Genomic DNA, 57671 nt, shown 5'->3' with positions numbered 1-57671 from the left:
CCTCAGTGGCGTGCGCCGCCCGCGCGGGCGACCACGGGCCCGTCGTCCTCGTCTTGAGCGGCGAGCGTGTCCAGCGCCGCATCCACCGAGGCCATCAGCACCTCCGGCCGCACGGGCTTCTCCAGCACGAGGTTCGGCACCGTCTCGATGAAGTCTCGCGTCTCCGCCGTGTACGCCCCGCCGGAGATGAACACCATCCGCCGAGTCAGCTCCGGCGCCACCACGCCCAGCCGTCGGTAGAGCGTGGCGCCATCGACCTCCGGCATCTGCAAGTCACACAGGATGACGTCGTAGCGATGCCCCGCCGACACCAGCGCCAGGGCCTCGCTGCCTCGCGTCGTCATCACGACGTCGTGGTACGGCTCGAGCAACAGCCGCATCGACTGCGCCAGCCGGGGCTCGTCATCCACCACCAGCACGCGCCCACGTCGACCCGTGGAGGGCACCGCGGGCTTTCCACGCGCCACCGGCCGGGGTGGCACCTCCATCTGCACCGGCGCCGCGGGCAGCAGCACGGTGAAGACGGAGCCCTTGCCCTCCTCGCTGCGCACCTCCAGCTCGCCGCCGTGCGTGCGGACAATCTGCTGACAGATGGCCAGGCCCAACCCGGTGCCTTCCCCGGTGGGCTTGGTGGTGAAGAAGGGCTCGAAGATGCGCGCCATCACCTGCGCGGAGATGCCCATGCCCGTGTCCACCACGTCCACGCGGGCCCGGCCCGATGCGTCCGTGCTGGTGCGCACGCGCACCTCGTGCAGCGTCGGATTGCCCTCGGGCACCGCCTGCATCGCGTTGACGAGCAGGTTGAGCAGCACCTGCCCCAGCCGCGCCTCGCTGCCCAGCACCTTCGGCACCGGGCCGAACTCCTCCACCAGCCGCGCGCGGTGGCGCAGCGCATGGCTGATGATGCGCACCGCCGGGGGCACCAGCGCGTTGAGGTCCACCAGCGTCCGGTCCTGGTCTCCCTGACGGCTGAACACCTGCAGGTCGCGGACGATGAGGCGGATGCGCTCGGCGCCCTCCAGCGCGCCGCGCACGCTCGACTGCGCGTCCCGCTGCCCCAGCATCCCGCCTTCCGACAGTGCGCGCGTGGCGGCTTCCAGGTTCAACACCAGGTAGGCCAGCGGGTTGTTGATTTCGTGCCCCACTCCGGCCGCCAGCGTCCCCACCGCGGCGACACGCTCGGCCGCCACCAGTCGCGCCTGGAGTTCCTTGGTGGCGGTGATGTCCCGGTGGGTCGCCACGAAGTGCGACACGTCTCCGCCCGTGGCGCGCACCGGCGACAGCAGCACCTCCGTCGAGACGAGGCGGCCATCCTTGCGCGGCACCGTCACCTCCACGCAGAGCGACTCGCCCGCCAGCAACGCCGCGTTCAGGCGCTGGCACAGCCGGGGGTCCTGCTCCCCATACATCTTGCACGGGTCCTGCTCCACCAGCTCTTCCGGAGGCCGGCCCAGCAGCAGGCTCAGCGCCTCGTTGGCGAACACGGTCCGCAGCCTGCCGGGGCCCTCCACCTCCGCGATGAAGACGCCCTCGTGCACACCCCTCACGGTGGTGGCGAGCAGTTGGAGCTTCTCCACCGCGCGCCGTCGCTCCTCGCTCGCCGCCGCCAGCAACTGCCCCGTCACCGCGTTGACGACGACGAAGAGCTGGAGCACGAGCAGGTCCTGCGCCACGTTGCCCGAGGAGAATGGCCCCTGCCCTCGCACCGTGCCGAAGATGGCGACCGTGGAGATGGCCAGCGTCGCCGCCGCCGCGCCCCGAGGCCCGAAGCGCAGCGCCGCCATCGCCGACATCGGGAAGAGCAGGAAGCTGGCCGCGTGCGCGAAGCCGGGCTGCGCGTTCCGGAAGAGGAAGACGCTCGCGCCCAGCACGGTGGTCAGCCCCGCCAGCGCCACCGCCTCGCCCAGCCGGTGCGGCCAGGTGGGGCGGCTCAGCAGCAAGAGCGGCGGCGCCACGACGAGCACGCCCATCAAGTCCCCCACCCACCACACCCAGACCGCGCGGCCCAACAGCTCCCACGGCAGCGCGCCGCCCAACAGCAGGCACAGCGGCCCCACCAGCGAGCTCACACCAGTACAGACCGCACCCGCGCCCACGCAGAGCACGACGACGTCACGGATGCGTGACAGGTCCGAGCCCATGCGCAGCCGCCGCGTCAGCGCCGCCCCCAGCACGGTGGCCAGCGTGTTCCCCGCCGCCACCCCCAGGGCCACCGACAGCGGCACCCCCGTGGACGCGGTCGCCAGGAACGCGCCGATGACGATGCCGGGCCACAGCAGGGGACCGCGCAGAATCAGCGCCGCCAGCGCCACCCCCGTGGGCGGCCAGACAGGGCTGACATTTCCTCCCACGGTGGACAGGGACAGGCCGAGCCGGGCGACGGCGAGATAAACGCCCGCCAGGACAAGCATCTCCAAGAGATGCCGTCCGCGAAGCGCGCGTGCGCTGGCTCGAATCAGCCCGATGATGATGACCGTCCCCCCGGTAGACCCGTCCGCCGACCCGACGGGTTCACAAAGTGGAGTGCATGGTAGCGGGCCAGGCCCGGTATTGCACCTTCCCCCCGTCGCGCAGGGCAGGCAAGCGTCCAGGAGCCGATAGGTCGGAAGCTCCGGCGGATGCAATCGCTTCGGCGGGGGTGCGTAGGGAAGAACAAGGAGGAGGTACCTAGACGATGTCGCGACCCGGAATCGCAGCCCTGCTGTCCTTTCTGATCCCCGGTGTGGGGCAGATCTACAACGGCGACATTCTGCGCGGTGTCTTCTGGCTCATCGTCACCCCGGGCTTCTGGATTGGCACCGGAGGGTGCCTGGGCTGGGTGTGCCACATCATTTCCGCCGCCACCGCGCACAACCGGGCGGAGGACAAAGAGAAATACCGCGTGACCATCGTCTAGCGACGAGGCTCGCGGGGCGCGGGGCGGCTCACAGGGGTGGTCGGCCCGCGCTTTTTTCTTCCGCTCAGCGAGAGAACAGCAGGATGAAAGTCGGTATCGCGGCGACCAGCACCCCCGCGATGAGCGCGAGCACCTGCTGCACGAAGAACACGTCCTCCAGCGTCTCCACCAGCGCGCCCTCCAGCCGGTCCACGGCGAGCGTCTCCAGCCCTCGCACCGCCGTCGCGGTGTCGGGTGCGGTGAGCACCGTGCGCAGGGCGACGGCGCCCAGGACACGGTAGGACTGCTCCATGAGGAAGCGCTCCAGGCGCTCCGTGCGGGAGGGCGGCCCGGTGCGCTCCTCGGGAAGCTCGCGCAGTTGCTCGGCCACGGAGTGCTCGATGGCTTGGATCAGCTCCTTGCGACCGAGCGGCCCCGTGCTTCGCAAACGCCGGGCGACATGGAGCGCCGCGGGCTTGAGCACCGCGTAGGCGTACCCCATCCAGCCGCGCTCCTGTGCCTCCTGGGCGAGCCGCGAGCCGACCCCGTTGAGCATCAGGGCGTACCCGCCCGCCAGGGCCAGCGCGAATGGCGTGAGCCCCAGGCTGAGGGCTTCCAGCCAGCCAGGTGTCGGCGGCATGCCGAGCCAGCGCGGCGCCAGGACGAAGGTCCCCGCCAGGGCGAGCCCGAAGGCGCCGAAGAGGAAGAAGCCCTTCACCGCGCCCCACAGGCCCGAGCCCAGCAACGCGGGCACCACGCCCACGAGCATCCGCAATCCCGCGCGCGCCACGTCCTTCATGACGCGGCGCTGGTTCGTGGGAGGGGCCTCGGTCATTGGGTCCGGCTCGGACGACGTCGACACCGCCATGACGCGGCGCTGGTTCGTGAGAGGGGCCTCGGTCATTGGGTCCGGCTCGGACGACGTCGACACCGCGTCCAGCGGCTCGGCCGTGGTGCTCACCGCCAGCATCGAATCACTGGACGGAAGCGCCGTGTCGAGCTGTCCGAAGGGACTCCGCTCCATCGACACCGCATTCACGGCGGCCTCTTCCGCGCCTGGCACTCCCGACGGTGCGGACTGCATCGTCGGAGCCTGAGAGCCCGTGTTCGTTTTCGCGGACACGCTCACGCCACACGCTCCCGTGGCGACGTGTCCGCGTTCAGCTCCGCCAGGGCCCACCGGTCCACGTCCTCCGGCGACGGAGCCCGTGGCAGTGGCACCTTCACGTCCCGCCGCCTGCGCCACCACAGCAGGAGCGCCGCGCCGCCCAGGAGAACCGCGCCCAGCATGAGCCGGGGCAACAGCCACGCCATCGTCCCGGGCCGTGGGGACTCACGCTCCGCCCACCAGGCATTCCAGCTCCCCGAGGCCGCGAGCACGGCGGGAAACAGGGCTGCTGTCACCAGCTCCTTCTGCCCGGGGCCCGGAACGAGCGCCATCAGCCCGAGCCACACCGCGGCGATCCACAGCAACATCCGGCCGAGGCGGAACTTCGACAAACTCAGCAGGACATTCGCACCGGGCGGAGGGCCCTGGGTGTTCAAGTGATGCACCTCACGGCCCCATCGTAAGGGCCGGGGGCGAGAGGTGAAAGCCACGGCCCGTGCACACGGCTCCGGGCTCGGGACGCACAGATTCCCCGCGAAGGACCCCAAGGCCACCGCTCCGACGCACTCTTCCGTCCAGCCGTCGACGCAGGGCTAGAACCCAGGCGCCTCAGCACGACGTGACGGCGACGCGCTCCCATGCGGGCGGATAGCGCGTCACCAGGCCCAGCTCATCTGTCTCCAGTTCGGCGACGAAGCTGCCGCCCCGGCTCTCGTACCGGAAGCGCGAGGGCGACAGCCGCGTGTAGCGCTGCGGCAGCGGCAACAGCGCCAGGTCCGGCATGCGCACCCACGCGGCCGTCACGTCGCTCGACTGCCCCACTTCCAGCGACAGCCGACGGATGGGCAACGTGTTCGTCGAGGGCGTGAAACCCAGGTCCACGTCCGTGCAGCCCCTGTACTGGGGGACCTCCTCGTCGCCGCACCACCAGCGTCGCTGCTCGTCCGCACGGAGGACGAGCGACTGTGACGTGCCGCCCCGGCGCAGCAGGATGCGCGCCTCCCGGGTCAGCCATCGTGAGTCGCACGCGACGGAGTACTCCGCGAGGAACGGCGCCCCCTCCTCCGCGACCACCACGGAGCCCACCAGCTCCCAGCCACCGTCGAGCTCACGCAGCTCGCAGTACTCGCTCCCGGGCTGGTCCTGGCGCGTCCATTGCCACGCGCGGAGACACCGCCGCTTCGAGTCCGGGTTCGCATCGCCCAGGGGAAAGGTCATGAGGAGTGCTCGCGGAAGAAGAGCGTCGGCGCCTCGCCGAAGTCGAGTGGACCCTAGGCATCGACGGCCGGGTCGTCTTGCTCATTCTTGCGCTCATTGTTCGCGAGCACACCCCGCCCATGCTGGCCGTGTCCCCGCTGCCCGAGACACGCGGGCCCGCTCAGACGCTCGCCGAGCGAAGCGCCGTGAGCAGCTCCTGGGCCGTCGTGGCCACCGCGCGCGCACCGTGCGCATGCAGCTCCTCCGCGTCCCGGAAGCCCCACGTCACGCCCACGCCGTACATGCCCGCCGCGCGCGCCGTGTCCATGTCCACGGCCGTGTCGCCCACGAAGCCGCACACGCCAGGGGCCAGCTCCAGCTCCGCCGCCATCCCCAGCACCGCCGTCGGGTCCGGCTTGCGAGGCACGCCCGGCCGCTCGCCGTACACCCGCGCGAAGGCCACACCCGGCAACAGCCGCTCCACCAGCCGCTTCACGAAGCTGTCCGACTTGTTGCTCAGCACGCCCATCACCACGCCCTCTTCCGCGAGCGTCGCCAGCAGCGCGGGGATGCCGGGGTAGGACGCCGTCCTATCGAAGAGGTGCTCGTCGTAGTACGCGCGATACGTCTCCAGCACCGGCGCGGCCAGGTCCTCGCGGCCCGCGGGCACCGCCCTGCGCGCCAGCTCCCTGACTCCCTCACCGACGAAGCGGCGATAGGCGGGCTCTGGATGCGTGGGCAGGCCGTGGTGCGCCAGCGCGTGGTTCATCGCGTCGGCGATGTCCCCCAGCGAATCCACCAAGGTCCCATCGAGGTCGAAGAAGACGGCACGAAGCTGCATGAGATGAGGTCTCCGGAAAAAACAAAAACGCCCCGGCCGAATGGGCCAGGGCGTTCAGGGCTTCGAGGCCCATTCAGCAATCGCTCAGGGCGTGACGGCCGCGGTGGTGGCGTCGTCCGGTCCGGCGACGGTCATCACCGCGAAGTTGATGTTGTTGTAGCCGGCCGTGGCGCAGCTGAACATCACCCGCTTGATGATGGCGTACTCCACATCCTTGTGCGCCTGGATGTTGATGTCGCCCTTGAACGTGTTGGCGTCGTCGTTCGCCATCGCGTGCAGGTCCTCGAACTGCTTCTTCATGTCCCGCAGCTTCTCTTCCAGCGCGGGGATGTTGAGGTACTCGTCCTTGGAGAAGTCCTCCACGCGGCCGACGATGGTGCCGGACACGCTCACCTGCTCGCCGGACACCATGACGACCGGGTGCATCTCCACTTCCTGGACGTGGACCGCCTCTGGAAGCTGGATGTCCTTGGTCATCATCAGCACCTCACCCGTCGCGGAGAAGTTCGCGATGAGGAAGAGCACGATGATGACGAACATGTCGACCAACGGGGTGATGAGCAGGTCGGCGTAGCCGTTGCGCTTCCCGTGGACGCCGTGCCCGAACACCTTGGAGTGCTGGAGGCGCTTGCCAAACCGCTTGCCTGGAACCTTGATGGCCATGACTGAGAGTGGCTCCGTGCTCGGCTAGCCCATCGCCGCGGACACCGACACCTGGGGCAACCCAGAGCCGATGCACTCGTCGATGATGCGGACCAGGTCCTCGTAGCGGACCTTGTCTTCGGGCTGAAGGGTGATGGCTGTCTGGTCCGGAAGCTGCGCCTTCAACTCCTTGAAGCGCGCCACCAGCTTGGACAGGTCCGTCTTGCCCTTGCCGTCCTTGGTGAGGGGGATGGGGTCGAACGTGCTCTGGTCCGCCGACAGCCGAAGCTCCGACGGGGTGATGAGCAGCGTCAGTTGAACCGTCTTGGTCTCCGTCGGCGGCTGCTCCTCCTCCGTGGAGGGACCTCCCGCCTGGGAAACTTGAAGTCGGCCAATCTGAGTCCAGACCGCCGTCATGATGAGGAAGCTGATGGTCACTGCCATCAGGTCGATGAATGCGGTCAGGTTGATGGCGGTATCGAGCGGCTTCTTGCCACCCTTACCACCTTGCCCTGTGTCCATTCCGCCGGCCATGGCGTTCTCCTCCTACGGCCCCGCGCGGTGAAGCGCGGCAAGAGACTGAAAGGGGCGCGCCGTTGTCCCCACGCTATGTGGGGGACAGGACAGCGCGCCCGGGTTCCGGGTTCCCTCCAGGGAGCCCGACTCAGTCGTCGTGGTGGTCCCGAGCGGCGGGGACGTTCAGGTTCTTGAACTTGTCCTTGTTCGCCACGATGAGGTTCAGCACGGAGACGCTGGTCTCGTTGATGTCGTTCACCAGCGACTGGGTGCGGCCCATCAGCACGGAGAAGGCGATGAGGCACGGAATGGCCGTCACCAGCCCGAAGCCCGTGCAGTTCATGGCTTCGGAAATACCGTTGGCGAGAATGGTCGCCTTGTCGGCCGGGTTCACGTTCGCCACGGCCTCGAAGCAGGAGATGAGACCCGACACGGTGCCGAGCAGACCGGCGAGCATGGCCGCGTTGCCGAGCATCGCCAGGTAGCCGCTGCGGGCCTCCAGGCGGGGCGTCTCGCGCAGGGTGGCCTCGTCCAGCGCCGCCTGCACTTCGTCCTGGCCCTTGGGGACGTTCATCAGGCCGGCCTTGATGACGCTCGTCAGCGGCGTCGACTTCTGGCCCGCCACGTAGTTGATGGCCTTGTCCAGGTCACCCGCGTAGATGTGCTTCTTGAGTCCACGGAGGAAGGCTTCCTTGTTGATGGACGCCTTGCCGAAGAGAATGATCGTGCGCTCGACCATGATGGACAGGGCCACCACGAGACAAGCGGCGATGGGATACATACCCCACTGACCGGCCTCCCAGCGCCTGGCGACCTCTTCGAAGAAGCCCCGCTCGGGACCACCAGCGTTCGCGAGCACGGCCAGATTCGTCAAAAACCCCAGGTTCATCGCGTCTTGCCTCCACGGCGGCTTGGCCCGGCGCTCCGGACCTTCCAGAACCTGTCGCCCCCCCGGGCGTGCGCCCCAGAGATATGGGCGGCAGGAATGGATGTTGAAAACGGTGGTGCCGACTTTAGGAATGGCTGTCTGGGGTGTCAAGGCAGGGGCCCTGGCGTTAAGTGCTGAAATCTCACAGGAATTTTGCGCTGGAGTACCCCTTGCCAGCATGGACTCCAGGCAGCAGTACGGGCCTTTTGGGGGGCTTCCCAAGAAGGGGGCGTTGTGTCAGCGCGCGCTTCCGAGCCCAGGGAACGCATGCTAATGCCGGCGCATGGCGAGGAAGCGCATTGGCGAGCTGCTGCTGGAGCAGCGGGCGATCAGCGTCGCCCAGCTCGAGGCGGGGCTCGCGGCCCACCGGAAGTCAGGGCAGCGGTTGGGGGCGACACTCATCGCCCAGGGAGCGATCACCGAGGCGACGCTTTCGAGCGCGCTGAGTCAGGCGCTCGGGATGCCGCAGGTGGACCTGGCGGCGGTGACTCCGGAGTGGGCGGCGGTGCACATGCTGCGCCCCCGCTTCTGCGAGCAGCACGACCTGTTCCCCATCGCACTGGAGAGCGTGGGCGGGCGGCGGCAGCTCGTCGTCGCGATGAGTGATCCACTCAACGTACCGGCGGTGGAGGAGATCGAGTTCACCACCGGACTCAAGGTGAGCGTGCGCGTGGCGGCGCTGTCCGCCGTGCGGGGCGCCATCCTGCGCTACTACCACAAGGTCCCCGTGGCTCCGGCGAGTGGCACGGCCGCGAAGCCCGCGCCGTCCGCACGCGCGCGCCCCATCGCCGCGCCCGCGACGAAGCCCGCTGCGTCGGCCCCGCCGCCTGGCGAGCCTGACGAGGACGAGGATGAGGTCATCGTCGGCGAGGAGCTGCCGCCCGGTGAGACGACCCAGCGCACCTCGCTCGCGGAGTTGATCCGCACGCGGGAGGAGCAGCGCAAGCAGAAGCGCGAGCAGGCCGCGGCGAAGCCCAAGCCCGCGTCGGGTGGCGGGGTGCTCGACGACCTGGACTACCTCTTCGGGCAGGCCCGCGAGGACCCGGACCGCGTGGAGGAGCTGGAGCGCAAGTTCTGGGCGCTGATGCGCATCATGGCGCGCAAGGGGCTGCTGTCGAACGAGGAGTTCAGCCGCGAGCTGGACGACGAGGGCGAGGACAAGGGCGGCTGAACCGCGCTGCTCGTGCCCTGGGTGCTGGCGTGACACGGCGGGCTCGGTCGTCCGCCGGCTCGCCTGGGGTATTCGGGGGCGTGGGTGTCGGAGGCTGAAACCGACTTCGGGGCTGGCGCGTAAGGGAGGGAGAACCCCCGCGCGGCGGGCGTGTCCGGAGAGGCTCCAGCCCATGTCGTCCGTCATCGTCACCTCACGCTCATCCCGTTCCCCTTCCTGGGGCGCGCCAGGGCGCCTGCTGTTATCCATGGCCTTCGCGGTGCTCGCGGCATGCACCCAGGCGAGCGGCGCGGCCACTGGCGGCGCGGGCACGCTCGAAGCAGGGACGCGCTCCACGGCGGGGGATTCCCGCCGCTACGAGAAGCCCGCCGACGCGGAGCTGCGCCGCACCCTCTCCCCGACTGCGTACGAAGTGACGCAGAAGGAGGCGACCGAGCCGCCGTTCCGCAACGCGTACTGGAACCACCACGAGGAGGGGCTCTACGTCGACGTCGTCACCGGCGAGCCGCTGTTCTCCTCCAAGGACAAGTTCGACTCCGGCACGGGCTGGCCCAGCTTCACGCGTCCGATTGACGCGGCCCACGTGGTGGAGAAGCGGGACTCGAGCCTGGGCATGGCGCGCGTCGAGGTCCGCTCGAAGGCGGGAGATTCCCACCTGGGCCACCTGTTCGACGACGGTCCCCAGCCCACGGGGCAGCGCTACTGCATCAACTCCGCGTCCCTGCGCTTCGTGCCGGTGAACGACCTGGAGAAACAAGGGTACGGCGAGTGGTTGACGCTGTTCGGCCGCAAGCCGGTGAGCGCGACGCCCGCGAAGGTCGACCTGAACAAGGCGCTCGCCGCGTCGGGGGTGACGGAGACGGCGCTGCTGGCGGGAGGTTGTTTCTGGGGGATGGAGGACCTGCTCCGCAAGATTCCGGGCGTGCTCCAGACAGACGTCGGCTACACGGGCGGCGGCTTGGAGAAGCCGACGTATCAAGACGTGAGCTCGGGACGGACGGGACACGCGGAGTCGGTGCGCGTCGTGTTCGACCCGAAGGTGTTGAGCTTCGCCACGCTGCTGGAGGACTGGTTCTTCCGCATGCACGACCCGACGACGCTCAACCGCCAGGGCAACGACGTGGGCACGCAGTATCGCTCGGCCATCTTCGTGCTGTCCGACGAGCAGCGCCGCGTCGCCGAGGAAGTGAAGACCCGCGTCAACGCCTCCGGGAAATGGAAGCGCCCTGTCGTCACCCAGGTGGTTCAAGCAGGCGAGTTCACGCCCGCCGAGAGCTACCACCAGGACTACCTCGTGAAGAATCCAGGCGGATACACCTGCCATTACATGAGGGACTGAGAAACAGGGGCACCGGCCGAGTGATACAAGTCTCGTATCCCGGGGAAAGCGCGGGGAGGGACCCGGCTCGCGACACCGAGTCGGGGCGACAGGCGTGTCTCCGAGGCACTCCGCGCACGGGGTGATGCTGACTCAAGGCAGGTGATGTGGGAGTGCGGCTATGCTGCGCGGATGATCTGCCCAGTCTGCGCGCGGTTCCGCGACAAGGCATCGGGGGGCGAGTGTCCGGAGTGTGGAGCCACCCTCCAGCCCGTCACCGAGCCGCACTTCGATGCACTCGTCAAGAAGGCCCTCTGGCGACGCATCCAGGACTGGCGAAGCGACGCACTCCTCGATGAGTCGACGGCGCTCCGACTGGAGCAGTCGCTCGACGCGATGGCGACGCCCTTCGATGCACCCTCTTCCGCGGCCGTTGTCGCCGTGGGCGTGCAGGCCGTCGGACACGACACCGTCGTGGCGGAGGCGCAACCACTGGACTCCGCCGCGCGCGTGGAGGCCTGGGCGGATGGCGTCGCCGCATCGGCGCAACGCGCGGGAGGCTGGAGCTTCTTCGGTTGGGGCACGGCGCTCGCGCGCTCGTTGGATGAGGCCGCGAAGGAGGAGCGAGCGCAGGCCGCGAGGGGGCCGCGAGGAGACAGGGACGCGAGCGAGGACGACCTCGGCTCGGCGCTGGGCTCCGGACAGTCCCTCTTCGCCCGGGACGCCTCGGGTGCGCTCGGGGGCGGGCTGGAAGCCGTCGTCGCGCTCGACGCGCAATCGGAGAACACGCCCCGGCTGAACGATTTCATCTGGTGGTTCCTCGGCGCGGTGCTGGTGCTCGGCGGCTCGCTCATGGGCGTCCGCGAGGCGTGGCGGGCGCTGGGTGGCGTGCCCCGACAGCTCCTGGTGACGGGTGCGCTGTGGGGTTACCACGCGGGCTTCATCGGGCTCGGCGTGTTCCTGTCGCGGCGCTCGATGCCCGTGGGCCGCGTCCTGTCGGGCATCGGCCTGGCACTGCTCCCCGTGGCGTTCATCGCGCTGTCCTCGCTGGTGGCGCTGTCACCCCTTCTGGGCATCCCCGTCGCGCTCGGAATCGCCGCGCTGGGGATGGTGCCGTTGAGGTCCGCGGGGAGGCTGTTGCATGGGACATCCGCGACGTCGCTCGCGGTGGCCCTGTTCCCCTCGCTGCTCGCGGGCCTGCCGCTGATGGGGCTCGACGAGGCACCGTGGCTGCGTGTGCTCTGCGCCTCCGCGGGCGTGGTGGCGCTCGGGGCCACGCTGTGGCGTTCGCGAAAGGAGACGTCCGCGAACACGCTGCTCGTCAGCGCGAGCGCGGCGCTCTATGGCGCGCTCTGGCTCGCGGTCTTCGCCGTGTCGAGCGGCCCCTCGGGGTTCGATGACCTGCAACCGGGCGGCGCGTTGTTCGCGGGGATGACGCTCTGGGCGCAGGCCATCGCCACGGTCATCGCGGTGGCGGCGACCACGCACTTCGCGCGCGAGGCCCTTCCCCGTGCGAGCGCGGTGCTGGAGACCGTGGCGCACGCGGTGCTGGCCGCGGGCGCGCTCGCGGGAGCCATCACCGCGTTCTCCGTGGGGACCGGTGAAGACCTCCAGGTCGATGGCGCGTCGGCGCTCGCGCCGGTGCTCGCCGCAGGGGTCTTCTTCCTGCTGGAGTCGCGGCGTCGAGCCCTGGTGCATCCTGGAGTCATGGCCACGCTCCTCGCGGGAGCGCTGCTCGCGCGGACCCTGGCTCCGGGAGAGCCGGGCTGGTGGGTGTTCGGAGGCGCCGCGGCGGCTTCGGCGCTGATGCTCTCGGCGCGACGAAGCCAGTCCTCGATGCTGAGCATCCGGCTGCTGACATGGAGCATCGTCAGCACGCTGGTGTCGCTGCCGCTCGTGTCCTGGATGGAGGGCGAGGGCGAAAGCTCACCGTGGCCCCGAGTCTTCACGGGCCTGGTCATCGCAGTGGCCGCGCACCTGGCGGGAGGCTGGCGCTGGCGGGGGCTTCACTACCTGGGCGGAGCCGCCGCGCTGTTCGGCGCACTGGCCTTCGTTGATGGAACCTCGTGGCTCTCGGGTGACTGGAGTCGCCTCGCGGTCTTCGCGCTCGTGAGCGCTCTGTACGGTGTCGCGGGGCTCGTGCAGTACGCGTGGGCCCAGCCGTCGGCACCCCAGGATGCGCTGTTGCCACTGGACGACGTGTCGCTGGTGATGGCCTCGGCGGGAGTGTTCCTCGCCATCGGCGTCGCGCCCGTGCCGCCGGACCTGCTGACGTCCGTCGCCGCGTTGCCGGGCGGGGTGCTCATCGCGCTTCCCACGGCGCTGGTCTCGCTGGAGTTGTTGCTGAGAGCGCGCCGTGACGGCACCCGCATCGTGAGCATCATCGCGGCCACGGGCGTGGCGCTCGTCGTGTCCCAGGTGCTGGGCACCGTCTTCGACTTCGCGTCGGCGCGTTCCGCGCTGGGCTCGGCGGCCGTGGCGTTCGGCTTCGCGCTCTTCGCGACGCTGCGCCCGCGTCCTCCCGTCGTCGACCCGGCGGCGGCTCCTGGCGCGCTTCGCGACTTCTGGGGTCGGGGGGTGTTCGCCCTCGTCCGGTTGCCGCTCGGTGCTCGCGGGCTTTCGCTCTACACGGATGGCTTCGCCACGGCCGCGCTGGTGCAGGCCATCATCGCGACCGTCACCCTGGTTCAGTGGCTCCCCTTCCCCGCCGATGACGAGCGCGGCATGTGCCTGCTCGCGGGCGGACTGCTCATCCTGACCGCGCTCCTGGCGTTCGTGTCGCGCGGCTTCAAGGACTGGGAGTTGCGAGGCTCGGTGGTGACACTCGCGGCGATGGGCGGGTTCATCGCGCTGACGGCCATCATCAATCGCGCGGGCCATCCCTTGCCACCGGATGTCGTGGCGCGGCGGCTTCCGCTCATCGGCATCGCGGTCTGGGGCATCGCACTGGCGACGAGGCGCTTCGGCCCGTGGCTGGCGAAGCATCTGGAGCGACCCTCGCACGGCCCGCTGTACCACGCGGTGCCCCACGTGGGCGTGGCGGCGCTGGCGCTCGTGCTCTTGAAGGGCGCTGTCCTGGTCGGCCTGCCGTCCGCGTCACACGCGCTGGGAATCACGCCTCCGCTGCTGGTGCTCGGTGCGACGGTGCTGGTGCTGCTGCTCGCGACCTCGTTCCGCGCGGTGTTGCTCGCGAACCTGGGGTTGTATCTGGGGCTGGCTGGTGCCGCGCTCTGGGCCGCGAGGCAGTCGCTGCTCGGGCCTTCGCTCGTCTCGCTGGCGCCGCCCGATGGCGAGTGGGTGCGCGTGGGCGCCGAGGGCTACCACTGGCTCACGGAAGCGGCGTGGCTCGCGCCCGGCGACAGCGTGTTCCTCCTGTGGCAGCGAGCCTTCGCGGGCATCGCCGCCGCGGGGCTCGTCTATGCCCTGGCGTCGCTCAGGGGTCTGCCCGAGCAGTTCCGACACCTGCTGCACCGTCGCTCCGTCACGGCGGTGTGGCTGGTGGGGCTCGCGGCGCTCTTCCAGCCCGGGCTCACCGCGGCGGGCCTCGTCTGCGCGACGGGGGTGGTGTTGTTCGTCGGTGGAGCCCGAGCGCAGGGGCGCGGCGTGCTGGGCGCGAGCATCCTTCTGCTGGTGCATGCGTTGGCGCACCGGGTGGACATCTTCGAGGTCTGGCCGGGTCCCGTGCTCGCGCTGGTGGGGCTCGCGGTGGTGACGGTGGGCCCGTGGATTGCGCACAAGCGCGGCATGTCCGAGGGCGCGACGCGCGTCCGCATCCAGCAGGCGATGGCCGTCTATCTCATCGCCGCGACGGTGTACGCGCTGGCGGTGAACGGCACCACGTCGTCGACGCTCGCGGCGCTCAACCTGCTCGGGGAGATGTTCATCGGACTGGGTGGCAACTGGATGGTGTCGCCGGCCTTCCCGGTGACGCTGTGGCTCATCGCGGCCTCCCTGCTGGTGGCGGCGTTCCGGTGGAAGGGAGCGTTCGCATCGCTCGTGGCATCAGCCGGCACCTGGGTGGCGGGCAGCGCGGTGCTGGCTTCGTTCATGGCCGGGTTCACGATTCGCGCGAGCCTCAACGGCCCCTGGCTGCGCTATGGGGACCTCTTCATCGTCCACGGCGCGGTGCTGGCCCTGGCGTCCGCGGGGGCCGTGGTGGCCCTGCAGACCGCGCAGCGGTGGACGCGAGCGCGCCGGGCGGACGTCGCGGTGGGGATGACGTGGGGGCGGGACGCGTGGCTCGTGGCGACGGGGGTGATGCTCGCCGCGCTGGCGGTGAGCGGCAATGCGCCGCAGGAGTCGCTGACGACGGCCATCGCGGCCATCGGGCTGGCGGTGCTGGTGGCCCTGCACTGCGCCTGGGTGGAGCACACCGGGCGGCACGTGTACTTCGTGCAGCTCGCGGTGGTGGGCGTCTACGCGCTGGTGCGCAGCCTGTATGCACCGGGCCTGCGGGCCGAGCATGACGCCCTCTTCGCGCTGGCGCTGGGCTTCACGCTCGTCGGAGTGACGGTGATGGCGCGACGGGCGGGGGTGCGCCCGGTGGAGGCGGCGACCCGTCGCTTCGCGGCGCTGTTGCCCATTGGAATGGCGTTCGTGCTGCCGGGCGAGGCGACGCAGGAGGCGGCGTTGCTCGCGGGTGGCTCGGGGCTCCTGTACGCGGCGCTGGGGGCGGTGGAGCGCAGCCGGATGTTCGGCGCCTTCGCGGCGGCGGCGTGCAACCTGGCGCTGCTCATCGCCGCGCTGGCCTTCGGGCTGGAGGGGCTGGAAATCTATCTGGCGCCGCTGGGCTTGTTGCTGCTGATGCTGGGACAGCTCTTCACGGGGAGCCTGCCGCACGCGGCGCGCAACACGGTGCGGATTCTGGGGGGCCTGCTGCTGTACGTGCCCGCAGCGGCGAAGCTGGCGATGCGGGTGGGCGAGTCACCGGACGGCACGTATGCGCTCATCTTCGGCGGCGTCTGCCTGCTGGGCGTCGCGGTGGGGATGGCGTTGCAGATTCGCGCGTACCTCGCACTGGGCACGCTGTTCCTCACGCTGGACGTGGTGGCCAACCTGCTCGACGCGGGCCTGAGGGACCACCGCATCGGCTTCCTGGTGATGACGCTCACCGGCCTCACCGTCATCGGCGGGCGCGTCCTGACGACCCTGAAGCGCCAGGAATGGGACCTGCTCATGCGAAGGGTGCGCGTGCAGCTCCGGGGATGGGACTGACCGGACGCCTCGCCGCTGTCAGTCCACCGACAGCGGCAGTCGCACGGAGAAGGTGGTGCCCGCGCCCACGGCGCTCGTCACCGTGAGTCGGCCGCCGTGGTTCTCCACGATGCCCTGGCAGATGGAGAGCCCCAGGCCCGTGCCCTTGCCCTCCGGCTTCGTGGTGAAGAAAGGCTCGAAGATGCGCTGGAGGTGCTTGGGGTCGATTCCCGTCCCCGAGTCCCTCACCGACACCACCGCCTCCTGACCCTCGCGCCGCGTCGTCAGGAACACCGCGCCACCCGGCTGCATCGCATGGCACGCGTTGGTGATGAGGTTGACGAACACCTGCACCAGGTTGGCGCGCACGGCCGACAGCGGCGGCAGCTCCGTGTACTCCCGGTGCACGCTGACGCGCGCCTGCGCCACCACGTGCTCACAGAAGCCCACCGCCATGTCCACCACGGCGTTGAGCTGTACCCGCTCCGGCCTGTCCTGCGCCGGCCGCGCGTAGCTGACCAAATCCCTGGTGAAGCGAAGGATGCGGTGGCTGCTCTCCAGAATCTTCCGCAGCTTCTCCTGGTCCGCGGGATTCGCCCCCGGCGTCGTCCGCGAGCGCTGGAGCAGCGCGTCCGCGTACGTGGCCACCGCCGTCATCGGGTTGTTGATTTCATGCACCACGCTGGCCGCGAGCTGTCCGATGGACGCGAGCTTCTCCGCGTGGATGATGCGCTTCTCCAGCTCCTTCACCACCGTGATGTCCTGGCCGATGGCGATGACGCCGTCCACCTCGCCATGGTGCGCAAGCCTCGAGGACGTGGCGAACGACACCCGCACCTCGTTGCCGTCGCGCGACAACAGCCGCGTCTCGAAGCTGTTCACCGACTCACCGCGAAGCGCGGCGGCGATGACCTGGGACAGCCGCAGGTGCTCGTTCTCCGGCACCAGCCAGAAGAGGTCCTTGCCCAGCACGTCTTCCTTCCGGAAGCCCGTCAGCGCGCTGAGCGCCTGGTTGAACACCACCACTTCCTGCTGCCGATTGGCGACGAGGATGAGCGCGTTCGCCTTCTCCAGCAGGTCCTCCAGGTACTTGCGCACGAACGTCAGCTCGTCGATGAGCTTCGCGTTCTTCACCGCCACCGCCACCTGGCTGGCGAGCTGGAGCAACACGCGCTCGTCGTGCTGGATGTCCGCGTCCAGCCCCTCCGGATACTCCATGTTGATGGCGCCGAAGAGCTGCCCGCTCGCCACCAGCGGCGCGCTCACGCCGTGCGTGCTGCCCAGGAACAGGAGCGGCACCTCGCTCAGCACCGTCACCCGGCCCGTCGTCGGCAGCGTCGAGCGTCCCAGGTTCAGCTTCTCCACCGCGCGCTGCAACAGCACCAGCGGCTCGTGCGCGCCTTCCTTCATCCGGCCTTCCGCGTAGAGCGACGTCAGCCCGCCGGTGCGCGAGTCGGTGATGCGGATGCAGAACGAGCGCCCGGGGAACAGCTCCTTCACCCCGCGCGCCACCGCCGCCACCAGCTCCTCCTCGCCGCCGACCTCCGCCACGCTGCGGCCCAAATCCAGCAGCACGCCTTCGGTGCGCGCCTGCTCCAGCAGCGCCCGCTCCGCCATCACCAGCCGGCTGCGCGCCAGCTCCGGGTCGTTCCGGGCCCGCACGGCCACCACGTCACCCCGGCGCGACATCGTCAGCACGGCGCCCGGCTTGCCCGCGAGCGGCAGCTCCATGTCGCAGCTGGAGCCATCCACGGGCACGGCCGCCACCGCCAACGCGCGCGCGACATCCTCCACCGTCGCCTGGTGGTCCGCGCAGAAGCGATGGAAGGCCTCGTTGACCGCCACCAGCCGCAGCATCGGGTCACACAGGGCCGCGGGGGCGTCGAGCGCCTCGAAGAAGGCCTGGAACGACTCGGGGCCCGGGCCGCCGGGGATTCGCACGGCGCGGGTGTCAGTCTTCATGGGAGGTCGCCTTGTCCAGGTCGAGAATCTGCTGCTCCCCCATGTACGCCTTCGTCTCGTAGCGGGTGATCTTCCCAATCTTCCGGACGATCTCCGCCATGCGCTCCGCCTCGCGGTAGATGATGTCCACCGGCTTCCAGGCGAAGTCCTCTTCCTTCAGCTTGCGCTTGAGCAGCTCCGCGTAGCCCATCACCGACGTGAGGGGCTGGTTGAGTTCATGCGCCGCGGTGCCGGCGAGCGCGACGATGACGGCGCTCTTCTCGCTCTCCTCCAGCCGGGTCTCCGCGTCCGACAGCTTGCGCTCCAGCTTCATCCGGTCGCGCATGTCCGTGAAGATGCCGACGCTGAAGACCTCGCGCCCGCCCTCGTACACGAGCGACGCCGTCATGTTGACCGGCACCCGCTCTCCGGCGCGGTTCACCAGCTCCTCGCGCGTGAGCGACATGCGACCCTTGCCACCGTGCTCCGGCCCTCGGAGCGTGGACATGATTCGCCGCGCGACGCCCTGGGGATAGAGCTGCTCCACGGTGACGCCCGCCATCGCCTCCTGCGCGGTGTAGCCCACCAGTGCCTCCGCGCCCTTGTTGAAGAGGATGATGCGCCCCTTCAGGTCGGCGGCGATGATGGCGTCCACCGACGAGTCGATGAGCCGCTCCAGGAAGTCCTTCGTCTGGCGCAGCTCGTCCTCCAGCCGCCGCGCGTCGGTGACGTCGCGGAACGACAGGATGGTGGCCGCGTCCTCGTCACGCAGCGGCGCGGCGGACATGGACAGCGTCAGCCGCCGCCCCGTCGCCGTGCGCACCTCCACGTCCACGCCCGAGCGCGCCTCGCCTCGCGACGCCGCCGTCACCAGCTCCATCAGCACGCCGTCATCCACCGGCTGCGTCACCTGATGCAGATGCCGCCCCCGAGCCTCGGGCGCCGGCAGGTCCAGCATCGCCGCGCCGGAAGGATTCAGGGACAGCACGCTCGCCTTGTCGTCGAGGATGGCCACGCCCTCGCTGACGTGCGCGAAGAAGAGCTGGTAGGGCTTGAAGGAGGCCGCCTGCTCCTCGGCGGCCAGGCGCGCCGTCTTCTCCGCCTCCGTCTGCCCCCTCACCGACTGGAGCACCGAGGCGTTGCGCAGCGCCACCGCCGTGGCATGCGCCACCGTGGTGAGGAAGTCGATTTCCCGCGAGGTGAACGTGCGCCGACGCCCCGCCGCGCGAAGCAGCAGCACGCCTCGCACCTGCCCCCGGATGGGCAGGGGCAGCGCGGCGATGGCGTGGATGCCGCGCGCCGCCACGGCCCTGCGCTCCACGTCGCCCAGCAGCGGATGCGTGGGCGCCTCCTCCATCACCACCGGACGACCCGTGCGCATGACTTCGCGGATCTCCGGGTAGCGCGACAGCTCGATGCGCAGGTCCTTGAGCGTCGGGTCATCGCTGGCCGCGACGATGACGCCCTCATCCGCGTTGCGACCGAGCATCACCAGCGTGGCGCGCGCGATGTCCAGCTTCTCCGCCAGCCGGCGGGTGACACCGTGCAGCAGCGCCTCCACGTCGGACGTCTCCGCGTAGTCCGCCGTCAGCTCCAGGAGGAGCGCCAGGTCTTCCTGACCGCGCTCCTGTCCCTCGCGCTCCAGGTGACGCCCGGCGGCGCGGTGGAGCCGGAAGACCAGCTCGTGCGGCGACACCGGGATGGTGAGCACGTCCGCGGGCCTCAGGGGCTCCGCGGCGGAGAAGCCCTGCTCGGTCGGTTCCACCAGCGCCACCAGCGTGATGTGCGAGGCGCGAGGTGAGTCGAGCAGGGTGCGAAGCGCGGGGCCACTGTCTGGCGAGGTGAGGTCCACCAGCGCCAGCGCGGCCCCCTCCACGCCATCCACCACGCGGAGACCCGCACGCGCGGCAGCGGCCGCGAGCAGCTCACGTGCGGGTGAGGCCGGAGGCACCAGGGTGATGCCGAGAGCGAATTCCAGCGAAGACGGCACGTGGAGGGTCGGGGCGGAAGGGGGGAGCGGAGCCCACTCTACACGCCCCGCCGCCTCAGGGGCAGTCCGACTCGAATGCCCCCAGGTCCGGGGCCGCGCCGCAGAAGGTCAGTCCCAACCCCAGGCCCGCGTTGCGACCCGCGGAGCCCGACCCCAGCCGGAAGTCCCCGGTGTCGATGTTGACGAACCCCGGCGACTTCTCCAACGAGCGTTTGTCCAGCCCGCTGCGAGAGCGCCACTCCGTCAGGTTCACGCTCTCCCCATTCAGCAAGAAGGAGATGGAACCGGAGGAGCGGAAGAAGAGGTTGCCATCCATCACCGTGCCGGAGCGCGCAGCCCCCGCGCGCGCGGAGACACCACAGCCGGCGAAGACGTTGTTGCGCACGTCCAGGCCGGCGCTCGGCCCGGTGTCGCCGTGGCCGAAGGTGAGACAGGGCCCGGGCATGTTCCACACCGTATTGTGCTGCACCTTCACGTCGGTGGACGTGTCCACGCGGATGCCACCGCCGTCCTCGCTCCCACCCAGGCCATCCCGGATGAGGTTGCGACGGATGATGATGCGGGTGGGCGGCCCGTTCACCCGGTTGCCACCGATGTTGATGGCCCGGCCGTTTCCATAGAAGACGTTGTCCTCCAGGGTGACGTCCGACGCGGACAGGTGGACGACGACCCCCTCGCCGCGCGACGTGGACGTGGCCTTGTGGCCCCAGATGATGTTGCCGCGCAGGGTGACGTGCGTGCAGGTCTTCACGTCCACGCCGTTCTCCCGGTTCTCGTGCAGCTCGTTGTCCTCCACGAGCAGGTTGTCGAAGGGCGTGCCGGACACGGTGGCTCCGGCCTCCGGGCCGATGCACTGCACCGCGTCGCCGGAGTTGTGATGGATGTCATTGCCGCGCACCACCACGTTCTTCGATGTGGTCTGCACGATGATGCCGTGGCTGTCGCTGCCACCCCGGCTGAAGTTCGAAATCGTGTTGCCCTCGATGAGGATGTCGTGGGCCTTCTCCGACACGTTGAGCCCCGCGCCCGCCGTGCCGTTCTTCGCCACGCAGTCACGCAGCAAACCGTGATGCGCGGCGGTGCCTCGCCACAGCACCGCGAAGGCAGCGGAGCCCGCGGCATCCAGCGTGAGCCCCTCGACGCGCCAGTACGCGCCGCGCACGTCCACCAGCGCGGACTCGCCGCCAGGCTTCACCACGGGCGCGCTGCCCGGCGCGGCCTTCACCGTGAGCGGCTTCGCCTCCGTGCCACCGCGCTCCTCCAGCTTGAGGCGCTCCGCGTAGGTGCCCGTCTTCAGATAGATGGCCTCGCCCGGCGCGATGAGCGTCAGCGCCCGCGTCACCGTGCGCAGCGGCGCGCTCTCCGTGCCGGAGGCGCTGTCACTGCCCGACGGCGCCACCCAGAGGATGCGCGTGTAGGTCGGCTTCGGCGGCTCCGGAACAGGCTCGGGCTCGGGCTCCGGCTCGGGTTCCGGAGTGGGGGTGGGCTCCGGGTCGGGCGTCGGCGTGGGCTCCGAGGGCTGCTCGGATTCATCCGGCTCCGTCGGTGTCGGCGCGGGAGTCGTGGGTGTCGTGGGGGATGGCGCGGGCGGGTTGCCCGTCGAGGGCGCCTCATCGGTGGACGGACGTGAGCCCGTGGTCTGGGTCAGCTCGCTCGTGCCATTGCAGGCAAGCAGGGCAAGCAGGGCAGCGGAGCAGTAGGCCGTCAGCAGCGGTGAGCGTTGGCGCATCCTGTCAGACTCCATGTGTGGGTCGCGGCGTATGGGGCGCTCGCGAGGACGGCCGCCAATCGGGGCGCGCGTCCTGTTCATTCCCCGACCCGATGGCAACCCAGACTCGCCAGGCCGCAGGGCAAGAAGGCAGGAAATGGGATTTCGGGCGGTTACGTTGAGCGCGAAGAAGTCAGGCTGATGCGCGCGGGCCCGAACATTCGTGCTGCTTCCTGTACAGGTGTGCGGATGAAGGCGGTTTCATTCCCGACGCGGGTGGGCGGGACTTCACTCGGAGAGAAGGTCGCTCCGAGCGGGAGCATGCGGACGGGGGCGCGCCGAGAAGGCGTCTCCGACGAGCTGTGGACTGTCGGGTCGGCTCTGGGGGCACCGCGCGGCGAGGGCCTTTCCCCGTGCGCGGGCCGGGGCCTCGTGCCATTTAGCGCGCGAGGCATCGCATCCAAAGGGAACGCCATGAACGTGCTGGTTACGGGAGCCACTGCCGGGTTCGGCCTGGCCATCGCGCGCCGCTTCATCCAGGAGGGTGCGCGGGTCATCGCCACCGGGCGGAGGACGGAGCTGCTGGAGAAGCTGCGCGCGGAGTTGGGTGAGCGGCTGCTGCCGGTGACGCTCGACGTGACGGAGCGCGAGGCGATGGCGCGGGTGCTCGGAGCGCTGCCGGCGGACTTCGCCGAGGTGGACGTGCTGGTCAACAACGCGGGGCTGGCGCTGGGGTTGGAAGCGGCGCAGTCGGCGCACCTCGACGACTGGGAGGTGATGGTCGACACGAACGTGAAGGGGCTCATGTACTGCACGCACGCGGTGCTGCCCGGCATGGTGGCGCGCAACCGGGGCCACATCATCAACATGGGCTCGGTGGCGGCGGACTATCCGTACCCGGGTGGCAACGTGTACGGCGCGACGAAGGCCTTCGTGCAGCAGTTCAGCCTCAACCTGCGCGCGGACCTGCTGGGCACGGCCGTGCGCGTGACGGACATCGAGCCAGGGCTCGTGGGCGGCACGGAGTTCTCCAACATCCGGTTCAAGGGCGACGCCGCTCGGGCCGCGGCCCCCTACGCCAACACGCAGCCGCTGACGCCCGAGGACATCGCGGACGCGGTGCACTGGGTGGTGTCGCGACCGGCGCACGTGAACATCAACGTCATGTCACTGATGCCGGTGACCCAGGCCTTCGGGCCGCTCGCGGTGAAGCGACAGGGCTGAGCGAGCCACACGGTGGGCACCCGACGGGGTGCCCGCCCGCTCCACTGCCTGGTGGCGTCACACCCCGACCCACCGCAACTCCAAGGAGGGAGAAGCCTCGCGCTCCCCGCCGGAGTCCCGGTGGGCCGATGTTCGCGAGGCAGGGGGAAGCGCGATGAAGCGCTACGGCACGACCTGGTCCATCATCCTCGCGGTCTTCGGCGTGTATGGGCTGGTGATGTTCGGGGTGTCCTTCGCGGGCCTGACGGGAGAGACGCCCATGGTGCTCTCCTCGGTGCTGGGCCTGCTCGTCTGGGCCGCCTTCGTCGCCCTGGTCATCCACGCGCTGCGCTTCACGCTGCCGGTGGCCAAGGGGAGCGACGACAAGGTCGACGAGAGCCTGCGCTGGACGTCCCGGACCTTGCTGGCGGCGGCCATCGCGTCGCTCTTCACCGCCGTCGTGCTCGCGCCGGGAGCGTTCGCCGCATGCGGCCCCACGTTCCTGGCGAACCTCTACCACTGGGGCGGGATTGTCGGCAGCATCGCCGCCTTCGCCTTCTGGTTCGCCTTCCCGCACATCGCGCGCGGCATGCTCGAGGGGCGCGCGGCGAAGGTGGAGCTGCACCGGGTGCGCAACATCGTGCTCACGGGCGCCGTCGTCTACGGCCTCATCGGAGTGTTCTGGCTCGGCGCGTGGCTGGTGCTGCGCGGCTCCATCGACTCCGGCGAGTACCCCAGCGCGGCGAGCTCGCCCTACCGGCTGCCCTACCCCGAGGGAGACCGCTCCTGGGTCATCCAGGGCAACAACTCCCACCTGAACCACAACGACGACGAGGAATACGCCTGGGACTTCCGTCGACAGTGCGGCACCCCGGTGCTGGCGGCGCGCGCGGGCACGGTGTCGCGCGTGGTGGACACGAACAGCGGCAACGGCGGCGACAAGCCCAACAACCGCATCGAAGTCGAACACGGCGACGGCACGGTGGGCCGCTACTTCCACATCTCGAAGGGCACCGCGAAGGTGGGCGTGGGCGACACGGTGAGCCAGGGACAGCAGCTCGCGGAGGTGGGCAACGTGGGCAACAGCCTCACCGGCCACATCCACTTCGATGTGGAGAAGGGCGGCGACAGCATCCCCGTCACCTTCAACAACGTGGACGAGGACAAGGGCATCCCCCGGACCTTCGAGGGCTACGCCTCCACGAAGTAGCGGGCACCGCGTGACGCGGTGCTTCCCCGCCTGCCTCAAACATGAACCACCATTCACTTTTTGGGCAGGGTCCCCTGCGTCCCCGGCACGGCTTGGGTTAACGTCGCGGGCATGAGCGACTCGGACCGCCCGCCTCCACCCAGGGGACTCCTCGCCCGGGGATTGAAGCTCCTGGGCCACCTCACCCATCCGGAGACTCGAACGGGCCAGGTGTTCACCCGCGCCGAGCAGCGCCTCACCCGTGTCCTCACCCGCGTCTCCGAGAGCCCCACCTACCTGCGCGCCAGCGGCACCGTGCTGCGCCAGGGCCTCAACGCCCGCATCCGCCGCAACAGCTTCGTGGAGAGCGCGCTGCACACGCTGCGCCTGCCCACGACGTCCGAGGTGGAGAGCCTCCGCGACCAGCTGCGCCGCGTGAATGACCAGGTCGAGGCGCTCGGCTCCCAGCTCGAGGTGGTGGTGGACCTGCTCCATCGCCAGGAGTCCGACAGCCCTCCCACCAAGCCCGGCGCCTGAACATGACCGCGTCCACCCAGCGGCTGCGCTCCTTCGTCACCGGCCAGTTCGAGCTCACGCGCGCTGTCGCTCACGCGCTCAAGGCCCGTCCCTTCAATCCCTACCCGTACCTCAAGCCCTTCATCGAGCGGGCCTCCGGTGTGCGCGAGCCGCCCATCAGCGCCACGCCCCACACCGTCGTGTACACGCGGGGCAGCATGCGGCTGTTGCGCTACGCGGCGCCCCGTCGGCGCCACCGCACGCCCATCCTGTTCGTCTACTCGCTCATCAATCGCTGGTACATCCTCGACTTCCTGCCGGGCCGCAGCCTCATCGAGCACCTCACGCAGGAGGGCTTCGACGTGTACGCCATCGACTGGGGCGTGCCGGGACAGGACGAGGAGCGCCTCACCTGGTCGGACCTGCTCGGAGGGCTCATCCAGGCGGCGGTGCGCTGGACGCTGCGGGTCAGCAAGAGCCGGGACCTCACGCTCTACGGCTACTGCATGGGCGGCACGCTCGCGCTGGCCTACACGTCGCTGCATCCCGAGGGCGTGCGCAACCTCGTCGCGCAGGCCACGCCCGTGGACTTCAGCAAGGGCGGTGTCTACACGCTGTGGACCGCCGCCAATCACTTCGACGTGGACTCGCTCGTGGATGCCTACGGCAACGTGCCCACGCCCGTGCTGGAGAGCGGCTTCCTCATGGTGGCGCCCGTGCAGCGCCTCACGCGCTGGCTGGAGGTGTGCCGCCGCATCGACGACCCGGACTTCGTCAGCACGTTCCTCGCCATGGAGCGCTGGGGCTCGGACCCCGTGCCCTTCCCCGGTGAGGTGTATCGCCAGTACATCAAGGACTGCTACCAGCAGAACCTCTTCCACCAGGGACGCATGAAGGTCGGCGGAGAGGCCGTGGACCTGGGACGCATCCAGGCCTCCGTGCTCAACGTCATCGCCGAGCACGACACCATCGCCTTTCCCGCCATGAGCGAGCCGCTCGTCGACCTGGTGGGCACGAAGGACGCCCAGACGCGGCGCTATCCGGTGGGCCACATCGGGCTGTCCGCCTCCAGCAAGGGCCCCACCCATGTCTGGCCCTCCATCTCCGAGTGGATTGCCACGCGCTCACAAGCAATGGAGCCCTGATGCACTCCGTCTCGGAAACCACCTCGGGCTCGGGCGTGCAGGTCCGTGAGGGCGTGCTTCGGCTGAAGGATGGACGGCGGCTCGCGTACGTGGAGTCGGGAGACCTGGACGGAGTCCCGGTGTTCTTCGTCCACGGCAACCCGGGCTCGCGCTACATGCGGCATCCGGATGACCGGCTCACCCATGGCCTCGGCGTGCGCCTCATCACCCCGGACCGGCCCGGCTATGGGCTGTCCGACTACCAGTCCGACCGCACGCTGCTGGACTTCCCGGACGACCTCGAGCAGCTCGCCAACGCCCTCAAGATAGGCCGCTTCTCCCTCTTCGGTGTATCCGCGGGCGGCCCCTATGTCGCCGCCTCCGTGTGGCGACTGGGCGAACGAATCATCCGCTCCGCCATCGTCTCCGGCGCCTCGCCGCTGAAGCGGCCCGGTGGCATGGAGGGCGTCAACCGCGACTACCGCAACGCCTACGCCATGGCCGCGTGGCCAGAGTGGCTGCTGCATCCGCTGATGGCGATGCATGACAGGCAGGTGCGCTCGAATCCAGAGCGAGCCCTGGCGGCGCTGCTGGCGCATGCGTCGGAGGATGACCGGCTCGTGCTGTCGGACCCGCACATCGCCGCGCAGGTGCAGGGCTGGCGACGCGAAGCCACGCGCCGAGGCGTGGCGGGCATGCGCCGCGAGGCCCACATCCTGGCGTCGCCCTGGGACTTCGCGCTGGAGGAGATTCGAGGAGAGATGGACCTCTGGTACTGGGACGGCGACAGCATCGTCCCGCCGCAGATGGGGCGCTATCTCGCCTCGCGAATCCCGCGCACCGTGCCCCACTTCCTCTCCGGAGGCGGACACTTCTCCCTCTACTCGCACTGGCGCGACATCCTCGCTCCGCTGGCACGGCGGGGCTCGTGAGCCAGGAGGGGCGGTGGCCCTCTCGGGCCTTCATCGAGGAGGAGGCGCACGGGCGGATGGAGCCGGAGATGCGGCTGCTCCTGGAGGGCTTGCGCGCGAAGGGCATCCCCACCGAGTGCTTCACCGCCAAGCGCCTGGAGCGGCGCCAACTCCCGCTGACGTCGGACACGCTGGTCGCGGGCTACGTGCCCACGGTGCTGGGCGCGCTGAAGCAGTTGGGCATCGAGCCACCTCCAACGAACGACTACCCGCCCAGCCTCACGCCCTTCCTCCACCGCCGACTCTGGACGAGCACCGTGCGACAGCTCACCTCGCACCTGCACGACGTCGCGAGTCCGCCCGTGTTCGCCAAGCCCCAGGGACGCAGGAAACGTTTCACGGGCCAGGTCTTCCAGAGCGCCAGCGACCTCCTCTTCCTGGAGCGGGCGTCACAGGGCACGCCGCTCATCTGCTCGGAGGTGGTGCGGTGGCTGAGCGAGTACCGCGTCTTCATCGTGCACGGAAGGCCCGTGGGCACGCGTCACTATGCGGGAGACGCAACGGTGCCCCTCGACGAGGCGCGAGTCCACGAAGCGCTCCGCCTCCTGGAGTCCTCCGGGGAAGCGACCGCGGGCTACTCCGTCGACTTCGGCGTGCTGTCCACCGGTGAAACAGCGCTGGTGGAGTGGAATGACGGCTTCTCGCTGGGCGCGTATGGACTGGAGCCGGAGCACTACACCGCGCTGACCGTCGCCCGCTGGTGTGAGCTGACGGGACTCGCTCAGCCACCGCCGCGAAGCACCTGACAACGTTCAGTGTCCGACGCGGGCCTTGCCTCCGGGAGCACCACACCCCAGCTTCGCCTCCGGCCGGAGGGTGAGCGGACTCGCGGAGAATGAACATGGGACGGTGGCGGGCAGGCACTGCGGGGCTGGTGCTGAGCGTGTGGACAGCACTCGGCTGTGGTGGGAGCGGCGCGTCCACGGAGGCCCCTCTCCCCGAGGAAGAAGACCCAGGCTCCACGCCACAACCCCCCAAGCCTCCGACGCTGGAGCCGGGGGATGCGCGGTGGACCGTTCACTCGCGAACCCTGGGGCGACAGGACGCGGTGGCCGTGGCCTCGGACGGCCTGGGCGGCAGCGTGCTGCTGGGCACCACCCACGGCGCGACGGGCACACCGGACGCGTCCTCGACGGATGGCGGCGGCACGGCCCTCACCCTCGCCCACCATGATGGCGCGGGACAGGTGCTCTGGATGCGGAGCTTCATGCCCGAGCCGTCCGAGAGCGGAGCGGCCCAGGCCCACGCGCAGTTCCTCGCCGTCTCCTCCGGGGGAGAGCTCTTCGTCGCTGGCAAGCTGGAGGGCCGGCTGCGCCTCGGTGAGACGCTCATCACCGACAGCCACTTCGTGGCGAAGCTGGCCTCGGACGGCACGCCGCTGTGGGCTCGCGCGACGGGCACCGTGAAGGCGCTGACAGCGGACATCGAAGGGGAAGTCGTGGTGGCGCACGGCCGGCTGGTGACGCGCTACGACACCCGAGGCACGGCGCGCTGGTCCCAGGAGATGCCCGCGCTGGCCTCCGCGTCCGTCGTGGCGCTGGACTCGGATGGCGGCGCGGTGCTCGCGGGGCAGCGCCCGCTGGCCCCTTTCGAGAGCATCGGGTTCATCGCGCGGCTGTCGCCCGTCGGTGAGGTGTACTGGGAGCTGGAGGTGGGACCGGACGCACCCTCCTTCACGCAGGTGATTTTCGCGGCCGATGGCGGGCTGCGACTCACGGGCGACTTCCAGGGCACGCTCCACTGGGGAGGCGCCGTGCTCATGCCGTCCTGTGTCGCGGAGGGCTGCGCTCGCGCCGCCTTCGTGCTCGCGGCCGATGCGGCGGGACGTCCGCTGTGGGGACATGCGCTGACCAGCCCGTCGCCAGGGGAAGCCCGTGGCGCGCGACTGGCGGCGGATGAGGAGGGAGGCGCGGCGGTGCTCTGGAAGCATGGCTGCGGCTCGGAGCTGGCGCGGCTGTCACCCCTGGGTGAGCTGTCGTGGCAGGCGCCCTATGTCACCCAGCCATGTGACGAGAGCCTCCACCTGCGAGACCTCACCTTCCTGTCGGGCGGAGACATCCTGGGTACGGGCACGTTCTCCGGCACTCGCGCGCTGGGCGGCGAGGAGTCCTTCACCTCCGACGACACGGACGTCTTCCTTCAACGCCTGGTGCCGTGAGGCCCGCGTCGCCCCTCAGGCGGCGCGCGTCTCAGCGGGGACGGCCACCTCCGCCACGGGCTCGGGGAGCGGCTCACCGTCCGCGCCCAGCACCACGGGCTTGATGCCCAGCTTGCGCTCCACCAGGGCATGCCCCAGGTAGATGAAGGGCGTCAGGCTCACCGCGACGAGCAGCTTCACGACGTACGACGTGGCGATGATGTTGAAGATGACCGCGGTGGGCAGCACGCCCGTCCACGCGACGAACTGGACCACCGTCGTGTCGATGAGCTGGGAGACCAGCGTGGAGCCCGTCGCGCGCAGCCACAGCATCTTGTTGTTCGTGACGCGCTTGAGCAGGTTGAAGATGGAGATGTCGCAGAACTGGCCCACCAGATAGGCGATCATCGACGCCAGCAGGATGCGCTGCGAGCCACTGAAGACGTTGTTGAACGAGCCCTCCACCGTCCCCGTGAAATCCGGTGCGCGCGTCAGCGGAGCGAAGGGCACCTCCACCGCGATGGCAATCACCGTGAAGGCGAAGATGGCCATGCTGAAGCCCACCCACGTGACGAAGCGGGCGGCCTTCTTGCCGTAGAACTCGTTGAGGATGTCGGTGAGCAGGAACGTCACCGGGAACGGCAGCATGCCAATGGACATGACTGCCACCACGAAGCCCAGGTTGACCTCGAACAGCTTCACGCCGATGAGGTCTCCCACCACCAGCGACGTGACGAACACCGCCGCCAGCACCACGAAGAGCTGCATCCGCCTGTCGAGGTTCATGCCGTTGTTTCCTCTGGGCTCCGAAGTCGCGTCATACCGTGTCTCGCGTCCTCGGAAACAGTCCCCTCACCGAGAGTGCGTCCCCGTCCTCAAGGCTGCTTGTCCGCGGACACACCGGGCGCCGCGGGCTCGTCATGGGGGTAATAGGACGTGCCGGTGATGGACAGGAGCGCCGACGCGGGAGCACGCGGCTCCACCGCCTGTGGCTCCGGCTCCAGGAAGCGGGGCCGATACACACTCAGCACCGTCTGCTCCTGCGCGGAGGGGTTGTCGTAGCGACGCGGAAAGCCCCGGGGCCAGTGGAAGGCCATGCCCCGCTCGACGGGGTGCCCCTGCGACATCAGGCCCTGCCCCAGCACCAGCTCGCTCTCCTCCATGCCTGGATTCGAGCTGGCGGGGACGGTGCCACCGGGCTTCACACGCAGGCGATACACGCCGTATCCCGCGCCCTCGTGGATGACGTCCAGGCGACCGAAGGACCGCTCCTCCGACGCATAGCTCATCTCCTCCGCCGTGCGATGCACCTGGAGCGAGGGCACCGCGAGGCCGCCCAGGGCCAGGGGCTTGATGACACGTACGGTGGCGGCGTGGACCTGCGCGCGCGGCACGTCCGCGGTGGGGGTGGCGAGCAGGTAGCGACTCACCGCCTCTACGGCGGACTCCAGCAACTCGAAGCGACATGCCTCCAGCAGGAAGCGCAGCTCTCCGGCCAGCCGCCCATAGTTCACCGTGTGCGCCAGCCGGCCGCCCGTCGCCGCGTTGCGCGTGTCCAGGAAGAGCGCCACGTCCAGCCGGAGCGGCTGCGCCGAGACGCGCTCGCGGTTGTACACGCCCACGATGCAGTCCACCGTGAGTCCGCGCAGCTCGATGACGTCCAGCGGACGGCCCTTGCTGTCATTGACCACGGGAGGATGGAAAGCCAGCTCCGCGCTCATAGTCTCGCGCTCCTGCCGCCGTCGACGGCGATGACCTGTCCGGTGACATAGGGCGCTTCGCGCGCGAGGAAGACGATGGTGCGAGCCACGTCCTCCACGCTGCCCTCGCGTCCCATGGGAATGTGTCGCAACACCTCTTCGCGCGCGGCGGCGTCGAAGCTCTCCGGGAACGCGGCCACGCCGGGTGATACGGCATTGACGCGCACGTGCGGCGCCAGCTCTACCGCCAGCGCGCGCGTCAGCATCAACAGGCCCGCCTTGCTCACCGAGTAGTGCGCGAAGTGGCTCTCCGGACGCTCACCGGCGATGTCTCCGACGTGCACCACCAGCGGGTCCCTCCCCGCGCGCAGCGCGGGCAAGAGCGCCTGGGTGAGGAAGAAGGGCGCGTCCAGGTTGACGGCGAGCATGGTGCGGTACTGCTCACGCGAGATGTCCGCGAAGTCGATCCGCTCGTAGAGGCCGGCGTTGTGGACCACCACGTCCAACGCGGGCCAGGCCTCGCGGACGCTCGCGGCCAGGGCGTCGACCGCGTCGGGCTGACTCAGGTCGGCGGCATGAAGGGTGACGCGGCGTCCCTGTGCCCGGAGCTCGTCCGCCAGCGAGGCCAGCGAGTCCATGGAGCGGTTCGCATGCAGCGCCAGGTCATAACCCGCGCGAGCCAGCGCCCTCGCCACGGCGCTCCCGACGCGGATGCCTGCTCCCGTGATGAAGGCGGTGCCCATGCGGCGCACTGACTAACAGGCCGCACGGGGAAAGGCACCGGGGACCTGAAAACACGAAGGGCGATGCTGGATACCCCCGTATCCGGCACCGCCCCTCGACCCCCTGTTTTTTCTCAGCGAGAACTACGGGTAGTAGCTGGCCGGGTGCGTGCGGTTCGAGCTCCAGCCATTGCCGCGCTCGTAGGACACCCAGACCCACTCGGCGGTCTGCACGTAACGGCCTTCCACCCACCGGTTCTCATAGAAGCCACCCGAGCAGCGGGAGACGCGGTGCCGACGGCCACGACGCTCCTCGCACACCTCGGGCACCCACACCTTCTCGTAGCGGCCCTCGACCCAGCGATTCACCGTCTGCATCTCGTAGCGGCCGCGAGCCTGGGAAGGAGGACGGGGCGCCGGAGCGTGGTGGCAGCCGCCCGTGTGGATATGGGCCTCATAGCGGTCCGGGTGGTGGCCCCGGCGGTTGTCCCGGTCCTGGTGGCCCCGGTTGTCGTCGCGGTCGTTGTCCCGGTCATGGTTTCGGTCATCGCCGCGGCGGGCCTGCTGAGTCGCCCAGTCGCGCACACTGCCGTCCTCCGCCAGCGCCGTCGAGGAACCAAGGAACAGGGTGCCGAGAGCCAGGGTGGTGAGAGCAGTCTTGAAAGCCATGGTGTCCGTCCTCCGTCGTGTTGCTACTTCTGACGGGGCACCCTCCGGAACATTCACCATCAGGCACCGCCCTTCCTCGCGGACATCGAGCGCAGATGTAGGCAAGACACTCAAACCCCTGTGGAACCAGGGACTTACCGGGCGAAGCGAGGTGCGACCTCCGCGCAGGTGAGGCCCTCCTCGGGAGCGCAGTTGCGCCCCACGAAACAGCCTCCCGCGCCTTCATGGTCCACGCAGCGGATGGGCCGGCAGTCCGCGTCACCCACGCACGAGCGACGACTCACCGTGCACGTGCCCTGGCTGCAAGCATCCTGCACGCAGTCGGTGTCCTGCTGGCATGAGCAGAAGCCCTCCACGTCCCCCTCCGCAATCGAGCAACGTCCCGCGCACGCGCCCTCGGGCTGTCCGTCCGACTTCACGCAACGCCCGCCGCGTCCACAGTGCGAGTCCTCGCGGCACGGCAACGAGGGCGACGGCGCGCACTGCGCATCCGAGCGACAGCGCGCACGACTGGCGACCACCACCACGTCCGAGCACTGGTAGCCATGAGGGCAGCCCTGCCCCTCCGAGCAGTCCGCGCCGCAGAAGGCAGTCCCCGGGCTCGCTGTCTCGCGCAGACAGAAGTTCGCGCCGCGACCACAGACCTGGAGGCCACCGCCGTAGGTGCAGTTGGCGCAGTAGGGACGTCTCACCGGGTCGAAGTCGCTGAAACATGTCCCCGCTTCCGCGCCCGACGGCGTGCCGCAGGACTCACCGAAGGCACAGTCTCGCGCGTCCGCGCAGAAGCTCGCGTCGCAGACACCCAGGGCACAGGCGGCGCGCCCTTCTGGCGTGGTGGCGTCGCAGAGACACGGCGCGTCGTCGCAGCGGCAGGCCGTGCCCGCGCAATCTCCGGATGTCCGACAGCCCGCCACGCACGTGGTCCGCGCGAGGTCACAGACTTCGCCCAGCGCGCAGTGCAGGTCCGTGGCGCAACGGCCGCGCGTCAGGCAGGTGCCGGTGCTGGTGTCGCAGAAGAGGGAGTCCTCTCCGCAGTCCGCGTTCGACTCGCAGCCCGCACGGTCCTGGCAGAAGCCCGCTTCGTTGCACAGCTCTCCCGGCGCACAGGCGCCGTCCGTGCGACACCGACAGGCCGACGTCTCCGTGTCACACCGATACGCCTCCGACGGCGTGCCGCAGTCCGAGTCCACGCGACAGCCCTCATCGCCCACGGGAGCGTCACCGCGACAGGCGGCGAGGAGGAGCAGCAGCGGCACGGCGAGGGGAAGCCAGCGGCGCATCACGGGTCGAAGACCTCCGAGCGCCCCAGGACGTAGGCCGTCCAGGTCGCGGTGGACAGCGTGTCGTAGGTCCACTGCGAATACTCGAAGCGAGGGACTCGCGCGAGGGAGAGGTCCGCGCGAAGTCGCGCGCCTTCGGGCAGCTCCGCGCGCAACGCCTGCAACGCGGTCTCCGGGAGCGTCACCCGCGTCTCGCCGCCCGGAAGCACGGCGGTCCAGCGGATGCCACCTGTCGTACCAGGCGCCATCAGGGTGAGGACCTGCACGTCCGGGGTGGCACCGGAGGACGATGGAGTCCAGGCCACCGCTCCCGTGAAGCGGGCATCCCGCGCGGGCTCGGTGAAGACAGGGAGCGGGAGTATCGGCGGGAGCGTCACGCCCGCCTCCAGGGCTCCTGGCTGACGGTGATACAGCACGCTCTGGGGATAGGCCGTGGTGCCTCGAAGCAGGTCGAGGAAGAGAAGGCTCGCCCCGTCCACTCGAGGAAGCTGGGGGAACGTGAGCAGCGGACCGGGCCCTTCGACAGAGGAGAAGAAGCGCGAGCCCGTGCCCCAGTTGTGCGGATGCGGAACCAGCCCCTCCGCACCCAGGTCCAGCCACGCGTAGACCTGATGCAGGGCTTCCTCGCCCGCGATGATGACGGGCCCCGCCAGGGAGAGGGGCGCGGCGACGTCCAGATGCACGTCGAACACGACGTCCTGTCCTTCGGACACCCGCGTGCCCGAGGCCGCGATGCCGCGACGCACGCCGAGCAGGTAGGGCACGAAGTCGACCTCGTCCTTCAGCACGCCGAGCACCGCGTACACCGCGCGCAAACCGGGCTGCGCCTGCACGACGTAGGCGCCACCCTCTTCGCGAATCCGCCACGTCTCCGCGCGACGGTCTCCGGGCCCCGCGAAAGGAGGGCCCGACGCAGGGCTCAACTGCGCCACGAAGACGCGAGCCTCCAACACCTCTCCAGGCTGGAGCGGCCTGGGCGGCTTGAAGCCTCGCACCCGGCCCGTGATTCGAGCACTCGCGGGCACAGGTGGATTGCCCGGGTTGCCTTCGCTGTCGAGACGGCGCAGGTACACCGTCAGGTTCTCCGAGCGGATACCCGCCACCGTCACCACGTCGTGGCCCGCCTTGAAGACGGTGACGCTCTGCGCGCCCACCATCCGCGAGTCGGACAGCGTCAACTGTCCGCGTGCATCCGTCTCACCCTGGAGGAGTGCCGTCGAGCCCGTGCCGAGCAGGACCTTCGCGCCCACGACGGGCTGCCCGTAGGTCCCCGAGGAAGTGTCGAGCACCGTGACATTCAACGTTCCCGTGAGCAGCGCACCCGAGAGACCTCCAGGGCCTCGCGGGTCGAAGTAGGTGAAGGCCTCGGAGAGCGCCGAGCGCACGGCTCCCTGGATGACGGCCACCTCCACGGGCCCCTGGCTCCGCGACACGGGAGTTCGACAGGTGAGGATGTGGGCGTCCACCACGTGCACGTCGCTCGCGGGCTCTCCACCAAAGGTGATGCGGATGCCTTCGACAAAGCCGGTCCCTCGCACCGTCACTCGCGAGCCTCCCGCGATGGCACCGCGCGCGGGCTCCACCTGGGAGAGCACGAGCGCGGGCTCGTAGGTGAAGGCGTTCTGGAGCAGGGCTTCGTTCTCCGGGTCGCTCGCGGAGGAGACATGGAGCGCGTGCGCTCCCGCGCCACCTGGCGGCGTGATGAGGCGGAGTTCAGTCGTTCCCAGCACCGTCACATCTGGAGAGAGGAGCGCGCCGACTCGCACCATGGCATCCGGAGGCAGTGCGTCTCCTTCGAGGAGGACCTGACTTCCTCCTCCCGAGGGGCCCGTTCCAGGCGTCACCCGCGTGAGCGCGAGCCGATAGGTGTAGCCCCCTGGGAGGTGACTGCGCAGCGAGGCCGCGCTGACCGTCACGGGGACCGTGCGCGAAAGCGTGCCTCGCGGGGGAACGCGGACCGTGAGCGTGAACCGGGTCGCCGCGACAATCTGGACGGGCGTTTCATCGAAAGTGACGGAGATGTCCGGAAAGTCGAACGCCAGTCCTGTCAGCGTCACCGTGCCGTCCTCTCGCGTCCCCACGCGTGGAAAGATTCCCAACACGCCGAACACGGTGCCCTGCGGACTGTCCGCGTACGTGAATCCCTGACGCACCGTCCAGGCACCTCGCGGGGTGACGATGCGCACGGGGACTGCTTCCATGTCCATGTGCGGTGGCGAGGTCACCACGAGGCGCGTGGGTGACTCCACGCGGAAGGAGGGAGCGGGCGTGTTTCCGAAGAAGACCTCCGTCGTGCCCTCGAAGCCCTGCCCCGTGAAGACGACGGATGTGCCCCCGAACGTCGTCCCCGTGAGCGGAGCGATGTCGGTGACGCGGGTGTCCTCGACGTAGCGGTATGCACGCCTCAGCACGTCACCCACGCCGGCCCCCTGCACCCGCACGTCGACGGGGCCGACAGTGTTGCTCCGGGGAACGACGGCTCGAAGCGCCGAGGAGGACACGCGCTTGACGGAGGGACTCGCCGTGCCTCCGAAGAGGACCTGGAGCCCAGTGCTCGAAGGGAAGCCCGCACCCACCAGCGTCACGGTGTTACCGCCCCCTTGCGCTCCCGTATCGGGAGAGACAGCGCGGAAGTCGAAGACATCGAAGTACGTGAAGCACGCCGCGCAGACCGTCGTCCCGTTCGGGTTCGTCACCGAGACGTCTGCCGTACCTTCGATGCCAGGAGGCGTGCGCAGGTCGAGCGTGGTGTCATCGATGAGCTGGAAGTCCCGAACCGCGCGCGAGCCGACCCGCACCTCCGTGCGCAGCGCGGCTTCCGAGGGCGTCGCGGCCACCCCTTCCACGAAGCCACGGCCCTTCAACGTCACCCAGGTTCCACCCCCACTCTCTCCCCGCGTGGGCAGCGCCGAGTGGATGACGGGCGCGGCCGATGCCCCCGCATCGACCTGAGTCCCCGCGTCCGTGGGGCCTGCGTCCTCCGCACCCGCATCACGTGAACCCGCGTCCGGCAGGTCACCCGGTGGTCGGGACGAGCCTCCGCAGGCCGCGAGGACAAGGACCAACAGACCCAGTACGAACCCGCGCAGAGGTCGCTCGACATCGACACGATTCGTGCAACCGGGCCAGAAGTGGCCGCTCCTGGCAGCGAGCCACAAGCCCATACGCACCAGGGTGTCATGCACGATGAAGGAGCAGTTGCCCGCTCGGGCCGGAGCCCTCATCGCGAAGCCATCCGGGATTGGCGTGCGTGATTCCCGCGAGCCCGAAGGCAGGTGGTTGTTCGCCGTCGGCACCGCCATGCGGCGACCAGGCCAGGAGGAACTCCTCATGGGAGCCACTCCACCTGGAGCGTGTAGCCATTCGTCGTTCGCGCGTCATCGCCCACCACTCTCGCGGTGAGCCGCTGGCCCGCCACGGTCGGAGCCGGCAGCGACACAATGGCGCCCTCCGCGTCTTGCGAGCAGCCCAGTTCCACGCCTCCGCTCTCTCCCAAGAGACACAGGCGCAGCAAGCCACGGTCCGCCGCGTAGCCCGACAGCGACACCTTCACACCTTGGGCCGCGGGCACGGTGAATCGAACATGGTCCTGCTCTCCCGGGCAGACCATCCCCTCCAGCGACAGGCGCTCCGGCAGGTCCGTGGCCGTATCGACGGTGTCGTTGGGCTCGTGGACATCGTCATCACAGGGCGTGCCTCGCGAGAGGAAGAAGCCGATGTCATACGCTCGCGGCAGTGTGTCACGAGAGGCGATGCGCACCGTATACGTGCCTCGCTCCGCCACGACGTGCGACATGCGGAATCGTCCCGTCGCCAGCACCCGACCCCTCGCGTCTTCAAGGGTCGTGGAGAACACCGACTCCGCGAACACCTCCGCGTCCACATTTACGCCGAGCTGGTCCCCTCGCTCCAAGGTGAGCGAGTAGTGGTCCACGTCATCCGGGCACAGCGTCAACTTCACGTAGCGACTCGCGCTCACGCGGAACGCCGTGGACACCGTGTCGTTGGGCTCCAGCGCATCCGGCTGACAGGCCCGGGGCTCACAGGTTCCCGTGCCGAGGTCGCAACGCTGGTCCATCGCGCAGTCATCATCCGAGCCACACGGCGGAGGACGCGGCAGGCACGCCCCGCTCGCCAGATGACACACCCGAGGCACGTCGCAGTCCCGGTCCGAATAGCAACGCGGTGTAGATGAACACCGTCCCGCCGCGTCACACACGAAGCCCACCGCGCAGTCCGTGTCCACGTCACACTGGACGCAAAGCCCCTCCGTGCAGTGCTCCCCTTCCCCGCACGAGGTGGCCTCGGTGCAACGGGCCACACAGGCATGCAGCCCCGCGTTGCAGCGCTCCTCGGCACCACAGTCCGCGTCCTCGACACATCCCAGGTCCTCCTCGCAGACGAGCGTGGACCCATTGCAGCGTTGCCCGGTAGGACACTCGCCCCTCGCTCCCGAGGGACAAAGCACCACCTGCGTCCTCGCGAGACAGAGTCCCTGTCGGCACCACAGCCCGAATGCACACGCCTCGTTCGTCTCGCAGTCCGTGCCCCAGCCCTCACGAAGCACACAGGCCCGCGCCTCATCGTCACAGCGTTCCTTGAGCCGACACTGGCCGCTCGACTCACATGCACCACAGACACCCGCGAGCGTGCAGACCTGTCCTCCCTCGCAGTCCTCGCGTCGCGCACACGACGTCGGGCTCGGCCCCGCATCCGGCACGGGTGGCACTGTCTCCTTGGAGGAACAGGCGAACACGCAGCACGCCACCACGAGGAGCCACCACCGCATCGTCACGGCACCTCCGTGACCACGCCCGAGGGCCACCGCACGTCCGCCACCGTCCACACCTCACCCTGACTCGCCAGGATGCGACGGAACTCGCCCTTCAACACGCCCCGGTCATACACACGCACTGTCGCCCCGCTGCGCGGGTCCACCGCTCCATTCGCGCGCGCCAGCACCACCGCCACACGGTAGGTCCCCGCCACTGGGTTCTCGTAACCGAACACCTCCGGGCCGTAGCCCGTCAGCCGGTCTCTCAACAACTCCGGGTCCTCCGCGAGGCCGGGCGCACCCCAGTCCGGACGCGGATTCGCGTAGTGACAGTCGTCCACGGAGCCCGGCACCCCGTCCACGCCCCGCGACACATGCAGGTCCAGGTCCGTCTCCGCGTGGTCCCACGACACGTCCACCAACAGTCGCTGCGCGGGCACCGCCAGGACCCGCGCGCTCGCGGGCCGCGGACTTCGAGCGCCGGCGGCATCCGTCACCGCGAGTTCCACCACGTACGCCCCCGGCACCACCGGGTCCAACCGCAACACCGTGCGGGCCGCCCCCGCCTCCATCACCTGAGCCCGCGCACCCACCGGTCGCTCCCGCAGCACCCATTCGTACGTGAGCGGCCCATCCCCATCCGCGTCCGTCGAGGCCGTTGCGTCCAGCACCACTTCGCCTCCCGGTACGCTGTCCCCCAGCGCCCCCATGACAGGCACCGGCGCCAGATTCACCCCGCCGTGCAGCGCCACTCGCGCCTCGCGGTGGTCCGGGTCCGTGGTCCGCAGCAGGAGTCCTCCGCTCACCTCCTCGGAGGCCGCTCCCAGGGGCACCGCATAGCGGACCGACAGCTCCACCTCGCTCGACACATCCAGGACCGCCGGGGTCTTCGTGGAGCCCACGAGCTGAAAGGCCGACGGTATCGAGTCACCGACAAGGGTCAGTGATTCGAGCACCAGCGGCGCGTTGCCCCGCGAGCGCACCTTGAAGGAACGCACCACGGCGGCACCTTCCGAGACGCGTCCAAACTCGAGCCGCTCCGCGTCCAACTCCAGACTCGCCGAGGTACGCCCCTCTCCTCTCAAGGACACGTCGAGCGACGGACGGTTCGGGTCATCCGTGTGCAGCTCCAATGTCGCCGTGTACGGAGATTCGCGCGGAGGGATGAAGGCCAGCAGCACGGGGGCCTCCGCCTGCGCGGCGACTTCCACTGGCGCGGAGATGACTCGGAACGGACTGTCCGCATCCCGCACCGAGACACCCACCACTCGCAGCGGCGCACGCCCCGCGTTCACCAGCGGAAGGGACACCGTGCGCTCGTTCAACGCGGGCACCTCTCCGAAGTCGAGCGTGGATTCGGGCGCCACCCAGCGAGGCACCACCGGCAGCGAAGGCGCATCCTTCCCGCAGCCTCCCGTCAGCAAGCAGCCCACGACGAGCCACCGCCCTCCGCGAGCCGCCCACGTCCTCACGACGCGTCCTCTTCCACGTACTCCAGCTCCACCCTTGACCCGAGCCCGGGCACCGAGTCCCCCGCGAAGAACACCGTCCTTCGCTCGGGCTGGTACACCCAGCCATCCACGGCTCCGGCCCTGGGCGTGCAGACGGCATCCAGCGCTTCGCCTGGTTGACCCGCGCACGCCTCTCGGTCCACGGCGTCACAAGCGCTCAGCGCGTCCTGCGTCGCGCCACAGGGATACCGCACGCGGACCCGCAACGAGTCCACACGAGGGACACGCTCCAGCGCGAACGTGCGCCGCAAGCCCACCGCGCTCGTCGCCAGCGTGCGGAGCGCTCGCGCGAAGTCCTGGTCACAGATGCTCCCCAGCTCCCCACCCATCAGCGTCACCAGCTCCGCGTACCGAGTCCCCGGCTCCGCGCCACAGCCATTCGCGGGCACGTCCCCGATGATGGCGGAGGCCACCACCGTCCCGTCATTTCCCAGCCCCTTCGCCTGCTCGAACGCGCGCCAATACATGCGCACGTCATGCGGCGAGCGGTCGTCCTCGTCCGTCACGAAGGCCAGATAGAGCCACGCTCCCGGACGCAGGAAGTCCACGGCGTGCTCCAGCGCGCAACCGTCGCGGCAGGGTTGTGTGGAGCAGCGCGCCACACAGGCCGCGCGGGCCTCCAGCACCGGTGCGTTCTCCCGAGCCACCTGCTCCAACACGAGGTTCGCGGCCTCCAGGCCCGCCTCGTATGCACTTCCCTGCGTCCCCACGCGCACGCTGTTCGCGAAGGCCTGCTCCAGCTCAGGTGTGTCCGGCCTCAGGATTCGCGGCGTGCCCACCAGGGCCCCCGGCCGTGTGAAGGTGTCCGTCGTCGCCACGCCCATCCGGTAGTCGACGCGCCCCTCGCGGAACAGCGAGACGAAGGCCTGGAAGTTGCGCGCGAGCGACTCCTGACGCGGTGCCATGGAGGCCGAATCGTCCACCACCCACAGGACATCCACCGCGGGGGCAGGGCGCTGCGCGTACGTGTCGACGTGATAGCCGGCGGGAAGCGAGGGCACGAGCCGCTCGTCCCGACAGTCGACGACCAGGAGCGCCAGGAAGGCGACGGCGGCTGCACGGCGCATGAGCGAGCAGCCTATTACCACCGCTCCTCGGGAATCGAGCAGGCCGTCCCGCCGAGCGTTCATGGCGCACATGGACAGCCAGAAGCAGTCCTGGCGCGGCCCCGGGTGCGGTACACCCAACCTCACCATGTTCCACCGCCAAGGGCCCACCCTCCTCGAGCTGGCCGAGCAGGCCATGACCTCCGTCGAACACGGCTACGACCTGCTCGCCCCCAAGTTCGACTACACACCCTTCCGCACGCCAGACCCCGTGATCCAGGCCGCCATCGACGCCCTGGGCCCTGCCGGCTCCGTCGACACCGCCCTGGACGTGTGCTGTGGCACCGGCGCCGCCATGCGCCACCTGCGGCCGCTCGCCCGGGAGCGCGTCGTCGGCATCGACCTGAGCCAGGGCATGCTCGAGGAAGCCGACCGCCGCCTCTCCGGCGCTCCAGGCACCGCCGCCTTCCAGTTCGTCCGGGGTGACGCGCTGGAGATGACCTTCGACGCCGAGTTCGACGTCGTCACCTGCTTCGGCGCCTTCGGTCACATCCTCGAGTCGGACGAGCCGCGCCTGCTGCAAGGCCTCCATCGCGCCCTGCGTCCCGGTGGCCGGTTCCTCTTCGTCACCGGGCATCCACCGTCGATGCTGCGTCCAGGCTACTGGGTGGCCCGAGGCTTCAACGCCGCCATGCGCGTGCGCAACGCCCTCTGGAAGCCACCCTTCGTCATGTACTACCTGACGTTCCTGGTGCCTCGCGCCAGGGCACTGCTGGAGGCCCAGGGGTTCACCGTCGAGGTGCGCGACAGCATCCTCCCCGAGCCCTTCACGCCCCTGGCCACCGTCATCGCGACGAAGCGCTGACTACTTGCTGTCCGTCGCCTTCGCCGCGCCCTTCTCCAGGCCGCGGTACACCGTCTCCAGCCACACGTCCGTCTTGATGTAGCCCTCGCCGAAGGACTTGAGGTGCTCCGGCACGCCCTCCGCCTTCACCTGCTCCAGCGTCTTGCCGGCCTCGCGCCGGGTGCGCACCAGGGTCACCGACTCGCGCAGCGCCGCCACGAAACGCTCCAGGCCCGCGCGGTCCGTCAGCGGCCCGTGGCCCGGAATGATTTTCACGTCCGCCGGGAGCGTCTGGAGCAGCTTCTCCACGTTGCGCACGTACCCTTCCACCGAGCCGCCGCTGTTCACGTCGATGAACGGGAAGGCGTCCACGAAGAACTGGTCACCCGTGTGCATCACGTTGGAGCCCACGAAGTGCACCAGCGTGTCGCCGTCCGTGTGGCCCGCCGGCAGGTGCGTCAGGCGAATCTCCTCGCCGTTGAAGTACAGCGACATGCCCGTGTCGTAGGTGATGACCGGCAGCGCCTCCTTCTTCGCCGGAGGGACGACTCCGCGGTCCCCCCTGTCCTGCCCGACCACCAGCCGCGTGCGCACCTCGCGATGCGCCACGATGCGGCCCTCGCGGCCGAAGACGGCGTTGCCGCCCGTGTGGTCGCCGTGCCAGTGCGTGTTCAGCACATAGGCGATCTTCGCCTTGCTCAGCTTGTCCAGGGCCTTGTGAATCTTGGGCGCCAGGGGCTCGAACTGGTCATCGACGATGAGCAGGCCATCCGGTCCCACCGAGACGCCGATGTTGCCGCCCGCGCCCACCAACATGTGCACGTTGCCCGCGACGGGACTGCTCGTCACGGAGACCTTCTCCACATCCTTCAACTGCGCCAGGGCCAGCGAAGGAATCGCGACCAGGACCGCCAGGAGGCTTCGCATGTCGGGGACTCACAAGGACAGGGGTGCGGGAAACGGAGAGGCACCATAGTCCACCGCGACCACCGTGTACTCCACCGCGCCTCGGGGTCGCTCCACCTGCACGGACTCCCCCACTTCCTTGCCCAGCAGCGCCCTGGCCAGCGGCGACTCCACGCTGAGCCTCCCGGCCTTCACGTCCGCTTCATCCAGGCCGACGATGCGGTAACGCACCCGCTCGCCCTCTTCGTCCTCCAGCTCCACCCAGGCGCCGAAGAAGACACGTCCCGCCTGCGCCGCGTCCGGCTCCACCACCCGCACTTCCTCCAACGTCGCCGCGAGGTGACGCGCTCTTCTCTCTCGCTCCTGACGCCGCACTCCGGCCTCCAGCGGCGTCAGCCCTTGCGCACCCGTGTCCGGGCCCTGCATGGACGCCAGTTCGTCCTGCAGCGCGCGGTAGCCCTCGGGTGTGATGTAGCGCTTGTCTCCCGAAGCGGACCTCGGGCGCGGCGGCACCAGCGCCTCATCCCCACCCGAGTCTTCCTTCGTGAACGCCTTCGACATTCCCGCCTCCACGAGCCGAGGCACTTCAAGGCCCCGAGATCAAGCTACGCCGCTTCCTCCATCACTCAAGGGGTGCGCGCATGGAAGGGCAGGCAAGGCTGACTGGCAAGCAGGGCCAGGAACTGGCTGGCTCTCGTGGTGGGGCCTGAACGCGCACATCCAAGGCATCGCCGACCGACTCGCGAAGGAGGGCTTCACCGTGTTCGCGGTGGACCTGTACCACGGCCGCACGACAAAGGACGCGGCGGAGGCGGACAGGCTGTTGGCGCAACTGGACTGGGGCAAGGCCGGCGAGGAGCTGCGCGCCGCCACGGATGCGCTTCGCGAGCGCGGCGGGCCGGGCACCAAGGTCGCCGTCCTGGGCTTCTGCATGGGAGGCGCGCTGACGCTGCTGGCGGGAGTCAATGACCCGGGGCTCGACGCCGTGGCCCCCTTCTACGGGATTCCTCCGGAGACCGTGGACGTCACGCGCATCCGCGCGCCAGTGCAGAACAGAACGCGCGCCAGGCGTGGAAGCGCACCGTGGACTTCCTCCACGCGAAGCTCGGCTGAGTCTCGCGCGGAGGACGGACGACGCTCGGCTCAGGTGCCGGGCGTGGGCGCGGGCGTCCCGGACGGCTGCTGCACGGGGCTGGGCGCCGCCTCCGGGGTGGTGGCCGGCGTGCCGGACGCGGGGGTCTCCGTGGCCGGGGTCTCCGTTGAGGGGGTCTCCGTCGCGGGAGCCTGCTCCGGCGCGGCGGGAGCCTGGGGCGCGGTCTCCACGGGAGCGGCGGGCGCCTCACCCGAGGGCGCGAGCTGCAGGCGGTACTCCTTCACGCCCTTGGGCAGCACCACCTCCACCAGCGGGTTCTCCTTCAGCAGCGCCTCGTTCGCCTCCAGCTTCACCAGACCATCCGCGTCGCTGAGGACGTTCAGGCGCGTGCGGCCCTCGCCCGCGCGTACCCGGGCCCCCTCCACGGGCTTGCCGGAGCCATCCACCACGCGCAGCGCCACAATCTGCCCGGGGGCGACGCCAGCGGCGCTCGGAGGAGCAATCAGCTCCTTGTAGGTCGGCCGCAGGGCACAGGCGGTCAGCAGCGAGGTGGAGGTCAGGACGACGGTCAGCAGGGCTCGGCGGAGGCTCATGGGAATTCCGTACGGACGTGAGGGGACTAACGGGCGCGGCAGCATAGCCGCAGACGGCGAGCCGCCAAGCCCCACGCCCGCCCCCTTGGGTTTGCCTGGCCCGTTTTCCCCGGCTTGCCCCTGGGATGAACCAGGGGGCCGCAGGGCGGCCCGCTCACCGATGGGGGCAGCAGCCCTTCCACATGTCCGTCGCCGACCCCACACCTGAGGGACGGCGGGAGCGCCACACCTGCCCCTTGGGAGGCTCGAAAGCCATGGTCGAGATGATTCGCTCCGATAGAACCACCAACCCTCCCCCCTATGCGCGGGATGTGCACCGCGAGCTCAGGTACTCGGAGCTTCCAGCGGGCATCGGGATGAAGTCCGAGGAGATCCGCTTCAAGCACAACCGGTTCGTCGTCAGCGTGGCGACGATGCTCATCACCAGCTTCGTCGTCTTCTTCGTGCCGCTCTTCAACGGCCTGATTGGTGGCGCGTTCGGCGGGTTCCACGCGCGGACCATGAAGCGCGCGCTCGGCGCGGCGCTCGTCAGCTCCATCGCGCTGCCAGTGTTCATCGCGCTCTTCTCCTTCCTCGCCGGCCCCACCCAGCTGCGCATCTTCGGCGGGCTGGGGTTCTGGGGATGGACGGCACTCTACGTCATCGGCACGTTCATCGGCGCCGCCACGGGCCCCTACTGTCGCCCGCTGTTGACCGAGGACTTCAACGCAGCTCCAACCCCAGTGCCAGCCGACGGTCCATCGTACCGGACCACCACGACGACGGAGACCGTGACTCGCGAAGTGATTGTGGAGCGAGTGAACCCTCCCAACGAACCTGTGCGCGAGGAGTGAGCAGCACCCCGAAGGGCCCCGCGCGCCCCAGCCACCACTCCACCTGGAGCCAGGCCCCCGCCTCGTGCGTGAGGCGGGCGTCGCCCATGCGCCAGGTGGGGGCATAGGCCGCTTCCAGGCGCACCGCGTTGGCCCCCGAGCCCGGCAGGCCCGTGCGGTGTGTCAGCGACAGGCGAGGCCCCGCCGCGGGCGTCAGGGCGTGCTCGCTCCAGTGCATCCGCGCGAGTCCTCCCACGCCCACCGCCGTGAAGCGCGAGAAGCGCGCGCCCGCGTCCACCACCACCAGCGCCTCCGCCTGCACGGTGGCCCGGTAGGGCAGCGCTCGCGCCGCGTCCGAGGCCACGCGCGCCTCCGCGCCCCACCCGAGCGAGTCCCATGCGGACTCGCGGAACTGGGGCAGCTCGCGCTGCAACGTGCGGTAGCCCACCAGCGTCATGTCCGTGGACACCACGCGCGGAGGGCCCCAGCGCGGCTCCAGCGACAGCTCACCATCCAGGACCCGCAGCTCGCTGCTCGACTGGAAGCCATGCAGGCGCGAGTCCCCCAACGCCTCCGCCATCCCCGCGGTGCGCACGCTCACCACGGGACGCGCCGCGCCCACGTCGGGGAAGTCCATGCCCACGCTCACCACCGTGCGCGCCGCGCCGGACTCCCGCAGCGCCGAGGCCGCCCAGCGTTTCTCGGCCTCCACCTTGCGACGACGGTCCGCCCCCAGGAAGGCCACCGCGTCGACCTCCGCCAGCACGCCGTCATTCAGCTCGCCCTGTGCCTCGGTGGCCCGGACGAAGGCGGCCTCGGTGCGCTCCGCGCGGACGAGGACCTTCAGCTCCTTGGGCGTCGGCGGGCGGCGCGGCGCCCTGGCCAGGGCTTCCTGGAACAGCGCCGTCCGGTCCAGCACCGCCAGCTTCCGCTGCAGCGCGTCCTCTCGCTCGAAGACCCGCTGACGCTCGCGGATTCCCGCCTCCGCGGAGCCCTTCAGGGGTGTCTTCACCGCGAGCAACCGCTGGCGCTCGATTCGCAGCCGCTCTCCTTCCAGCCGGTCCAACGCCGCGCGCTCCACCCGCACCGCGTGGGCCACATAGGCATGCAGCGTCTCTCGCACGGAGGCTCGGGCCTTTGGCGATGCGGAGGCGAGCACCCCGCTCACCGTCTCCGGCAGCTCTCCATAGGCCTCGCGTCTCGTGTCGGGCTCGGGAGATTGAAGACGGGCGTGAAGGCGCAGCAGCCGCGTCAGCGCGGAGGTGTCCACCAGGCCCGTGAGGGACTCCAGGGTCTCTCTTCGTATCGCGTCCGCGCGCACGGCGCGGTCTCCGGTGGACTCGAAGGCGTCCGGAATCAGCTCCAGCAGCGGGCCCGCGGGGCCTTGCTTGCCCAGCACCTCCAGCTTCGCCAGCGCGTCCAACGTGGCCGTGGGCAGCACCCACAGCGCTCCGGGGGGACTCACCTGTCGCCCGTGCTCCAGGACTCCGTTGAGGAGGAAGAGGAGCGCGCTCGCGCAGTTGTCGGTGAAGAAGTAGTAGCCCATGTACCCGCGCCGCTCGAGCTCCCAGATGCGCTCCAGCATCCGCGCCTCCTCGCCGCGAGTGAGGCGCAGTCGGAAGCGGCGGATGGTGCGTTGCTCCAGCTCCAGCGACTCGTGGGTGAGGTCGCCCATCGTCCCGGTGAGGAAGACGGTGTCGTAGCTGCCCGTCATCCCCTTCACCACGTAGCCCAGACCTCGGGGCTCCAGTCCCGTGAGCGCCACGAGCTGCACGACGCGCTCGAAGGAGGGGCCTCGCACCTGGGCGCCCTCGTTCCAGACGGGGCGCAGCAGCAGGTGGCCGAAGAGGGACTCGGGCTGCCGTCCCGTGGCCGCCACCAGGAGGACCTCGACGTGGGACAGGAGGTCGAGCTCCGCCCAGGCGTCGAAGGCCGGACAGTCCCCGCGTGAGCGCGGCGCTCCGAGCCCCGTGGCCTCCACCAGCTCCGTCAGCGCGCGCGACTTGGAGAACTCCTGACAGCGCACCTGCTCGTCCACGGACAGCGCGTCCTCGCGCAGGGACTCCACTGGGACGAAGTATTCTTCCGCGAACGTCACCAGGTCCTGCGATGCGCTCTTCTGTCCGAGTGCGCGACTGAAGGCTCCGGCGTAGTGCAGGCGCGCTTCCTCCTTCCAGACCAACGGGCGCTCGAAGGGCTTCATCCAGCCCGACAGGCGGCGCCAGTTCACGGTCCGGCTCCACTGGTAGGCGTCGTCCCAGCGCTGCACCACCGCATGCACCACGGCGCGGCGGCGCCACAGCCGCGCCGACTCCTCATCCGTCAGTCGTGACAGTCGCAACGTCGCACGACGCTCTGAGGACAGTGCGTACTGGTAGAGGTGGAAGCGGGCGCGCTCCTCGGACCAGTCCGGGCGTGCCGCCGTGCCATCACCCAGCCCCAGTGGAGCGGGTTCGGGATGAAGGACGAACTCCAGCGGGCCTCCTGGAAAGCGGCGCATCGCGGGCGGCAAGGCGCTCAGGCCTGCTTCCACCTCGCGCACCAGGGTCTCGTCGCTCGCTGCGGCACCTCGCAACAGGACGCCTGCTCGCTCCAGCGCGGACACGCGTTCCTTCAGGGGACGTGTGTCCTCCGTCGTCCCGCCTCGCGATGGAAGCCCGGCCTGCTCCGTCACTCGCGCGCCATCTCGTGGCGACGCTTCGTCCTCCATCGCCGCACTTCGCGATGGAGGCTCGGCCTGCTCCGTCACTTGGGCGCCATCTCGCGGCGGCATTTCGTCCTCCAGCGCCACACTTCGCGATAGAGGCTCGGCCGGCTCCGTCACTCGGGTGCCATCTCGCGGCGACACTTCGTCCTCCATCGCCGCACTTCGCGATGGAGACTCGGCCTGCTCCGTCACTCGCGCGCTATCTCGCGGCGACACTTCGTCCTCCATCGCCGCACTTCGCGATGGAGGCTCGGCCGGCTCCGTCACTTGCGCGCCGCCGGGCTCCGCCCACGCGGGCAGCGTGAGCGCGAAACTCAGCAGCCACGCCGCCCGGCGCCTCACTCCACCACCTCCGCCGTCGCCTCCTCCCCACCATGGGCCGCGAGGAAGGCGCGCCGGTCCTCGTCGAGCCTCGGGTCCGTGCGCGCCAGCTCACCCACCCGCGCCAACCAGGCCAGCGCCCGCTCGGGCGTCAGGGTGCGCGTGTCCGCCATCGCCAGCAGCTCGCGCCGGTTCGCCCGCAGCAGCCGCCCGAAGGTCCCCAGGTTCTCCCGACGGATGCTCGCCGCCGACGCCAGGTCCTCCACCGTGGGCCCCGCCCCCAGCGCCAGGTCCTCCCGAAGCTGGTGCGTCCGGGAGCGCAGATACACCTGCGCGGCCCGCCCCACCTCCTCCGGCGGAGGAGGCGCCTGACGACGCCGCTCGGCCGCCGCTATCACCCGCCAGATGACCACCCCCAGGCCAATCACCGTGGCCGCCACCGTCGTCGCCGACACCACCCGCCCATCGTTGTTCTCGCTGTTGCTCGTCTCCGAGCGCGAGTCCTTCCCCTCCCCTGCACCCTCCGACTCGCTGGTCCCCGTGTCGCTCTTGCTGGAGCGCGACTCGCTGGACCCTCCCTCCTCGGAACTGTGGTTCGAGTTCTCGCTGGAGCCCGACTCCGACTTGCTCGAATCGCCGGACCCCTTCGACGAGTCCCCGGACCCCTTCGATGAATCCCCGGATCCGTCCGACGAGCCACCCGACCCCGACCCCGAACCCGAACCGTCGGACGACCCCTCCGACGCGCTCATCCCTCCACTCCCCGTGGCCCCCGGCGTCCGACACCCCGTCACGCCCAGCAACACGGCCATTCCCAACGCAAGTTTCCCGGTGCGCATCATCGTCATCTCAGACTCCCCCTGAATGAGCATTCGTTCGCCGCGAGCAATGGACAGACATCCGTCCAGCCTCACGGAAGGAATTCATTGTCATGAATATGTTAGCCAGTGGCGTGCCGGCTGCGAAACAGTGATGTTTCGCGGCCTTGCGGATGACGCCACGCATCAAAGCGCGAAGCGGACGTCCCAGGGGTGCGTCACGGGCTTCGCGCCAGATGTAGGGAAAGTGCGGGGTACAAGGGCGACGCGCCGGGCATCGACTGTCGATCCCCGGCGCGCGCTCACATGAAACCTACCGCGAAAGGCCCTCCCCCCCGGTGGGCCTGCACTTCATTGTCGCGCGGTACGCACTGCGATTTCCATGCGGGGAAGCCCTGATGTCTGCTTCCACCCGGAAGCCTCAGACTCCAGGGCATGTCGCCGATAAATGCTCAACAACTCACAACTTCGACGTGTTGGTGGGATAGTGGGAGTCACTCATTGCCAGCGTATACTCAGGATATCGTGATTCGTTTGAATTCCGAGGAACAGCGTATCCTGGCGGACCTGGAAGCCCTGCTCGTCGAAGCGGAGCCGAGTTCGGAGTCCCTTCCCACACTTCTGGGGGCATTGCGCGACACGCTCAAGGCGGAGCGCGCGGTGGCCTACGGCGTGGATGTAGGGCCGGACCGCTACCACGTCAGCTATTCCTTCAACTCGGGCTTCCCCCAGGAGGGGGAGTCGGTCTTCGACGCCCTGGAGACCTTCCTGTCGGACCGGGAGAGTCTTTGGGGTTGGTATGATCCAGCCCGTCCCGCGCCGGCCCAACGCAACCGGGCGCTGCACTTCCGCTCGCTGCAGGAGTCGGAAGCGCGGCAGATGCCCTTGCATGACCTGCCCGCCTATGAGGTGGGGCGGCGTCTGGGATTGACCGAGGCGGAGCTGGACGCCCAGAGAGACCGCGTCAACACCCGCTCCGGCGCGGTGTACCGGCAACTGGGCATGGAGCGCATGGCCTTCCTTCGCACCCTGGTCTGCGAGGGGCCGTCGCTCCTGGGCTGGCTGGGGTTGATGCGCGAGGAGCCCTTCACCGAGCGCGAGCAGCGGGTGCTCCAGGCGTTGACGCCCACGCTGCAGCGGCGGCTGACGATGGAGACGCGCCTGCGCGAGTCGGGCCTGATGTCCACCGCGCTGGAGGTCGCGATGGAGGCGCTCGGTCGCGCCGCCTGGGTCGTCAGCGGCAGCGGCCGGGTGGTGCACGCCAACAGCGCGGGCCGGGTGTGGCTGGAGCGCGGCGAGCCGGAGCTGATGGAGCAACTGCGCCGAGGCGCCCAGGGCATCCCCTGCTCGGGGCCGCTGACGCTCACGCCGCTGCGCACCACGGGCCTTCCCGCGCACTACCTGGCCATCGACACGGGCACCGCCTCCAGCGCCGCCGCGCGCGTGCAGGCCCTGGCCGCGCGCTGGTCGCTCACCGCGCGCGAGTCCGAGGTCCTCACGCACATCGTCCAGGGCGAGACGAACAAGTCCATCGCCGGCAGGTTGGGCTGCGCGGAGCGCACCGTGGAGGTCCACGTCACGCACCTGCTGGCCAAGGCGCACGTGGAGAGCCGCTCGGCGCTCATCGCCCGCTTCTTCCAGACGTCCTGACTCTACAATGAGCGGGTGAACGACTCCCAAGCCACCCGCATCCAGGCCGCCCACGCTCGCGCCCGACAGGCGGTGGAGACAGGTCCCCGCTCCGCGCCCCCTGACGGAGTCCCCCGCCGACGACGGCTCGCCCTGGGCGACCCGCAGGCGGACTTCGACAAGGTCCTGGGCATCCTCGACCACCACGGACTGCTGGGCGCGGACGGCTGGCTCCTGCCCGACGTGCAGCTCGTCTCGGTGGGAGACCACTTCGACTGGGGTCGTCCCGAGGAGCGCCTGCACGCGGCGAACAGCGCGCTCGCGATGGTGGCCTGGCTGGCCGCGCATCCCGCGGACCAGGTCCTCCTGATTCTGGGCAACCACGACCTGGGCCGCGTGGGAGAGCTGGCCGACTTCGACGACGCCCGCTTCACCGTCGCCCAGGCGGAGGCGGACCGCGTCTACCAGAAGGGCCTCACCGACGAGGCCGGGGAGAAGGCCTTCCTGGCGCGCTGGCCCCAGGTGCCCACGGCCGAGCTGGTGGCCCGCGACTTCGGCAACTTCCTGGAAGCCCAACGCGCCTGGGTGGAGCACCTCTTGCGCGTCCGGCGCTTTCGCACCGCGCACGCCGCGGGCCCCGGGCTGCTGGTGCTGCATGCGGGCGTCACCCACGAGGACCTGGACGTGACGGGCCTTGCCCCCGAGCGCCGCGCGGACGCGGACGCGGTGGCCCACGCGCTGAACGCGACGATGGACGCGGCGGTGGAGGCCTGGACGCAGGGACGGCTGGAGGTTCCGGGCCTGCACCAGCCGGGCGACGCCGCGCGCGGCGAGGGCACGGGCATCTTCTACCAGCGCCCCAGCACGAAGCCGGAGGACTCCGAGCGCACGCGACAGACGCCGCGTCGGCGCTTCGACCCCAGGCGGCTTCCCTCGGGACTCACCCAGGTGGTGGGGCACACCCGCGACAAGCGCATCCGGGAGCTGATGGGCGTCACGTCGGGCACGGCGCTCGACGGGGTGGTTCGCCACCTGGTGACGGACGGCACGCGGGTGGACTGCGCGCACGGTGCCCCGCCAGCCACGGGCCCGGCGGAGGCGGTGCTCATCTTCGTCGACGGCGGGATGAGCCACTGTTCCGTCGACGCGTACGAGCTGTTCGACCTGGGTCTGCGCGCCGCCGTACGAGCGACGGCGCGCTGACCTGAAGGACTACTTCGGCGCGGGCTGGGCCTCCGCCTGGAGGCCGGCGAGCTTCTTCTCCAGGCCCTTCATCATGCGCGGCGACACCTGAGAGGCGGGCAGCGTCTTGGCGTAGGCGACGGCGTCCTCCACCGTCTTCGTGGCACCCGCGATGTCCTTGCGCGCGACGTGGATGTCGACCCGGTTGGACAGCACGTTGATGCGGCGGGAGCCCTTCACCCGCGCGAGCGCCCGGTCATTCGCCGCGAGTGCATCATCCAGGCGCCCCAGCAGCCGGTACAGCGTGGCCAGCCGCGCGGGCGGGTTGTAGTCCTGGGGCAGGTCCTTCTCGCTCTGCTCCAGCGCGGGCACGGCGCGCTCGGGCGTGCCCAGCTTCATCGCCGCCAGCATGCGGTGCGAATCGAAGACGGAGCGTGCGTCGGGGTTGGGCGCCTTGGCGGCCTCCGCCTCCAGGAACGCCAGCCACTCGCCCGCGAGCGCCTTCACGCCCGCCTCGTCCTTCTCCAGCTCCCGCGCGCCCACCCGCATCTCGTAGAGGCCGGAGCGGTCATCCCCCGACATCTCGATGATGGGAGCGCCCATGGCCTCGACCACCCTGGCCTCCAGGGCCACGCGCAGCTCCTTGCTCGCGGCCTGGTCCGGAATCGACAGCGCGCACATCAGGCCCATCATCGAGGCGTTGGCCCACGACAGCGAGCGCGGCGTGCCCGGCAACAGCTCCAGCGCCTTCTTCGCGCACGGCTCCACCTGCATCGCGCCGTACATCGCCGTCATCAGGGACTCCACCGCGCGGCCCCGACGGGACCAGTCCGCGGGCGCCTCGGCCAGGGCCTCCGTCAGCGTCTCGACGGCCTCCGCCGAGCGTCCCTCGCCGTAGAGCGCGTCACCGCGCGCCAGGAGCGCCTCCGCGCCGGTGATGCCGCCCTTGTAGGCGCGCTCACCGTCCTCGAAGAGCTTCACGAGCTGCTCCACCGTGGCGCTGCCGGCGAAGCGCAACAGCGGCTTCTCCTCGCGCGGGTCGATGACGTACAGCGTGGGCCAGAACTCGATGGGGAACTTCTCCTGGAACGCCGCGTTCTGGGTCAGGTCGGTGTTCACCTCCAACCAGACGTAGCGTCCGGCATGGCGCGCCAGCGACTTGTCCGACAGGACATACGCCTTCATGGAGCGACAGGTGTGACACCACGGTGCCCAGACGTCGACGAAGAGGGGGATGCCCTTCGCCTTCGCCTCGGCGAGCGCGCGGGCGTAGTCATCCTCGATGAACGGCAGGGGGGCTCCGGCATGCGTCGCATCCGTGGACACGGGGGTGTTCGTGTTCGCGGCGGTGCAGGCGACGAGCCCCAGCAGCAACAGGCAGGCGGCGTGGATGCGCATGGCGGCGGACCCTACCGCGCCCTCGCCGCTCTGTCCCTCAACGACATCCGCCACGCAAGCAACTGGGCACCCGCTCCCGCACATGCTCTGGTGTGCGCGGACCTCCGATGACGAGAGACCCCTACACCCTGCGTGATTCCCTCGCGTCCGCCCTGGACGCCCTGCCCGCTCCCGAGCGCTTCCCCGAGGCGTCGGACGCGGACCTGGCCCGGCGTCTGGCCGAGCGGCTGCGCAGGGACCTGCTTCCCCGCCTGGGCTCCGCGGACGCGCCCCTGTTGCTGGTGGCCATCGCCGGCCCCAACAACGTGGGCAAGTCCACGCTCTTCAACGCGCTGGTGGGCGCGCCGCTGTCGCCCGCGAGGCCCGAGGGAGGCCTGACGAAGCAGTGCCTCGCGGCGGCCCACCCGGAGACGTGGACGGGCGCGCTGAAGGACTTCCTCACCCGTCGCTACGACACGGTGCCGGTGGCGCCCGGAGCGCTCGCGCCCGTGGACCAGCCGGGGCCCGCGGGGCGGCTGTACCTGGTGCTGGCGGACGCGGTGCCACGCGGGCTGCTCGTCATGGACACGCCGGACTTCGACAGCGTGTACCGGGAGAATCGCGAGCGCGCGGAGGCGTTGCTCGTCACGGTGGACGTGCTCGTGTTCGTGGTGAGCCGGCAGACGTACCAGAACGCGGCGCTGGTGGACTTCCTGCGCGCCGCCGTGGGCCATGGGCGGCCGTACCTGCTCGTCTACAACGAGGCCTCGCGCGAGGAGGTGGCGCGTGGGCACCTGGACAAGCTGGCCTCCGACGTGGGCCATCCTCCGCTCGCGCGTTACCTGGCGCCACACCAGCCCGACGTCGAGGCGGGCCTGCGGGCCCTCGCGACGCAGCCGCTGGACGGGAGTCCTCCGCTCGATGCCCTCCTGGGGGAGGCCGAGCACGCACGGGAGCTGAAGGCGCGGGCGCTGGAGGCGTCGCTCGCGGATGCTCGCGCGGAGCTGGAGGCGGTGGCGCTCGCGTCGACTCGCGCGGCGAGCGAGCCGGAGCGGCTGCGGCAACGCCTGCGTCACGAGCTGGAAGGCGTGGGCCGCGCGGCGGCGCTCAAGGCGGTGCCCGCGGACGTGCTCATCGATGCCTTCCGCGACGAACTGGACGCGCGCAGCCAGTTCCACAAATGGGTGCGGCTGCCCTTCCGGGGACTGGCCACGGCGCTCACGTACGTGAGTCGCAAGGTGCGCCAGTCCTTCACCGGGCCGGAGCCGGAGGGCTCGCAGACGCCCTCGCGCACGGTGGACGCGACGATGACGGATGGGGTGCGGCGGCTGGTGGATGCCTTCGCGCCGGAAGTCGCCGCGTGGCGCGGAGACCCCGAGACACGAGAGAAGCTGACCGAGGCCTTCGGGCCCGTGACGCTCGCGAAGCTGGAGGAGCCGCTGGGCTTCGAGTCCCTGCACGCCCACGCGGCGGACCGCGCCACGCTGTATGCCTACTGTCGCGAACTGGTGGCGGGCGAGCTGCAGGGAGGCATGCGCGAGGAGCTGCTCCAGACGCTGACGACGCTGGTGTACTCGGTGCCGTCGGGCGCGGCGGCGGTGGTGACGGTGGCCACGGGCGGCTTCGGCCATGACGCGGTGGTGTGGGCGGGGACGCTGTTGTCCACGCCGCTGATGGAGCGCTTCGTGGACCTGCTGGGCGCCCAGGTGCGTGCCCGCGTCACCCGCAAGTGGGCGGACGCGCATGGCGCCACGCTGGCCCGCGCGCTGGAGACGCGGTTCTTCTCGGACGTGCTCGGCCACCTGGATGGGCTGGCGGACGACTGGAACCACACCGCCGCGCGGCTGGAGGCGACTCGGGCCGAGCTGTCGTGACGGCTGGCGGGTGGACGAGCCGTCGTCCTCCTGGTTCAGCGGGCTGGGAGGCGTGCGCACTGAGACACCGAGGCGACACCGCGCGGACGGACAGGACGGATGACATTCGGTCCGTGCGTGTGCGGCGACAATGCGCCATGCTGCGAGCGTCATGAATGGCTCGGACCCCGGAGCACCGGGCTCCCCACCTCCCGTCCTTTCCTTCCGCCACCTGCTGACCGACGCTGTCGGTACGTTCCTGGATGAGGCGGGGATGTCGTGCGCGCAGACGGCCGACTCCATCGGCGAGCTCATCGTCACGCTGTCGCGCTACCGCGAGGAAGGCGCCCCGCTGTTCCCCATGGCCTTCATGGGGGACGACCTGGGGCAGATGCTCGCGCTGCTGGGCGGCAAGGACCCCATCGCCATCGGCATCGGGCCCCGCTCACGCGCCACCGTCCAGCGAGCACTCAAGCAGTGCGCGCCGTTGGGGCAGGGGCGGTGGTGGGCGCTGTACCTGCTGCGGGTGCCGGAGGGCTTCGCCTACGGCGTGTTCCGCACGGACCCGTTTCCGCTCGCGGAGTCACCGTTGGAGCGGCTGCGGCGGACGGAGGAGGCGCAGGCGGGTGTCGTGGGTGTGCTCCAGCTCGCGGACAACATGCTGGAGCTGCGCGCGGGTGGCGGGCTGTGCCGGCACGTGTACCTGTCGGGTGCGCGCGTGGAGGGGGCGTCACCTCCCGCGGTGCTCAACGAGCTGGCGGAGGCCATCACGGATGGCGTGGCGAGCGCCAGTCTGGAGCGAGCCCGAGGCTTCTTCCGGCGCGTGCTCTTCGAGGTGATGCAGTCGTCCCATGGGGCGCTGGTGGCGGTGCTGCCCCGGGAGCGCGCGGGCTCCACGCTCTTCGTGGACGGCATCATCCTGCCGCGCCCGTTGGACATCGTGGCGCTGTTGGACCGCTATCACGTGGACCCGACCGACTCGGCGGCCACTGCGGTGCGAGCCACCGGGCAGCTTCTGCGCGGGATGATGGCGACGGATGGAATCACCGTGCTTCGCGCGGATGGGTGCATCGTCGGGTACAACATCTTCGTGCGGCACCCGGAGTCGCTCGCGCATCAGCCGTCCGTCGTGGGCGGAGCGCGTCGGCGCACGTACGAGGTCCTGGGCGCCGCCGTCGGCACCGAACTGACCGCCGCGTTCATCCGCTCCCAGGACGGTGACGCGGCCTGTCGTCGCGCGTGACGTGAGGTCGCGCCCGTGAGGGGCACCCTCCAAGTCGGGAGGAGGTGTCCGGTTCACGAATCCGGAGGATGGGTGGACGGGAGCGAATGGGTCGGCCCCGAGGGTGAGCCTTGCGTCCCGTAGGAGTCCCGCGCACACGACACGGGGCCGGGATTTTCGGGCTGTTCTGGATAACAGCTACAACCTGTGTCGGTAGAGGCACAGGTTTGGTGTCCGGAGACTGACCTCTCACGTCACATGGCACCGTGGACGCACAGATGGCCGGAGAATTGAGTTTGTCAGAGGCTTCCAGCATGCTGGCGCGGCCTTGAAATCCCCCTTGTTCCGCATCGCGCGATTCGCGCTCGCTGCCCTCGCGGTGTGCCTCGTGGCCCCCTCTGCGTGGGCCCAGAAGCTACCGGACGTCACCGTCGCCGGTCCGCCTATTGCCCCCGCGCTGAGCGAGAGCGGCCAGGGCCTGTGCGTCGCGTCCAACGTGTGGACGCGGACCCCAGGCGAGTTTCCGCAGACGCGCGGCACATTCCTCGACGGCATCAACGGGTTCTTCGAGGAGCCCATCAGCAAGCAGAACCGCATCACAACCGTACTGCGCACACCGTTCGATCTGTCGAACAACCTCAACGATGGTCGCACGCTCAGCTTTGGCGACTTCGTGGGTCAGGTCAGCATGCCTGGCTGTTCCACCGGTGGATGCAGTTTCAACGTCATCAACGACAATGATGCGTTGACTCCATTCGTCTCCCGCTTTCGCGGCTACTTGAACATCCCCGCCAACCTCGTAGGCCAGACACTTCATCTTGGGTACTACTCGGACGATGCCGTCAGCCTGGTCATCTATGACCGTGTCCAGGCCTATACGGTCATCAACCGACCGCCACAACTCGGCGCAGCCACATGGCGAACTACCAACAGCGTGACCTTCGCCCAGTCGGGGCTCTACGCCGTTGAGGTTCTGTACGTCCAGGTGACGGAGCACGCCGCGCTGGAGATGTCGATGCTCGTAGGAGCCTTCACGGACTTCGAGCGAGCAGCCAACATTCCGCCGATCATCAACCTGTACAGCTCCAACTTCCAACTGCTCCAGCCCGCGCAGTTCTTCCAGACAGAGAACGGCATCCCGTCCTATTCGACGAACCCCAATCGCTGCGAGCAGTGCAGCCGCTCCAACGTCAACGCCCCCAACAATGGCGGCTGTGATCCCTACTATCACTGCAACGCCGCGGCCCTGTGCGCCCCTTGCGACTCCTCGCTCCGCTGCGGCGCGGCCTGCTCTCCCTGCGGTCAATCCACGCCTCTCTGCGCCAACATCAACGGCAACACGCAATGCGTGCAGTGCACGGATGATAGCCAATGCCCCAACGGCCGCTGCGACCTGATCGACAACACCTGCCGAGGCTGCAACGGCGACGACGACTGCCCGACCAACGGCCGCTGCGACCTGAGCGACAACACGTGCCGGGGCTGCAACGACGACAACGACTGCCCGAACACCGGCCGCTGTGACCTCGGGACCAACCAGTGCTCGGGCTGCAACGACGACGCGGACTGCCCGGGCGCCGTCTGCGACGAGCCCACCGCCACCTGCGTCCCCTGCACCGACGATGAGCACTGCCCCGATGGCCAGGTCTGCGCGACTGACATCAACCAGTGCCGCGAGTGCAATGACGATTCGCAGTGTGTCCGCGGTGAAGTCTGCACCAATCACGAGTGCGCCCCCTGCGCCACCGATGACCAGTGCGCCGGCAACTCCTGCAACTGCTGCCCCAATGGCACCCAGTGCTCCGCACTGACCGCCGGCGGGTCTCCCTCCTGCGTCGAGTGCACCACCGATGACCAGTGCGCTAACGGTCAGAAGTGCGATCCGCTCAACGGCACCTGCGTCACCACGCTGCCCGAGTGCAACACCGCCGATGCCTGCGGCCCCGCCTGCGCCAAGTGCCCTGGCGAGCGCCCCTTCTGCCTCGACGGCGAGGTCTGCGTTCAGTGCCGCACCGACCTGGAATGTGGCGACGGCCAGTTCTGT

The 57671-nt window shown here is 69.7% G+C and carries 44 protein-coding genes and 1 pseudogene (1 of these 45 running past the window's edge); 19 read left to right on the top strand and 26 right to left on the bottom strand.

Annotated elements, in window-relative coordinates; all coding sequences use genetic code 11:
• Window positions 1-2 precede the first annotated feature (2 nt).
• On the bottom strand, window positions 3-2411 hold the full coding sequence (locus HUA75_RS13920; RefSeq protein ID WP_174487025.1) for an MASE1 domain-containing protein: 2409 nt from the start codon (window positions 2409-2411) through the stop codon (window positions 3-5).
• A 263-nt stretch (window positions 2412-2674) separates the two neighbouring features.
• On the opposite strand from HUA75_RS13920, the gene HUA75_RS13915 reads away from it, so the two are divergent.
• Complete coding sequence (locus tag HUA75_RS13915) at window positions 2675-2896, top strand: hypothetical protein (protein WP_141642167.1); 222 nt, start codon at window positions 2675-2677, stop codon at window positions 2894-2896.
• A gap of 64 nt (window positions 2897-2960) precedes the next feature.
• Here HUA75_RS13915 and HUA75_RS13910 read toward each other — a convergent pair whose 3' ends face one another.
• The 7 genes from HUA75_RS13910 to HUA75_RS13880 form a co-directional block, all read right to left on the bottom strand.
• Complete coding sequence (locus tag HUA75_RS13910) at window positions 2961-3998, bottom strand: hypothetical protein (protein WP_254627564.1); 1038 nt, start codon at window positions 3996-3998, stop codon at window positions 2961-2963.
• A gap of 2 nt (window positions 3999-4000) precedes the next feature.
• Window positions 4001-4420 (bottom strand): hypothetical protein, encoded by a 420-nt coding sequence (locus tag HUA75_RS13905; RefSeq protein ID WP_174486678.1) that lies wholly within the window; start codon window positions 4418-4420, stop codon window positions 4001-4003.
• A 172-nt stretch (window positions 4421-4592) separates the two neighbouring features.
• Entirely contained in the window at window positions 4593-5201 is a 609-nt protein-coding gene (locus HUA75_RS13900; protein ID WP_174486677.1) for a putative glycolipid-binding domain-containing protein, read from the bottom strand.
• A gap of 160 nt (window positions 5202-5361) precedes the next feature.
• Window positions 5362-6021 carry an HAD family hydrolase gene (locus HUA75_RS13895; RefSeq protein WP_174486676.1) on the bottom strand — a complete coding sequence of 220 codons (660 nt, stop codon included), beginning with the start codon at window positions 6019-6021 and terminating at the stop codon, window positions 5362-5364.
• 84 nt (window positions 6022-6105) lie between these two features.
• Window positions 6106-6684, bottom strand: coding sequence for a biopolymer transporter ExbD (locus tag HUA75_RS13890; RefSeq protein WP_141642171.1), 579 nt, complete (start codon window positions 6682-6684; stop codon window positions 6106-6108).
• Window positions 6685-6708: 24 nt separating this feature from the next.
• Window positions 6709-7197 carry a biopolymer transporter ExbD gene (locus tag HUA75_RS13885; protein ID WP_141642172.1) on the bottom strand — a complete coding sequence of 163 codons (489 nt, stop codon included), beginning with the start codon at window positions 7195-7197 and terminating at the stop codon, window positions 6709-6711.
• 130 nt (window positions 7198-7327) lie between these two features.
• Window positions 7328-8068: a MotA/TolQ/ExbB proton channel family protein gene (locus tag HUA75_RS13880; protein WP_141642173.1), complete on the bottom strand. Its 741-nt coding sequence runs from the start codon at window positions 8066-8068 to the stop codon at window positions 7328-7330.
• Between the two features lie 322 nt (window positions 8069-8390).
• On the opposite strand from HUA75_RS13880, the gene HUA75_RS13875 reads away from it, so the two are divergent.
• From HUA75_RS13875 to HUA75_RS13865, 3 genes are all read left to right on the top strand, one after another.
• The gene (locus HUA75_RS13875; RefSeq protein ID WP_174486675.1) at window positions 8391-9278 is read left to right on the top strand and encodes a general secretion pathway protein GspE; all 888 of its coding nucleotides are present in this window, start codon (window positions 8391-8393) and stop codon (window positions 9276-9278) included.
• A gap of 172 nt (window positions 9279-9450) precedes the next feature.
• A complete protein-coding gene (locus HUA75_RS13870) occupies window positions 9451-10617 on the top strand; it encodes a bifunctional methionine sulfoxide reductase B/A protein (protein WP_306440871.1) in 1167 nt (388 codons plus the stop codon).
• Between the two features lie 171 nt (window positions 10618-10788).
• On the top strand, window positions 10789-15810 hold the full coding sequence (locus HUA75_RS13865; protein ID WP_174486674.1) for a hypothetical protein: 5022 nt from the start codon (window positions 10789-10791) through the stop codon (window positions 15808-15810).
• Between the two features lie 18 nt (window positions 15811-15828).
• On the opposite strand, the gene HUA75_RS13860 is transcribed toward HUA75_RS13865, so the two are convergent.
• From HUA75_RS13860 to HUA75_RS13850, 3 genes are read right to left on the bottom strand one after another with little or no spacing between them, the layout of a single operon-like run.
• Window positions 15829-17751 carry an ATP-binding protein gene (locus HUA75_RS13860; protein WP_174486673.1) on the bottom strand — a complete coding sequence of 641 codons (1923 nt, stop codon included), beginning with the start codon at window positions 17749-17751 and terminating at the stop codon, window positions 15829-15831.
• The gene (locus HUA75_RS13855) at window positions 17741-19720 is read right to left on the bottom strand and encodes a PAS domain S-box protein (protein ID WP_141642178.1); all 1980 of its coding nucleotides are present in this window, start codon (window positions 19718-19720) and stop codon (window positions 17741-17743) included. Before HUA75_RS13855 ends, HUA75_RS13860 begins: the two co-directional genes overlap by 11 nt.
• Before the next feature lie 55 nt (window positions 19721-19775).
• Window positions 19776-21449 carry a nitrous oxide reductase family maturation protein NosD gene (locus tag HUA75_RS13850; protein ID WP_174486672.1) on the bottom strand — a complete coding sequence of 558 codons (1674 nt, stop codon included), beginning with the start codon at window positions 21447-21449 and terminating at the stop codon, window positions 19776-19778.
• Between the two features lie 453 nt (window positions 21450-21902).
• On the opposite strand from HUA75_RS13850, the gene HUA75_RS13845 reads away from it, so the two are divergent.
• The 7 genes from HUA75_RS13845 (at window position 21903) to HUA75_RS13815 (ending at window position 28589) form a co-directional block, all read left to right on the top strand.
• Entirely contained in the window at window positions 21903-22652 is a 750-nt protein-coding gene (locus HUA75_RS13845) for an SDR family NAD(P)-dependent oxidoreductase (protein ID WP_174454002.1), read from the top strand.
• A 154-nt stretch (window positions 22653-22806) separates the two neighbouring features.
• A complete protein-coding gene (locus HUA75_RS13840) occupies window positions 22807-23841 on the top strand; it encodes a M23 family metallopeptidase (protein ID WP_174486671.1) in 1035 nt (344 codons plus the stop codon).
• Between the two features lie 111 nt (window positions 23842-23952).
• A complete protein-coding gene (locus HUA75_RS13835; RefSeq protein ID WP_141643637.1) occupies window positions 23953-24357 on the top strand; it encodes a hypothetical protein in 405 nt (134 codons plus the stop codon).
• 2 nt (window positions 24358-24359) lie between these two features.
• Complete coding sequence (locus HUA75_RS13830) at window positions 24360-25481, top strand: alpha/beta fold hydrolase (protein WP_174486670.1); 1122 nt, start codon at window positions 24360-24362, stop codon at window positions 25479-25481.
• Complete coding sequence (locus HUA75_RS13825) at window positions 25481-26392, top strand: alpha/beta fold hydrolase (protein ID WP_141643639.1); 912 nt, start codon at window positions 25481-25483, stop codon at window positions 26390-26392. Before HUA75_RS13830 ends, HUA75_RS13825 begins: the two co-directional genes overlap by 1 nt.
• Window positions 26389-27177, top strand: a complete 789-nt coding sequence (locus tag HUA75_RS13820) for an ATP-grasp domain-containing protein (protein ID WP_371746107.1) — start codon at window positions 26389-26391, stop codon at window positions 27175-27177. Before HUA75_RS13825 ends, HUA75_RS13820 begins: the two co-directional genes overlap by 4 nt.
• A 95-nt stretch (window positions 27178-27272) precedes the next feature.
• Window positions 27273-28589 (top strand): hypothetical protein, encoded by a 1317-nt coding sequence (locus HUA75_RS13815; protein WP_174486669.1) that lies wholly within the window; start codon window positions 27273-27275, stop codon window positions 28587-28589.
• A gap of 15 nt (window positions 28590-28604) precedes the next feature.
• Here HUA75_RS13815 and HUA75_RS13810 read toward each other — a convergent pair whose 3' ends face one another.
• The 9 genes from HUA75_RS13810 to HUA75_RS13770 all read right to left on the bottom strand — a co-directional run bounded on the left by HUA75_RS13810 (window position 28605) and on the right by HUA75_RS13770 (window position 40291).
• On the bottom strand, window positions 28605-29354 hold the full coding sequence (locus HUA75_RS13810) for a queuosine precursor transporter (RefSeq protein ID WP_141643641.1): 750 nt from the start codon (window positions 29352-29354) through the stop codon (window positions 28605-28607).
• 89 nt (window positions 29355-29443) lie between these two features.
• Entirely contained in the window at window positions 29444-30289 is an 846-nt protein-coding gene (locus HUA75_RS13805; RefSeq protein ID WP_141643642.1) for a dihydroneopterin aldolase, read from the bottom strand.
• On the bottom strand, window positions 30286-31011 hold the full coding sequence (locus tag HUA75_RS13800; protein ID WP_174486668.1) for an SDR family oxidoreductase: 726 nt from the start codon (window positions 31009-31011) through the stop codon (window positions 30286-30288). The genes HUA75_RS13805 and HUA75_RS13800 overlap by 4 nt, the downstream gene beginning before the upstream one ends.
• Window positions 31012-31134: 123 nt before the next feature.
• Window positions 31135-31659, bottom strand: a complete 525-nt coding sequence (locus tag HUA75_RS13795; RefSeq protein ID WP_174486667.1) for a hypothetical protein — start codon at window positions 31657-31659, stop codon at window positions 31135-31137.
• 134 nt (window positions 31660-31793) lie between these two features.
• Window positions 31794-32942: a hypothetical protein gene (locus HUA75_RS13790; protein WP_174486666.1), complete on the bottom strand. Its 1149-nt coding sequence runs from the start codon at window positions 32940-32942 to the stop codon at window positions 31794-31796.
• Window positions 32939-36271, bottom strand: coding sequence for an IPT/TIG domain-containing protein (locus HUA75_RS13785; RefSeq protein WP_174486665.1), 3333 nt, complete (start codon window positions 36269-36271; stop codon window positions 32939-32941). Before HUA75_RS13785 ends, HUA75_RS13790 begins: the two co-directional genes overlap by 4 nt.
• Window positions 36268-37017 (bottom strand): hypothetical protein, encoded by a 750-nt coding sequence (locus tag HUA75_RS13780; RefSeq protein WP_174486664.1) that lies wholly within the window; start codon window positions 37015-37017, stop codon window positions 36268-36270. The genes HUA75_RS13785 and HUA75_RS13780 overlap by 4 nt, the downstream gene beginning before the upstream one ends.
• Before the next feature lie 713 nt (window positions 37018-37730).
• On the bottom strand, window positions 37731-39185 hold the full coding sequence (locus tag HUA75_RS13775) for a choice-of-anchor D domain-containing protein (protein ID WP_174486663.1): 1455 nt from the start codon (window positions 39183-39185) through the stop codon (window positions 37731-37733).
• Window positions 39182-40291, bottom strand: coding sequence for a vWA domain-containing protein (locus HUA75_RS13770; RefSeq protein WP_174486662.1), 1110 nt, complete (start codon window positions 40289-40291; stop codon window positions 39182-39184). Before HUA75_RS13770 ends, HUA75_RS13775 begins: the two co-directional genes overlap by 4 nt.
• A 127-nt stretch (window positions 40292-40418) precedes the next feature.
• On the opposite strand from HUA75_RS13770, the gene HUA75_RS13765 reads away from it, so the two are divergent.
• Entirely contained in the window at window positions 40419-41135 is a 717-nt protein-coding gene (locus HUA75_RS13765) for a class I SAM-dependent methyltransferase (protein ID WP_141643666.1), read from the top strand.
• Here HUA75_RS13765 and HUA75_RS13760 read toward each other — a convergent pair whose 3' ends face one another.
• Window positions 41136-42041: an MBL fold metallo-hydrolase gene (locus HUA75_RS13760; protein ID WP_141643648.1), complete on the bottom strand. Its 906-nt coding sequence runs from the start codon at window positions 42039-42041 to the stop codon at window positions 41136-41138. It lies immediately after the preceding gene.
• Between the two features lie 9 nt (window positions 42042-42050).
• On the bottom strand, window positions 42051-42581 hold the full coding sequence (locus HUA75_RS13755; RefSeq protein WP_174453990.1) for a GreA/GreB family elongation factor: 531 nt from the start codon (window positions 42579-42581) through the stop codon (window positions 42051-42053).
• Between HUA75_RS13755 and HUA75_RS13750 the strand changes: the two are divergent.
• Window positions 42565-43011, top strand: a pseudogene (locus HUA75_RS13750) (dienelactone hydrolase family protein); the annotation flags it as partial. The gene HUA75_RS13755 and the pseudogene HUA75_RS13750 sit on opposite strands and share 17 nt — an antisense overlap.
• Window positions 43012-43163: 152 nt before the next feature.
• On the opposite strand, the gene HUA75_RS13745 reads toward HUA75_RS13750, so the two are convergent.
• The 3 genes from HUA75_RS13745 to HUA75_RS13735 form a co-directional block, all read right to left on the bottom strand.
• Complete coding sequence (locus HUA75_RS13745) at window positions 43164-43706, bottom strand: hypothetical protein (RefSeq protein ID WP_174486661.1); 543 nt, start codon at window positions 43704-43706, stop codon at window positions 43164-43166.
• Window positions 43707-44408: 702 nt separating this feature from the next.
• Window positions 44409-47228, bottom strand: a complete 2820-nt coding sequence (locus HUA75_RS13740) for a DUF4105 domain-containing protein (RefSeq protein WP_141643667.1) — start codon at window positions 47226-47228, stop codon at window positions 44409-44411.
• Window positions 47229-47563: 335 nt separating this feature from the next.
• Window positions 47564-48001, bottom strand: a complete 438-nt coding sequence (locus tag HUA75_RS13735) for a hypothetical protein (RefSeq protein WP_246137259.1) — start codon at window positions 47999-48001, stop codon at window positions 47564-47566.
• Here HUA75_RS13735 and HUA75_RS13730 point away from each other — a divergent pair.
• The 3 genes from HUA75_RS13730 to HUA75_RS13720 all read left to right on the top strand — a co-directional run bounded on the left by HUA75_RS13730 (window position 47976) and on the right by HUA75_RS13720 (window position 51196).
• Window positions 47976-48410, top strand: coding sequence for a hypothetical protein (locus tag HUA75_RS13730; RefSeq protein WP_141643652.1), 435 nt, complete (start codon window positions 47976-47978; stop codon window positions 48408-48410). The two genes, HUA75_RS13735 and HUA75_RS13730, sit on opposite strands and share 26 nt — an antisense overlap.
• A 479-nt stretch (window positions 48411-48889) precedes the next feature.
• Entirely contained in the window at window positions 48890-50014 is a 1125-nt protein-coding gene (locus HUA75_RS13725) for a helix-turn-helix transcriptional regulator (RefSeq protein ID WP_141643653.1), read from the top strand.
• Window positions 50015-50029: 15 nt separating this feature from the next.
• Window positions 50030-51196: a metallophosphoesterase gene (locus tag HUA75_RS13720; protein ID WP_174486660.1), complete on the top strand. Its 1167-nt coding sequence runs from the start codon at window positions 50030-50032 to the stop codon at window positions 51194-51196.
• A gap of 9 nt (window positions 51197-51205) precedes the next feature.
• Here HUA75_RS13720 and HUA75_RS13715 read toward each other — a convergent pair whose 3' ends face one another.
• On the bottom strand, window positions 51206-52573 hold the full coding sequence (locus HUA75_RS13715) for a thioredoxin family protein (protein WP_174487023.1): 1368 nt from the start codon (window positions 52571-52573) through the stop codon (window positions 51206-51208).
• Window positions 52574-52680: 107 nt separating this feature from the next.
• Between HUA75_RS13715 and HUA75_RS13710 the strand changes: the two genes are divergently transcribed.
• From HUA75_RS13710 to traA, 3 genes are all read left to right on the top strand, one after another.
• The gene (locus tag HUA75_RS13710) at window positions 52681-54426 is read left to right on the top strand and encodes a GTPase domain-containing protein (RefSeq protein ID WP_174486659.1); all 1746 of its coding nucleotides are present in this window, start codon (window positions 52681-52683) and stop codon (window positions 54424-54426) included.
• Between the two features lie 151 nt (window positions 54427-54577).
• A complete protein-coding gene (locus HUA75_RS13705; protein ID WP_174476107.1) occupies window positions 54578-55648 on the top strand; it encodes a hypothetical protein in 1071 nt (356 codons plus the stop codon).
• 367 nt (window positions 55649-56015) lie between these two features.
• Window positions 56016-57671, top strand: partial view of an outer membrane exchange protein TraA family protein gene (gene traA / locus HUA75_RS13700; protein ID WP_371746106.1) — the 5' portion only. Its footprint extends 531 nt past the window's final position; only the first 1656 of its 2187 coding nucleotides appear in the window; it begins with the start codon at window positions 56016-56018; the stop codon falls past the right edge of the window.

Origin of the sequence: Myxococcus sp. CA040A (assembly GCF_013336725.1) — a bacterium.
Taxonomy (GTDB): Bacteria; Myxococcota; Myxococcia; order Myxococcales; family Myxococcaceae; genus Myxococcus; species Myxococcus llanfairpwllgwyngyllgogerychwyrndrobwllllantysiliogogogochensis.
Note: the sequence above shows the minus strand (reverse complement) of the source record. Positions and strands in the feature narration are given on the sequence as shown.

Excerpts from the sequence above, each read along its gene's own strand:
- HUA75_RS13885 (WP_141642172.1), bottom strand. The coding sequence starts at position 7,197 with ATGGCCGGCGGAATGGACACAGGGCAAGGTGGTAAGGGTGGCAAGAAG.
- HUA75_RS13745 (WP_174486661.1), bottom strand. The coding sequence starts at position 43,706 with ATGAGCCTCCGCCGAGCCCTGCTGACCGTCGTCCTGACCTCCACCTCG.
- HUA75_RS13845 (WP_174454002.1), top strand. The coding sequence starts at position 21,903 with ATGAACGTGCTGGTTACGGGAGCCACTGCCGGGTTCGGCCTGGCCATC.
- HUA75_RS13815 (WP_174486669.1), top strand. The coding sequence starts at position 27,273 with ATGGGACGGTGGCGGGCAGGCACTGCGGGGCTGGTGCTGAGCGTGTGG.
- HUA75_RS13860 (WP_174486673.1), bottom strand. The coding sequence starts at position 17,751 with ATGAAGACTGACACCCGCGCCGTGCGAATCCCCGGCGGCCCGGGCCCC.
- HUA75_RS13810 (WP_141643641.1), bottom strand. The coding sequence starts at position 29,354 with ATGAACCTCGACAGGCGGATGCAGCTCTTCGTGGTGCTGGCGGCGGTG.
- HUA75_RS13900 (WP_174486677.1), bottom strand. The coding sequence starts at position 5,201 with ATGACCTTTCCCCTGGGCGATGCGAACCCGGACTCGAAGCGGCGGTGT.
- HUA75_RS13825 (WP_141643639.1), top strand. The coding sequence starts at position 25,481 with ATGCACTCCGTCTCGGAAACCACCTCGGGCTCGGGCGTGCAGGTCCGT.
- HUA75_RS13710 (WP_174486659.1), top strand. The coding sequence starts at position 52,681 with ATGACGAGAGACCCCTACACCCTGCGTGATTCCCTCGCGTCCGCCCTG.
- HUA75_RS13800 (WP_174486668.1), bottom strand. The coding sequence starts at position 31,011 with ATGGGCACCGCCTTCATCACGGGAGCAGGCATCCGCGTCGGGAGCGCC.
- HUA75_RS13920 (WP_174487025.1), bottom strand. The coding sequence starts at position 2,411 with ATGCTTGTCCTGGCGGGCGTTTATCTCGCCGTCGCCCGGCTCGGCCTG.
- HUA75_RS13835 (WP_141643637.1), top strand. The coding sequence starts at position 23,953 with ATGAGCGACTCGGACCGCCCGCCTCCACCCAGGGGACTCCTCGCCCGG.
- HUA75_RS13740 (WP_141643667.1), bottom strand. The coding sequence starts at position 47,228 with ATGGAGGACGAAGCGTCGCCACGAGATGGCGCGCGAGTGACGGAGCAG.
- HUA75_RS13830 (WP_174486670.1), top strand. The coding sequence starts at position 24,360 with ATGACCGCGTCCACCCAGCGGCTGCGCTCCTTCGTCACCGGCCAGTTC.
- HUA75_RS13715 (WP_174487023.1), bottom strand. The coding sequence starts at position 52,573 with ATGCGCATCCACGCCGCCTGCCTGTTGCTGCTGGGGCTCGTCGCCTGC.
- HUA75_RS13870 (WP_306440871.1), top strand. The coding sequence starts at position 9,451 with ATGTCGTCCGTCATCGTCACCTCACGCTCATCCCGTTCCCCTTCCTGG.
- HUA75_RS13865 (WP_174486674.1), top strand. The coding sequence starts at position 10,789 with ATGATCTGCCCAGTCTGCGCGCGGTTCCGCGACAAGGCATCGGGGGGC.
- HUA75_RS13760 (WP_141643648.1), bottom strand. The coding sequence starts at position 42,041 with ATGCGAAGCCTCCTGGCGGTCCTGGTCGCGATTCCTTCGCTGGCCCTG.
- HUA75_RS13915 (WP_141642167.1), top strand. The coding sequence starts at position 2,675 with ATGTCGCGACCCGGAATCGCAGCCCTGCTGTCCTTTCTGATCCCCGGT.
- HUA75_RS13875 (WP_174486675.1), top strand. The coding sequence starts at position 8,391 with ATGGCGAGGAAGCGCATTGGCGAGCTGCTGCTGGAGCAGCGGGCGATC.
- HUA75_RS13880 (WP_141642173.1), bottom strand. The coding sequence starts at position 8,068 with ATGAACCTGGGGTTTTTGACGAATCTGGCCGTGCTCGCGAACGCTGGT.
- HUA75_RS13895 (WP_174486676.1), bottom strand. The coding sequence starts at position 6,021 with ATGCAGCTTCGTGCCGTCTTCTTCGACCTCGATGGGACCTTGGTGGAT.
- HUA75_RS13840 (WP_174486671.1), top strand. The coding sequence starts at position 22,807 with ATGAAGCGCTACGGCACGACCTGGTCCATCATCCTCGCGGTCTTCGGC.
- HUA75_RS13755 (WP_174453990.1), bottom strand. The coding sequence starts at position 42,581 with ATGTCGAAGGCGTTCACGAAGGAAGACTCGGGTGGGGATGAGGCGCTG.
- HUA75_RS13805 (WP_141643642.1), bottom strand. The coding sequence starts at position 30,289 with ATGAGCGCGGAGCTGGCTTTCCATCCTCCCGTGGTCAATGACAGCAAG.
- HUA75_RS13785 (WP_174486665.1), bottom strand. The coding sequence starts at position 36,271 with ATGAGGAGTTCCTCCTGGCCTGGTCGCCGCATGGCGGTGCCGACGGCG.
- HUA75_RS13780 (WP_174486664.1), bottom strand. The coding sequence starts at position 37,017 with ATGGACCAGCGTTGCGACCTCGGCACGGGAACCTGTGAGCCCCGGGCC.
- HUA75_RS13850 (WP_174486672.1), bottom strand. The coding sequence starts at position 21,449 with ATGCGCCAACGCTCACCGCTGCTGACGGCCTACTGCTCCGCTGCCCTG.
- HUA75_RS13890 (WP_141642171.1), bottom strand. The coding sequence starts at position 6,684 with ATGGCCATCAAGGTTCCAGGCAAGCGGTTTGGCAAGCGCCTCCAGCAC.
- HUA75_RS13765 (WP_141643666.1), top strand. The coding sequence starts at position 40,419 with ATGTTCCACCGCCAAGGGCCCACCCTCCTCGAGCTGGCCGAGCAGGCC.
- HUA75_RS13770 (WP_174486662.1), bottom strand. The coding sequence starts at position 40,291 with ATGCGCCGTGCAGCCGCCGTCGCCTTCCTGGCGCTCCTGGTCGTCGAC.
- HUA75_RS13795 (WP_174486667.1), bottom strand. The coding sequence starts at position 31,659 with ATGGCTTTCAAGACTGCTCTCACCACCCTGGCTCTCGGCACCCTGTTC.
- HUA75_RS13705 (WP_174476107.1), top strand. The coding sequence starts at position 54,578 with ATGAATGGCTCGGACCCCGGAGCACCGGGCTCCCCACCTCCCGTCCTT.